We start from the raw sequence: 57,671 nt of genomic DNA, 5'->3' as shown, positions 1-57,671 counted from the left end.
GAAGCCCTTTTCATTTCTGGTGATCTGCTGTTCCTGTCCATTGGGGAATTCTGCAAAACAGACGACCGCGATCTCTCCCCAAATCCCCTCAGCCACACATTCAGGGTCGGTTACAAAGAGGATGTCTGGCTTAGCCGATAATTTGTCGAACAGAGCCTCGGCAATCAGTTCCCCTTTGATAAAAGGCATCAGAGTCGTTCCGTAGAGTGTCTGCTGAGTTGCATTCGGGCGGATTGGCAGAGAACATTGAAATTCAATGGGACGCCCAAGATGAGACGTAATTAACACACCGCCGCAGATTTCTCCGCTCGAGCGGGTCACCGTTTGATAAAATCCCATTACACAGGGGGGGCGTTTTTTCGTATCAGCCATGTAATTTCGCGTACTTCCGTGTCTAGAGCATATTCAAAAATAAACTGCAGCGTTCGGCAGGAGCAAACAAAACATTATTTTGGACATTGGTGTCCAGGCGACTGCAGAAACCATTTGAAAATGGTCTATCGTTTTGAAACTGTCAATCAAATGGTGCGATGTTGATCCGCCATCCAATTCGACATCTCTCAATTCGTCAGGGCTGATCCCATCAATCCTGACATTGTGAAGATCGTCGTTATCACAGGCATTTCTTGAATCCCATCACAAAGACCGTCCAACACGACCGATACAATCTTAACTCAATGCTATCAAAACAGTTGCGACATTACTTTTTCTTTCCACAATCATAACATCGGAGTTGAAATTGATTGATCAGGCCGTATCTTTGGCGTAATCGTTTCTTCTCCTCTGTATTGACTAACTTAACTCCTCAAAACAGTGCATAATTCCATGACTGAACAGATCTTTCCAGAAAACCTGAGTCGAGATGCCATTGTCGATTCTCAGTGGAATCAATTGACAGGATTACTCAAGGCGATCGAAACGAATCCTTTCTGGATGCAGCGGTTTTCTGATCAGGATGCTCATCCTCAGGACATCACGAGTTGGGAGGATTTTCGCCAACTCAAACCACTCACCAAGCAGGAACTGGTCAACGATCAGAACGCGAATCTCCCCTACGGCACCAACCTGACCTATCCACGTTCGCATTATACTCGTCTTCACCAAACTTCCGGAACAACCGGACGTCCGATGCGTTTTCTGGATACTCCTAAAAGTTGGAACTGGTTCAAACAGTGCTGGGCACAAATTTATCGCATCATCGGTTTGCAGGAATCGGATCGATTCTGTTTTCCATTTTCATTTGGTCCCTTCATCGGGTTCTGGGCCGGTTTTGAAGGAGCTGCCCAGTTTCAGAATCTATGCATCGCTGCAGGTGGCATGAGCAGTGAAGTTCGACTTCAGGTCATTCAGGAACATGAAGTGACCATCGTCTGTTGCACACCGACTTACGCACTCCGTCTTATCGAAATTGCCGAACGTGAAGGCATCGATCTGGTCAACTCGAGTGTTCGCGCGATCCTCGTAGCAGGAGAACCCGGCGGGAGTATTCCTGCCATTCGCAACCGAATTGAACAAGGCTGGGGAGCACGTGTGTTCGATCATTGGGGAATGACTGACATCGGCTCTCTGGGGATTGAATCGGTCGAAGACCCCGCCAGCCTGTTATTACTCGAAACCGAATGCATTGCAGAAATCGTCAACCCGGAAACCTTCGAGGCAGTCACTCCTGGCGAACGGGGAGAATTGCTGATCACCAACCTGGGACGCCGGGGCACCCCTGTCATTCGTTATCGCACGGGAGATATTGTTCAGGCGGCGACAACATCCAATGCCTGCGGCCGTAATTTACTCCGACTCGACGGCGGCATCCTCGGACGAGCAGACGATATGATTACCATTCGCGGAAATAATGTTTTTCCATCGTCGGTTGAAGCGGTCTTGCGTGAATTTCCAGAAATTGTTGAGTACCGAATTACGGTCACGGAAAAACAATCGATGCATCATCTCGTCATCGAAATCGAACCGGCGATGATCCAGGACCTCAACTGGGCCGAATACACTACCTCATCACAACGACAGGATTTGCTCGCACGACTCTCAAGAACCGTCCGCGACCGCCTCAATTTTCATGCCGAATTTATCACGGTCGAGCCAGATAGCCTGCCCCGGTTCGAGTTGAAAGGCAGGCGGTTTCATCGTGCGTGAATCGGCAAAAGAAGCTACAAGCACGAAGCGCAAGCGAGTGAGTCAATTTATTTCCTTTTCTTCCGGTATGAGTGGCACGACACTGAGCATAGCGAAAGACGTAGTCGAGCGCGTTAACCACGCCTATCAGTGCGTACTGGTAGGTACCACTCTATTGATACCACAGTGTGACTATCCCAATATCGGCGACAACCATTTTCGAGCGTCTTCCAAATTCATGCCAGTCCGATGGGCATAATCTTCGAGTTGTTCTTCTGTAATTTGTGTCACTGAGAAATAACGCGATTCCGGATGGGCGAAGTACATGCCACTGACCGAGGAAGCCGGCCACATTGCCAGAGAATCGGTTAATGTGATGCCCGCGTTTTCCGGTGCGTTTAACAAGTCGAACAGCTGACGTTTGGGTGTGTGATCCGGACAGGCCGGATAGCCGAAGGCTGGTCGGATGCCGCGGTATTTTTCGGAGATCATCTCTTCATTGCTGAGTGTTTCATCCTTGCCATAACCCCAGTCTTTCCGGGCAATGGCATGCAAAGCTTCGGCAAACGCCTCAGCTAATCGATCAGCGATCGCTTTGAGCATGATCGATTGATAGTCATCGTGCTCGGCTTCGAATCGTTCGAGCGGGGCTTCAATTCCCAAGCCGGTTGTCACAGCAAATGCACCGACATAATCCCGACAACCCGAGTCCACTGGCGCGACATAGTCGGACAACGAACGGAAATTTGATTGCCCTTTACGTTCCCATTGCTGCCGCAGCATTGGGAAACGGACCAGTTCTTCGCGGTTCTCCAATGTCGACTCCGGTGTGTAAAGGACGACATCATCGCGCACGGTATTGGCAGGCCAGAAGCCGTAGACACCTTTTGCTGTCAGCCATTTCTCGGCAATCACTTTGTCGAGCATCTGATTGGCTTCGTCAAACAGTTTTTGGGCTTCTTTTCCGATCACATTATCCTGCAGGATCTTTGGATACTTGCCGATGAGCGACCATGTCTGGAAGAACGGAGACCAGTCGATGTAAGGTCGGATCTGTTCGAGCGGGAAATCGTCCAGTACACGCAGTCCGAGAAAATCAGGAGTCGAAATGTCGACAGTTTTCCAGTCGGTTGCAAAACGATTTTCGTAAGCATGATCGTAAGAAACAAGTTTCCGTTCCTGTCGCTTGCCGAACATTTTACGGTCGCGTTCCTGCTCGTTAAGAATCTTTTCTGCAAAGGCAGGGCGTTTCTCAGCATCAATCAACGCTTCGACAACCGGCACAGACAGCGAGGCATCGCCAACATGGGCGACGATCTGGTTGTACTCCGGTGCGATTTTGACAGCGGTATGCTTGGCAGAAGTCGTCGCTCCGCCAATGAGGAGCGGGGTTGTCATGCCACGACGCTGCATTTCCTGAGCGACCGCCACCATCTCATCGAGTGAAGGCGTAATCAAACCGGAGAGACCGATCACATCGGCTTCGACTTCAATTGCGGTTTCCAAAATTTTATCGCAGGAGACCATCACGCCCAGGTCAATCACCTCGAAGTTATTGCACTTGAGGACCACGCCCACAATGTTCTTACCGATATCGTGGACATCGCCTTTGACGGTGGCGATGACGAAAGTGCCTCGGGTTCCCTTGCCTGCTTTTTCCTTTTCTGCTTCCATAAACGGAGTGAGGTAGGCGACCGATTTTTTCATCACACGAGCCGACTTCACCACCTGCGGCAGAAACATCTTCCCGGCTCCAAACAATTCACCGACAACAGACATGCCATCCATGAGTGGCCCTTGAATCACATTCAAGGGACGGCCGTATTTTTGACGAGCTTCCTCGGTGTCTTCATCAATGTAGTCAGTCACACCCTTCAGCAGCGAATGAGCGAGACGTTCTTCAATCGTTCCGTTCCGCCACTCGGCCATTTTCTTCTGAGCTTCGGCTCCCTGATTGCGATCCTTAATAGACTCGGCGTAATCGAGAATGCGTTCGGTTGCATCCTCACGCCGATTCAACAGCACATCTTCAATGTAGACGAGCAGTTCTTTGTCGATTTCTTCGTACACTTCGAGCTGACTCGAATTGACAATCCCCATATCAAGACCGGCTGCAATCGCGTGATACAAAAACGCCGCATTCATCGCCTCGCGGACCACATTATTCCCGCGGAAGGAGAACGAAACATTACTCACACCACCCGAAGTTTTTGCACCCGGACATTCTTCTTTGATTCGCTTCACCGCTTCAAAAAACTCGACCGCATAGTTGTTATGTTCTTCCATTCCGGTAGCGACGGTCAGGATGTTGCAATCGAAAATGATATCTTCCGGCGGAAAGTCGGCTTGTTCGGTGAGGAGTTTGTAGGCTCGTTTACAGATCTCAACTTTTCGATCAGCTGTATCCGCCTGCCCCTGCTCATCGAACGCCATCACGACGACAGCAGCCCCGTATTTCCGGATCGTCCGCGCCTGATTGAGAAAGCGTTCTTCATTATCTTTGATGCTGATCGAGTTGACAATTGCCTTGCCCTGCACGCACTTCAGGCCCGCTTCGATGACTTCCCATTTGGAAGAGTCGATCATGATCGGCACAGGAATATCGCCGTCGTCGCTGACCAGCCAGAGGAATTTCTGCATACAGGCGACGGAGTCGAGCAGACCTTCATCCATGTTGATATCGATGACATTCGCCCCCCCTTCAACCTGTTCACGAGCAACGCTCAGGGCTTCATCGTATTTTTCTTCGCGGATGAGCCGGGCGAATTTGCGGGATCCGGTGACGTTGGTTCGCTCACCGATCATCAGGAAGTTGGATTCTGGACGTAATTCCAGACGTTCCAGTCCGGCATAGGTCGAAACTGTTTTCTTAACAGGCACACCGCGTGGCTTGAGATCGCGGGTTGCTTCACCGATTTTGTGTATGTATTCCGGTGTCGTGCCGCAACATCCGCCAACGAGATTCACCCAGCCTTGCTCGGCGTAAGAGCGTAATGTCTCTGCGACCTCAGCGGGGTTCGAATCGAATCCCCCCATACCATCGGGCATGCCGGCGTTTGGATAACAACTGATACGACAATCAGCCACTTTCGAAAGGGCTTCCACGAAAGGACGCATCTGTTTCGGGCCTAACGCACAATTCAGACCGATACTGAATAACGGAAAGTGAGCCACCGACGTGTAAAACGCTTCCACCGTTTGAGCAGTGAGCGAGCGACCGGTATCGAAAATTGTTCCTGAAACCATAACAGGCAGAGAAATGTTTCGCTCGTCAAACACCTGACGGATCGCATACAGGCAGGACTTCATGTTCAATGTATCGAATGAAGTTTCCGGCAGTAGGATGTCTGCTCCGCCATCGATCAGGCCGCGTACCTGTTCGGCATAGGACTCGACCATTTGATCGAAAGTCACCGGCCGAGAACCGGGATCGTCGGCGTTCATCGACAGCAGAAACTTGGTTGGTCCAATACTTCCCGCGACAAACCGAGGTTTATCTGGATTCTTGCGCGTGAATTCTTCACAGGCCTGTTTCGCCAGTCCAGCAGCAGCCGCATTGATTTCGTGCGTCAAATGTCCGAGGCCGTACTCTGCCTGATTGAGGATATTCGCATTGAACGAGTTCGTTTCGATGATATCCGAACCGGCATCGAGATAGCGTCTATGAATATCGAGAATCATCTCCGGCTGTGTCAGGCAGAGAATATCGGTCGCATTCTTCAAATCGGCATCGTGATTTTTAAATCGTTCGCCACGAAAATCGGCTTCGGTCGGTTTGGAATCAAGAATCAACGCTCCCATCGAACCATCGAGCAGCAGCACGCGGTCATCGATCAGATTATTGAGCAGGTCAGATGTCGAATTGGAAGTCGCAGAAGTCATCGGCAAATTGTGTTTTTAATCCTTGAGGAGGAATTCGTATTGGCGGGGGAATTTCTTTCAGGCGACATGAGCCATGTCATGGCTCATGTTTTCTCACGATCCTTGTATGCTATCTTGATCAAATTGAGTCGTCCGTCAATCGACCTCAACCTGATATTATTTGTAGTGCCACGGCTCTGTGAACTGTGCAATAAACGCTGGATACACAAAAACACGGCTCACAGAGCCGTGGCACGATTAATCAGGCGGTTTTCAATGCTTCCAGTATTCTTTGACACGCCTGAGACTTGTTGAGTGCATAAAAATGGACGCCCGGCACATTGTTTTCCAGTAATTCCTGACACTGAGCAATCGCAAACTCAATGCCGATTTCCAGCTGAGCTTCGGAATCATCCTGCACATTCTCCAGACGGGCGGAGAGTTCAGCCGGGAAAGCGGTGCCACACATTTCTGTGATGCGTTTGATCCGAGAAAACTCGGTGATCGGCATGATGCCAGGAATCAAAGGAATCGCACAGCCTGCTTTCTCATAGCGATCTCGAAAGGCAAAAAACAGATCGTTATCAAAAAACAACTGCGTAAACGCGGCATCGGCTCCCGCGTCGATTTTTCGTTTCAAATTCGCCAGATCCAAATCAGCATCAAGACATTCCGCATGTTTTTCCGGATAAGCCGCCACACCGATTCCCATGTTGGGATGCCGTTCTCGAATCAGTGAAACCAGTTCATTGGCATAGGAAAGTCCCCCTTCGACGGCTTTGAAGGATGTTTCTCCCTTGGGAGCATCACCACGCAAAGCCATTATATTCTGAATTCCAGCCGCTGCCGCCTTATCGAGCCAGGCAATCAATTCATCTCTTGAAGAACCGACGCAGGTGAAATGAGCCGTCGCGGGAATTTCATACGTCTTCTGAATGTGCTGACACAATTCAAGCGTTCGTGTTTGCGTCGTGCCACCGGCTCCATAAGTACAGGAGATGAACTTAGGCTCGAATTTCGAAAGGGTATCGAGCGTTTCGTACAACAGTTCATCCCCCTTTTCCGTTTTAGGTGGGAAAATTTCGATGGAAATCAGCGGAGAGTCGGATTTCAAGAGGTCCGGAAGTCGATTCATAGATTCAAACTCAGTGCGACGTTCCGCCGCATCTTGATGGGAGTTAATGTGTTAACGAAATTGATTCCTGAAAAAACAGGCTTAGAAATAGGAATTCCGACTTGTGAGACTTATCAAATTGGTCTATCGTTATCGCAATTCAGGAATTCTAGGCAGAGTTTATCAATTCCTCAATATCTGGCGAGAGTAGTAATAGACCATATGCTCTGGTTTTGACAATTGATACTTTCCAGCCATTTCAACAATTCAGACTGGAAACTCTCAGATTCACAGCAGGGGCATGATGTCTCCGTGAAATTCTGAATCACGGATCGTATTGCGTGAGCGATCCCATTCTCATTTTGACTGAAAACAATTCAACAAGGCGGTTACCATGTCGACGATCGAACTTCTTCCCTATAAAGTCAAGGATCTCAACCGAGCGGAAGCCGGGCGAAAAGATATTTCCCTGGCAGAAACCGAAATGCCGGGCCTGATGGCTCTTCGCGAAAAATATGGGGAATCTAAACCTCTTGCCGGTGCCCGTATCGCTGGTTGTCTGCACATGACAACTCAAACAGCCGTGCTGATCGAAACCCTCGTCGCACTGGGAGCTGAAGTTCGCTGGTCGAGCTGTAACATCTTCTCGACTCAGGATCACGCCGCAGCCGCCATCGCAGCCGCAGGTGTTCCCGTTTTCGCCTGGAAAGGCATGAACGAAGCCGAATTCGACTGGTGTATTGAGCAGACTTTATTCTGGCCAGATGGCAAGGCTCTGAACATGATTCTGGACGACGGTGGCGATTTGACAGCCATGGTTCACAATAAATATCCAGAATTGCTCAAAGAGATTAAGGGCTTGACCGAAGAAACCACCACTGGTGTTCATCGCCTGCACCAGATGCACAAAGAAGGCAAGCTCGGTGTGCCTGCGATCAATGTGAACGATTCCGTCACCAAGAGTAAGTTCGATAACCTGTACGGCTGCCGGGAATCGCTGGCCGATGGGATCAAACGTGCGACTGATATCATGGTCGCCGGTAAAGTGGTCGTCGTCTGCGGTTATGGAGATGTGGGCAAAGGTTGTGCCGATGCGATGGACGGTCTCGGTGCTCGTGTCATCGTAACCGAAATCGATCCGATATGTGCTCTCCAGGCTGCTATGGAAGGTTTCGAAGTCATCACAATGGAAGAAGCTGCTCCTAAGGGCGATATCTTCGTGACAACAACGGGCTGTTGCGATGTCATCCGTGGCGAACACATGGATGTCATGAAACATGAAGCGATTGTCTGTAATATCGGACACTTCGATTCCGAAATTCAGATTGCCTATCTGAATGATCGTCAGGACATCAAAAAACAGTCGATCAAAACTCACTCTGAAGAGGGTGGTCCCGTTGATCGTTATGTCTATCCCGACGGCAAAGCTCTGCTTGTGCTGGCTGAAGGACGACTCGTCAACCTCGGTTGTGCCACCGGTCACCCCTCCTTTGTGATGTCAAACAGTTTCACCAATCAGGTCCTCGGACAGATGGCACTCTGGAGTGATGATGCCAGCTACGAATTGGGTGTCTGGGTACTGCCAAAAGAACTCGATGAAGAAGTGGCTCGTCTGCACCTGGGAAAATTGGGCGTCAAAATGACGACTCTGACTCAAGAACAAGCCGACTATCTGAACCTGCCTGTTGAAGGTCCTTACAAACCGGAATACTACCGCTATTAAGAGTTGATTCGCTTGATGCGAAACGCAGTTAAGAATGTTGAAACCCCGGGGATTTTCTCTCCGGGGTTTTCTCATGGATAGGTCGTCGATAACATTAAGTTGAAACAAAAGTGAGGGGCTGGGGTCGAACGTAGTGAGCCACCAGATAGTTTCGCGCTCTGGGGGCTTCGCTTCGCTACGACCCCAGCCACCCTGAATCCTATTCCGTATTTGAAGCAACTTCAAAAACAGGAGAGCAAAATGCACATCTGGAAATGGAGTTCAATCGGGACTTCGGTTCTCATCCTGTTAATGATCATGACTTCTGCAAGTGCCGACGAAGTGACCACACCAGTAGAGGAATCCGCCAAACCAAAAAAGGAAAGAACGTTTGGTGTAGAATCTCCAGCCGAAGATCGTATTGACGATGAAATGCAGGTGCCTGTTCCGGCAGCTAAGATCGATGCATCCTGCAAACGGGGCGTCGATTTTCTGATCGGCTATCAGAACAAAGATGGTTCCTGGGGCAATCCGACGCGAACCAAAGGCTTAAATATTTACGCGCCAATACCCGGTGCTCATCATGCTTTCAAAATGGGAACGACGGCTCTGGCCATTTCTGCTTTGATCGAAATGGAACCTCGATTTCCTGAATGCAAGGATGCGATTGATCTGGGGGAATCGTGGCTGGTTGAGAAATTGCCTTATCTCCGACGAGCCGATCAAACCGCAATTTATAATGTCTGGGGGCATGCTTATGCCTTGCAGGCACTGGCGAGAATGCATGATCGTAATGCAGATAACCCCGCCATGCAGGAGCAAATTGCCGAGCAGATTGCTCAACAGTTTGACATGCTCACCCGTTACGAATCGGTCGATGGAGGCTGGGGATATTACGATTTCCGCTATGGTACTAAGCGCCCTTCAAGTTCCTCGATCAGTTTTGTCGCCGCAACAGTCCTTGTGGCCTTCCACGATGTCGCTCAACGAGGCTTTGAACCTCCGAAGAAAGTTCAGGAACGAGCCGTCGCTGCGATTTTGCGACAACAGAAAAACGACTTCAGTTATCTATACGGCGAATATCTCAAGAATTCTCCAGTGCATCCGGTCAATCGACCGGGGGGAAGTTTAGGACGTTCTCAAGCCTGCAATATCGCTTTGCTCTATTGGGGACAGACAGATATCACTCAAGACGTCCTCAAAGAATGGCTCGAACGCTTAGTCGTTCGCAACGGCTGGCTGGATATTGGTCGCAAACGCCCAATTCCTCATGAAGCCTGGTTCTCGGTCGCTGGCTATTTCTATTACTACGGTCATTATTACGGAGCATTGTGCCTGGAAGAACTTCCTGTGGCAGAGCGGGCTCAATTTGCCCACCCATTGGCTCGACTAATGCTCGAACGACAGGAAAAAGATGGCTCCTGGTGGGACTATCCCCTCTACGATTACCACCAACCCTATGGCACCGCCTTCGCACTGATGTCGTTGAAACGATATCGCACAGAGAATGCAGCTATCGAGTAACGAAAGACTTGAGATCAGAGTGTTGAGCCTGCCTGTCGTGAAAGTCGCAGAGTAATTGACCGTGCAATTCGGCAGAATCACTCCAACTGGTAAGATGGAATAAAATCTCATGACTCAGGCATAATTTCAGTACAATCAGCCACACAAAATGGTAGAATTGGAGAGATGCGAGTTATAGGAAGACTTATAATCTGTCTGAATGAGGAGAGAAAAATGACTAAAACAATCATGACACTAAGTCTGTTTTCGATCAGCTTAATCACATTTACCGGAGCAGTTGCCGGACCAATTCTTGTGCAGCCAGGAACCACCTATGAAGTGGCTCCACCGGTTTATGAGACCGCTCCATTACCACCGGGAGCACGACACGAGACCATGTATTTACCGGAGGCACAGGAATATCAGACGATTGTTCCTTATGTTGAATCCGCACCGTATCCACCAGCTTTGCCGTTGTTATACGACCGAGTGGTGTACAAGGATCAGCATCGTAAACATCCACATGCGGTTCCGTATCTGGTTGAAGTTCCCCTCTGGAAACCAATTCTCCCAAGACGACGCGCCAAGTACTGTGGCCCTGAATGTGCCATGATCACCATCTGTGTCCCGCCTTGCGAGGTGCCACGTGTGCGTGTCACTCGTTTTGGACACAAACTGCGTTACGACTTCGGCAAATATGAAGTTGATGTCATCGTCCGCCGGGATGGACGAATTATTGTCGATTACGACGCATAGTTGATTAAACCCTGTTCCGATTGGAAACCGGATCTCCAATAACATCTTAAAAGGAACTGTCAGGGGGCGAGGTCGAAGAGAAACCCCCGAATCGTTGAACTACCGGAGTTTCATTTGGAACGTGGTCTAACTTGAGTATCTATGCAACCGCAAGTCGTAAAGTCAAAAGCTAAAAAAAGAGCAGATGGATAAAACCATCTGCTCTTTTTTTGTAAGTGCTATGCTCAAACACAGAGAAACCAATTGTTCGCCATCATTTCGTATTCAAATTGGAATGATAAGCTTCATCAGAAAAGGTGACCTCATTTGAGCCAGGAGTCGGCAAGGCATGGGTAATCTGTAATTCCTCTTCAGCATGCAGGTCAATCAGATTCTCATCGGCCTCCCGATCTACAAAATCTCCTGAAGCATCCTGGAGTCGTAAGACAATTGGCTTAGTGTAGTGATCCTGATTTCTGCGAATCACCTGAGCAATGCTCCCATCGGAAAGCTGAACAAAACTACCAATTGGAAACAGAGACTGAACTTTTAGCAATGCTCGCACAACATTTGAGTCGACAAAATTTTCTCGAGCTTGCCTGATTAGGCATTCCATCGCGGAATATCGCATCATTGCAGGACGATAAGGACGATCCGAAGTCATTCCTACAAATGCATCTGCCACTTGTAAAATGCGTGCCAGTGGATGAATACTTTGCCCTCGACGTCCTCTGGGATAGCCTGTGCCATTCATTCGTTCGTGAACTTGATAGGCAACGACAGGGACAACCGACGACAACGCAGAAACATGCTGAAGCATTTCCAGTGAGTAAATGGGATGTTTTTTAATTTCCAGCATTTCGATTGGATTCAGCTTTGACTTGGAGGTTCTTATTTCCAGAGAAACTTTCATCATCCCCCAGTCGTGGACGAGTCCTGCGATCGCAAGATTGCGTATGTTATCCGCATCCAGATCCATTTCAATTCCAATGGCCATCGCTAACAGGGAAACTTCCATGGAACGGGAAGCGATATCGTCATCCTGAAATTGATCAATCACAGAGGTCAGCGTATTGTCGGTATCAGTTGTCATTTCTTTGAGATAATGAGCGGCCATTTTTGAGACGATTGATCCATTGATCTTTTCCCCATACATGACCTCACCAATCATCTCCCCTAGGGCGACTCCATTGGATTGATGCTGTTCAATTAATTTTTGCCGTTTTTCCTGGTTGTATCCTTTTCGTCCCAGAAAAACGACATTATTTTTTACAGCAGGACCATCATTCTTAAGGGCCATCAACCCCCCATCGATAATGGTATCGATCCGCTTGGTCAGATCCGCATCCAAGCCAAATGAATTCGTCTTGAGATTGGCGAGTTCAGAATTCATGGTGACCCGTTTCTTGTCTTCCTGACTGATCCGAACCTCCGGTACGCCGTGCTGAATAATGGCACGCTTTCGTTCTTGCGTAATTTCTGAATTCTCCGCGAGCAGCAGGACACCATGAGGGTCGTAGATTGGGAAATTCATCTTTCGACCGACAATTAAGTCATTGACTGAGACAGTGACCAGACCGTCATCTTGAGTAATATTTTCCGCTACTTGTGTCGACGACATCATTTTATTTCCACTTCCTGATCCAGATTCGTTTGGTTCAGGGGCTGATAATTGCTTTTCAAGCTGACACGCTGGACCGAATTGATGAAACCGTATCAAATCAAAGGTAGGCGATAATCCAACGACTAAACGATAGCTTGAAAAGCAGTCAACCAGGCCGTTCCAAGAGGAATTCGATGCGGTGGTAAACATTCTCAGGGAGGGTCGTTAGGATAATTCCTACAATCACAACTTTACCCAGGCCTTGAGTCGCCAAACCATACCTGCAGGGATCTTTAGTACACATGCATCGCTGACTTCACAAAGCTGAAATCAACTGACTGAAACACATCAATGAGTACTGGCGCAAATAAAATTATGTGCCTTCAACTCGGCGACAAGAAACAAGTTTGTGTTGACAAAAACAGGTCAAGTTATGCAATCTGCATTGACAGAAAAATGAATGTTTCTGGGATGCAAGAAACTTGCTTCAGTATCGAAGCCATACGTTATTATCAGGGGTATTATCAGGGGTATTGTCAGGACTGACAATTGAGTAAGAAAGATCGACTTGTTAAAGAATTCAACGCTAACTCAATTGATCGTTCTATTGCTGCTGGCAGTCGCGATACCGCTCCTGGCATGGAAAGTGATCCCTTCTCTGCCGTCAATCCGCACTGCTCCAGAAGTCTATTCTGGCGGCACGTCGTATCCGATTTCCAGACAATCTTTCAATAGGCTTGATCTGGACCCTGAAATCAGAGGCCTTCCGCTGATCACAAACGTCCAAATCGTGGATGTTGATAGTGATGGTCAGCAAGACATTCTCGTCTGTGACGCGCAGCGGAATGCCGTCAGCTATTTCAAAAAAGCAGGCGAAAATTGGACCGAAGTGCAATTGGTAAGAGATATTCCGGCTCCAGCCCATGCGACTCTGGTTGATATCGATCAGGATGGTGATCAGGATTTGATTGTTTCAGTTCTCGGAGATATTCTACCAGACGACAATGTCGTGGGGCGGGTCGAGCTTTATGAAAACAGGCCTGAGGGATTTCAGCGGCACGTAATTCTGGATGAAGTTCGACGAGTTGCCGATGTTCAGCCGGGTGACTTTGACGGTGATGGAGACATCGACCTGGCGGTAGCGGTCTTTGGCTATGACCGGGGATGTGTCCTCTGGCTGGAAAACCTGGGAGAGATGCAGTTTCTCGATCATGAGTTACTGAACGCACCGGGAACGATTCATGTCCCTGTCGCCGACTTCGATAACGATGGAGATCTCGACATTACCGCGATTGTCAGCCAGGATGAAGAAGAGTTGTGGGGATTTGAAAATCTCGGTGACGGAAACTTCAACAAGCGTCGAATCTGGATGACTATCAATTTTGACCTGGGGAGTGCCGGATTGATCGCCGCCGATCTTGATGGAGACGGCGATCAGGATCTCATTATGCCAGCAGGAGATAATCTCGAAGATCTTGATGCCTATCCCCAGCCATATCACGGGTGCTACTGGTTTGAGAATCGAGGTGAGTGGGATTTTCAGATGGCTCGCATCGCTGATCTTGGTGGAACTTATTCGGCAGCCGTCGGCGATGTTGATAATGATGGTGATCAGGATATCGCATTGGTCAGCATGACCAACAACTGGTCTCGCACAGATACTGCCAGTGTGGTCTGGCTGGAAAACGATGGACATCAGCAATTTACAACGTGGCAGATTGCCAGTGATCCCATTCATCTCGTCACTGTCGCGATTGGAGATTTGAATGATGATGGCCAATTGGACATTGTTGCCGGAGGTTTGAATCTCCGAAAACCATATCAACGCCTGGGGCGGATCTCGGCATGGATCAATCAGGGGAAGAACTAAAAATGCAGACAACATTACGAATGCTCATGGTCATTATTACTGCAGAATTTGTTATCTGTGGATATTTGGTCGTCAAGCAGGTTGGTCAGCAAGTTCCAGTCATTCCCAGTATAAACTTCGATGACCCACTGCTGGCTGCGGATTTGAATGCACTTGCCGAGACTGCCCGCCAGGGGGATAGTCAGGAATGGCAAGTCCTGGGAGATGGATTGCTTGGCCAGGGATTTTACGGAGAAGCAGAACTGGCCTTTCGACAGGCGTTAGATATGGATCCTCAGAATGCGATGGCACAATTTAAACTTGCCTTCTGTTTGGACCGTACCGGTCGAGTTGCAGAGAGTACAAGCGAGTATTTGCGTGCTGCAAAGATCGCCAAACCGTCCGAGGCCCTTATCGGCTCCCGGAAAAACTGTTTGTATCAAGTCGGACGTAATGCATTGCGGCAAGAACAATCTGAAGTCGCGGAAAAACTCTTCCTTGAAGGTGCTGGCTTTTTACCAGCCGCGTATCAGTACTCTAAGTTGTTGGTCCGATCCAATCGTGCCGCTGAAGCGATGCCAACGATTGAACATGGTTTAGAAGTTTACCCAAACTCTCTCAAATTTACTGAAGTAAGAATGAATGCGTTCAAACAGATGGACCGTCAATTCGAGGCTGAACAGGAAGCGAGAATGCTTGAACGCTCTGAAAGTGTAATGCCAACCGATTTCAGCCTGATTTTTATACTTCCTTTAAATGCAATGATTGGATTTCAGCATGAGGAAGAGATCAGCGAACAGTTGTGGACCGACCAAAGCTTGGATTTGATCGCAAAAAAAATGAACGAACTTCTGCTCCTGTTGGAACCAACATCTCACCAGAAAAAATATGCGCTTCGTAAAAGTCTGATCAAAGTGGAGTACGAACGGCAAAACGCAGACCGCATGCTGGAATTGATCGATCAGGCACATACCGATGGTGACTTCGATGCAGAACTGTTGCAAAGGGAAGGAGAAGCTTATGCCTTAAAAGGAGATTGGGAACGGGCCGCCAGTATGTGGCTCCGCGTAGTGAAGATGTCTCCGAACGCCGCTGTGCATGAAAAACTTGCACAATATTATGAAGCCAGCAAGGACACACCAAAGCGAGACGAACATCTGGGCTATGCTGCACTGCTGAATGCGAAGGAGAATTATTTGAAGAACCAACTGGAAGAAGCAAAAGAGGCTGCCACTAAAGCTCAGAAGTTGCTGCCGGAAATTGCGACAGTCTGGTTTTACTCAGCCGAGATAGAAAGAGCCTTACGAAATCCTGATCGGGCTCGGTCAAATTACGCTCTTTGCGTGAAGCTAGACCCTTCTCACGGTCGAGCGATTCGTGGATTACAGTCTCTGGCAGAAAATTGATCTGAGAATCGTATTTTAATGAGCTTAAAAATACTCAATAATCAAATCTTTCGCGAATGTGATTAAATCAGGGGGTACTGGGGCAATCTCGAAGAGTTGTGTCCCCGCCATTCTCATGTTTTTATTTGTAGATGAAGTATTGCAAAACGCCATTTCTTGAATAAGAACCACGGATGGCCCCAGCCCAGCTGGCTTGATCAGCTGAGTCGACAATTCTCGTGTGAAAGTCATGAATTCTGATTGTCCAAAATTGAACAGCAATCTGCTGTTTTATGGAACGTCCTGCTTCAGAACTATTTTTCTGAGAAAATGAACCGCCAATACGCCAGGAAAAACAAGTCGCTCATTTAATAAATGAGATTGGACCACTAAGGCACGAAGAGTTCTGTCACAACATTGCCTCAAAATCATTAGGCTTTTTTATTGAGTTTCATGATTCTTAAATCTCTTAGTGCCTTCGTGGTGAAGACAACCTGATCAACTCATATCAAATTTCATTTCTATTGATCTCTTTTTTCACTTGGCGTCTTGGCGATTGATGAATCAAAAACGTAAACAGGTTGAGGAGAGATCCTCTCTGTAGCAAATAATAAATCTGGTGACTCATGCAGCAGATCTGGAATTCTCTTCTGGCTGAATTTGGCAAAACTTCAGTTACAAGAAGCAATAGACTCACCGAGACCCTGAAGCACCGAGTGTTCGGTCCAGTTCCAGAATATTGCCATCGGGAGAGATGCGGATCATTTTGACATCGTAGCGGGAGCGGGCGGCTTGAGGATGTTCGTAGTGCCAGATGGTCGCGTGGCGATTTTCCAGCGAGCGCATTGTGAACATCTGGTTGCTCTGGTCGAACGTAACCAGGTCGGCTTTGGCCAGAAACTGGTCTCCCTCAATTTCCGCATTGCCTTTGGCCTGCACTTCGATCGACCAGGGAGCTTGTTCCTCGGCTGGTTTCTTAGGATCTTTCGGAACCTCCCGTAACGCAACTTCAAGCAATTGGCTTTGCACCCAGACGCTTTGAGGCGGACGATTGTCGCGACCAAAGCGGGACAGCGGTTCGCTGACCGGGCCGTGGAGTACGTTCACGCGGTCGTGCAAAGTTCCCTGGCGTTTCAGATAGTTACCATCCATGTGGCCGGCAAAGGTGATGCGGGTGTAATCCCAGCCGGATTTTTTCGCGGGCGTTTTCTCCGAAGGTGATTTGCCCATCATTCCTTGCGGCAATCCGAGCGAAGCTTTGCCATTACTGCGTTGCCAGAATTCAATCACTCCCGGACCTTGAGCATTCATCGCTCCGGTTTGCTGATTCATTGTGTACGACCAGACATCCAGATAGCGTATCCCAACCAGCACACCATTTTCATACTGATTCATTTCAAAGCGCACCCGATCGCGACACTCGATGCTGGCAATTTGCGGCTTGATTGTCATTGAGGTCGATTTGAGAGAGATCGGTTGATCGAGATGCACCTTCAGTTCTTCGCATGTGATGACGGAATCGCCAATGGTCGCCCGGACGGTTCCCACGAAATGAGCAGTTCGTCCTTCAAACCGCATCTGCTCTTTCCACGAAACCTCTAGAATTTGAGCCTGCTGAAGTTTTTCGCCGTTCCAGTTTGATTTGACAGGAAACTCAATCGCCCCTCCGCCCATAACGCGGGTGAAATTCTGCGCGCGATCCAGAAACAGGTCGATCCCATCAATTCGCATTTCTCCACTACGAATCGAGGCGAAGCGCTCATCGGTGCCGAGGAGATGAAATCGCTGCCGTTCGTCACCTCCATTGGCGATATCAACCGATTGTCCTTCGAGATGCACCGGTTCTTCCTGGTCTTCAATTAAACCATTTGCTTTCACGATCCCCTCGGTTTTCACATGAGCGACATGCACATCTTTGAATTTGGGATCGTGAACGACCTGCAGTGTGAGATGCGTCGCGTCAATCTTGAACGGTTCTTTCGGGACCTTCTGGAGTGAACTTCGTTTTTTGATTGCAGCAGTTTGTTCGGCAGGTTCAGATATGACATTGTTTGACGTTGACGTATCAGTCGTTTTGGGAGTTTCGCCTTTCAAGGCTGCGAGGGTCTCGACCGATTGGCGATCGAAATAAACATCGAGCGATTCATATTCTCCTTCAAGATATGGGCTGACCACCGCAACATCCTGCTCGGCGAGCGTGCGGACGATTCGCACATCTTGTTTTTGACTCAATGAACTATTCACGGAAGCGTTTACTGGTGCCTCCAATTGAATGCGCTTCAGCCAGACTTTGATCGAATTCGAAATGATTCCTGTTTGCTGGACAGGAGAATGCAGCACGGCTTTGCCAGTCAGGGTGACAAGGTCTAATTGTCCCTGTGAGTTGGGATCGGGCATGAATGTCAACGATTCCTGCCAATTCGCCTGAGCCAGAATCGCCGGGATGGCGGACTGCTGAATCAGTTGTCCAGAATCCGCTGCGGTCTTATCCAGATATTTCACCTGGCCGGGACCATCACATTTGGCAAAGACCGGTTGCTGATCGTCATCGACCTGGATTTCGAGCCGGGGAGTGAAGAGATCTGCCCCCCGATATTCAATTTCAACGCCACGATTTTTCTGCAGGATCAACTTTTTCTCACGTAGCAAATACGTCAATCGTTCGCCGACAGCTTCGAGTTGATTGGCTGACGATTTGGCAATCACTTCATCGCCGGTGGCCGTTAGCGAGATTAACTCCAGATTCGAACTCCCGCCCAGTGTTTTGTTTTCAGAGGGGACGGCATCCAGCTTTTCTCCAAACTGCAATGCGAGAGAATCGCAGGTGAGGGAATCGACGAGGCCTGTCTTATCCGTTCGGTGGACGAACACATCTCGATTTAAAATCGCCAATTGGGAGTCAAAGCGATACTGAAAATAACCTTCGCAGGTCACCAGCACGGGAGATTCCTCTTCATCTGGCTTGAGATTCATCTCCAGATGTTCGCTGATGAGAATATCCTTAATCGCTTCAACTTGAGGATTATCGGCATAGGCCCCCCCATCTCGCATTTCTAGATTGATCTGAATGTTATTGGCAAAACCCTGATGTTTCTGAAACCGAAAATCAATCGGGTGATAGCTACTGATGTTTTTGTTGTCTCGCGAAAACACAAAGTTGCTGCCGCGAACCTTCAGGCCATCGTCACCACGAATATAAACCTGACCGATCATTCTGATTTCGCGAATCAATCTCGTCCGTATTTCAGATAGTTCGACCGCTTCATCAAAGACGAAGGTCGCCTTTTCGGCTCGGATGACGATCGGCTCCTTCTCTGATGGTACTTTTCCATCTTCCTCATCAGCCATCCAGACCATCGCCACAGGACTGACCTCGATCTCTGTATTTCCGTTAACGAGTTTCTTCTCGTTGAAAAACAGATGCAATCCATCAGCTCGAATTTTAGCACGGGCATTCACTGCCCAGGGAGCATCGGGCAAATACTTCTCGGCCATTTCCTGGCTGATACGTGGACCAATCGAGGGAACGCTGTGAACTATTGGTCGCTGAGCGGTGGCGTGATTTGTGTGTGAGCGAGACAACAGCCGATGAGAAACCTGCGCATACACTGAGTAGGCGCCGAGGACCATCAGCGTTGAAAATAGCGTGATCAAATATCGACGCATCATAAGAAAACTCTTCGGCTTTCAGACTCCAGCACCAACTTCGTTTTATGTAAGGCGACCCCTGCCAGTTATGGCAGGGGTTTCATCACGATCATTGTGCGACGATTGCCAAACATCGCGATTGCAGACTCATCCCCACCCGAGTCATGACTGACTCGGCTCGCCCGGGTTTCATTACGAATTCAACTCAAGTGACTGTGGCATCAAAGCGATCAAATCGGTGATGTCGAGCATGCCAACTGGGAAACCTTCGTCATCGACAACGGGTAACTCACTCAGTTTGCGTTCGGCCATCAGGTCGACGGCTTCTCCAAGGACGGCTGTTCTGGAAATAGTTGTGGGACGTGAGGTCATGACTTCGCGAATCGGTCGATCAAGTTTCTGTTCCTGATGGCAGGCGAGCAGGCGGGCCAGGTCGCTATCGGTGAAGATGCCGATCAGTTTTTCTTCGTCATCGACAATCATTACGGCTCCAGTTCGTCGAGCCTGATTCCAGGATTGCCCGAAGACTTCCCGCACGGACTGCGTTTCTTTGGCGATTCGCAGGGAATCGTCTGTCCTCATGATTTTTGTAACGGATGTTAATTTGCGTCCCAGGCTGCCTGCAGGATGATACTGGGCAAAATCCTGACTTCCGAAGCCTCGCACCCGAGCCAGAACCAGAGCCAGAGCATCGCCCACGGCCAGCATTGCCGTTGTGCTGGTTGATGGGGGCAAGCCGTGCAGACCGGCTTCGCGAAGGCGTCCAATCGGAATCGCAATTTCAGATGCATGCCCGAGTGTACTGTGACAGGTTGCGGTGATTGCAATCACGGCTATGCCGCGTTGTTGAAGCAATGGGAGTAATCGACAGACTTCTTCAGTTTCGCCGCTGTTGGAGAGAATCAGTACAATATCATCTTCATGCAACGAACCAAGATCGCCATGAACGGCTTCAGCCGGATGGACAAAATGGGCTCGTGTGCCAGTGGAAGACATCGTGGATGCGATTTTCTGACCGATAATGCCAGCCTTGCCAATGCCGGTCACAACAACACTACCCTGGCAGTGTTCGATGCGATCGACAGCGGCACAGAAGCGGGCATCGAGATCGATGGCGATATTGCGAAGAGCAGTCGCCTCGTGTTCGATAATGCGTTTCGCTTCACGCAACTGGTCAATGTGTGTGTATGGAATGATTTGATCGACTGCAGCCGTCATGGGAACACCTTTTAACGCAGATATGGAAAATGGCGCTGAGAGTTTGCGGACTTTTACCCCAAAATCCAATTTCAGGTCAATTGCGATCTTGTGATGTGATTGGCAGATACTTTTGACAAGAGAGTCTTAATTTCATGCGGTTTCCGTGATTTTAAACTCGAATTGGACCGCTTTCAAATTCGCAAAATATCACTGAAAATGCGAAAACAATCACCACTCATCTGTCCACTTTTTGGTGCGCAACTCTGGAGATTTGCCTTCTGATTCGTTAATCTGAGAGTTCCCAACAGGTTCCAGCGAATGCCCACCTCAGTAACTGGAGAAGCCGATGACGTGTTCCCCTGAATCTCCATACCAGCATCCTCAACTGACTCGTCGACGAATGATCGAAATTGGCAGCATTGGTCTGCTCGGTCTCGGTGCCAGTCATTTGGAGCAACTGCGAGCGGAATCGGAACCGACGAAACGACACAAATCGGTCATCTATATTTTTCTTTCGGGCGGTCTGGCTCAGCAGGACAGTTTCGATCCCAAGCCAGATGCTCCGGTCGAGTATCGGGGCGAGTTCAATCCGATCTCGACAAAAACGCCGGGAACTCAGATTTGCGAACACCTGCCGATGCTGGCCCAACGCAGTGAAAAATGGTCGCTGGTTCGCAGTTTGACGCATCCCTACAACGAACATTCGCAAGGCCATATGGTGATGCTGTCCGGGCGATCGGATTTGCCGCGGGGCTTCAACCCTTCAGAGCCGAGACCTTCCGATCATCCCTCTATGGCTGCGATTGCCAATCAGTTAATGCCCGGACGCAATAATCTGCCGCCTGCAATTATGTTGCCTGAAAAGCTGGTCCACCGAACCGGAAGAACTCTGCCCGGCCAATTTGGTGGAATAATGGGTTCTCAGGAAGATCCCTTTTTCCTGCAGGCCTCCCCCTATAACGCACAATCTTATGGAGCCTGGCCCGAATACGGATTTCATCATCAGCGGGGAGCAGAAGTTCCAAAAGGATTTGAATTCCGTTCGCCGAATTTATCAATTCCCGAATCGATGTCCGTCAAACGACTGCATGGTCGTCTGAACCTGCTACAGCATATCGATGCCCAGCAACAGCAGTTGACACAACTCTCAGAGCTCGATGCCTACAATCGCTATCAGGAACGGGCGATTTCCTTACTGGTCGATGGCAAGATGAAAGATGTGTTCGATGTCTCCAAAGTGGAAGCATCAACCCGAGAGCGTTACGGAGAGAATGTGTTTGGCTGGTCGTTGCTGGTCGCGCGGCGGTTGGTGGAAGCAGGAGTCAGTTTGATTCAAGTTAATCTTGGGAACAATGAAACCTGGGACACACACGGAAATGCATTTCCGAATCTGAAAAACTATCTCCTGCCTCCCATGGACCGCGGTGTTTCCGCGTTGCTCGATGATCTCGATGAACGAGGCTTACTCGACGATACGTTAATTGTGATGGCAGGCGAGTTTGGACGAACGCCAAAAATATTCACCATCCCATCAGCCTATGAACTTCCTGGCCGCGATCACTGGGGGAAATTACAATCGGTGTTCCTGGCTGGCGGTGGTGTGAAAGGTGGCCGCGTGATTGGATCCTCCGATAAAAATGGTGGCGCACCTGCTACCGATCCCCAACGACCGGAAAATCTGGCCGCGACGATTTATAACTCACTCGGCTTACCTTCCACAGCTCACTGGAATGATTTACTTGATCGTCCGATTCCGCTTTATAACGGCGCGCCTATTCCGGGATTGAGTTGAACAGATGGCTTTCGTGGCGATGAACTTGAAGATCGCACTTAGGATTGTCAGGATGAACGGCTCACGATCCAATTAAAGTCCATAATCAGGTAAGTCGTTCGATATGATTCAATTTGCAATTACTGTCAGTCTGGTTGAGCAAGCGCGTGGTGGTCCGTTTGTGTATTGGGACGGTGTGCGAGCCGCTTTTCAGGATGCGAAGCAGCTTGGTTACGATGCCGTGGAGATTTTCGCCCCTTCGGCTGATTTCGTTGACCGTCAGGAATTGCAAAAGCTCATTGAAGAAACGGGCCTGAAAGTCGCGGCTGTCGGAACGGGAGCCGGGATGGTGGTCCATCAACTCCAGTTGTGTGATGCCGATGTCTCACGTCGCGAACAGGCGATTCAATTTATTAAAGACATCATTGATTTTGGAGCCGAGTTCAACGCACCGGCAATCATCGGCTCGATGCAGGGACGTTTTGACAAAGTCGAGGGTAAGGCGGTTGCAATCGAGCGACTCACAGAGGCTCTAAACAGACTTGGGGATTATGCGGGACAGAAGAATGTTCCGCTGATTTACGAACCGCTCAATCGTTACGAAACCAATCTGTTCAATAAACTGGCAGACGCAGCTGATTATTTGCGATCCGAGAAAATTGCCAATGTGGTTCTGCTGGCTGACCTGTTCCACATGAACATCGAAGAATCCAACATCGCTCAGGCTCTGATCGATGCGGGGGAACTGACCGGGCACATCCACTTTGTCGACTCCAACCGACAGGCAGCAGGTTTCGGACACATGGATTTTGCACCGATTGTCAAAGCCCTCCAGGAAATCGGCTACTCGAAATATGTGTCAGCCGAAGCTTTTCCGATTCCCGATGCGGCCACTTGTGCTCAGCAGACGATCAAAAAATATCAGGAGTTGTTTCCACGATAATCTGCGGTTAGGTGCGGAATGATTTAACCCCGCTTCACCAGCACGGCTGTCATATCATCGGATTGTGTTTCCAGACCGTTCATTTCCTGACAAGTCGTGAGCAAGTTATTCACAATTTCGCTGGCAGATTCGGTTCGATGCGACTCGACAAATTTGAGCATCCCCTCACGACCAAACAGCTCTTTCTCAGGGGTCATCGTTTCGCAGATCCCATCGGTTGACAACATTAGTTCATCACCCTGCTCGAACGCAAACTGTGGAGAACATACAAAAGTAACGCGTTCCTCAACGCCGAGCATCAAGCCTGTACTTGGCAGGCTAACGCGATCTCCATTGGCTTTCAGAAAATCGGCCCTGTGACCGGCTCCCACGTAGCTGAAGCTGTGAGTCTGGAAATTGATTTCTGCTAAAAACAGTGTAACAAAAGCGCACTCCCGTAAATCGTGAAACAGGAATTCATTCAGGCATTCCATCGCCACGTCCAAACGGACTTCGGTCCGCAATATTGCACGCAGGTAGGAACGAACTTCAACCATTTCTAAAGCAGGCCCCAAACCGTGCCCGCTCACATCTCCAACAGCAACGACGACGCGATTCGGAGCCACGGTGATGTAATCGTAATAGTCTCCCGAAACCGATTCGGCTGGTAAAGATGAACCTGCGATATCGTATCCGGAAAAAGAGGGAGCTTCGTCGGGATAGAGCAAGCGTTGCACGGCCTGGGCGGCCTGCAATTCCTGTTGATTATGCAACTGCTCGGTGATATCGGTCGATATCCCGCCAATACCAAATATGTCACCATTGGCATCGTATAACGGAAATTTGGCGGAAATATAGGTATGCAGTCCATCATCGTGAGGCACGACTTCCTGACTTCGCTGCATTTCTCCATTTTGAATTATCTTGAGATCATTTTCCTGAAACGCACTTGCAGCCGCTGCATTGAAGATGTCATAGTCCGTCATGCTTTTGACGGCTTGACGATTGACATGGAACAGTTCTTCAAAAAGACTGTTGATATACAAGTACTGTCCTCGTAAATTTTTCGCATACGCCACCGCTCCCGTGTTATCGAGCAGGCTGAGCATGAGTTGCTGCTGTTTATGAATCGCCTGCCGTTTCTTGATCCGATGACCTGTATCATCCAGGCAGAGCATGACATAGCACTGATCGCTATCCATAAATCTTTGGGCGAACAGTTTGATTTTTCGAAAGCGTGTCGTTGGCGAATGCAGTCGACAGCGTATTGAATTGGTGATCACTGAAGTTGATGGAGTGGTTGCATTGTCTTCTACTTCATCTCGATGACTTTCGGCAACAAAGCTCTCAAACCAGTTATGAATTTTTGACTGATCCTTTTTGCGTATCAAATCCGTCAGAGGAGTTCCGGCATTTAACGAAATGGAAGAGTGAAATAGCTTCCGGCAACTGGAATTGCTTGATCTCAGCTGGCCCTGAGAATTGAGAATCATAACAGGCCAGGGTGAAATTTCTGCCACCCGAGAATAGGTTTCAAGCTGAGCGGCGGGATTTTCCACGCGCGAACTCATGACGACACGCCCACTTGCAATGAGGAATTAGCGTCCTTGCCGTTTAGGATATGTGATCGAGATAATTTCAATCACTTCATAGCATATAATCTTCACAATTGAAAATACCATACCAATGATATCACAAATGTTCAATGCGTTTTGTTTTTGCAACGCCCGAAGTGCAGTATTTGGCTAATTCTCCCTATTTTCTTCGACTAACGAGAATTGCGTCGGCTTCTAGAAAAATATTACGGATTTCGGGGTAGGCTTTTCGAATTTCGCTTTCAATTCGATCAATCGTGCTTTCAATTTGGTCAGCATCGAGTGAATCGAGAAATTGCAAATCCATTGCGAGCAAGACTTGATTCGGCCCAAAATGCAATGTGAGGGGCGACTTGGCGCGTTGAACTTCCGGGTAACTCCCGACAATCTTTCTCACCCCATCGACAATTTCAGGAGAGGCACTTTCACCAATCAGTAAGCCATGGGATTCGTAAATCAGTACGAAAGCGACCGCTGCCAGAATCAGTCCAATGAAAATGGATGCGACTCCATCCAGGACTGGCATTTCCAGAAGATGTCCAAAAAAGATTCCTAGAAAAGCGACCACTAACCCTAACAGAGCAGCAGAGTCTTCAAAGAGTACCGCAAAGGTCGTGGGATCCTTACTCTCCTTGACTGCTTTCCATATGGAACTGTTTCCTTTGGTCGCCAGAAAACCTTTTAGTGCGAGGTACCACGCAGCTCCCTCAAAAACGACTGCCAGTCCAAGTACGATGTAATTGACAGTCGGGTCCGAAAGTTTTGCAGGATGAAGCACATGCAGAATGCCTTCATAGACGGAAATTCCGCCTCCGATTCCGAAAATGAGGATTCCGACGATCAGAGTCCAAAAGTAAAGTTCGGGGCCATAACCGAAGGGGTGCCTGTCATCGGGAGCCCGCTGGCTGCGATGAATTCCAAAGAGCAGCAGCCCGCCGTTACCAGTGTCGACCAGCGAGTGAATCCCTTCGGTCAACATCGCAGAACTTCCCGTCAAACCTGCAGCAACGAACTTGGTGACTGAGATCAGAAAGTTACCGACAATCGCTCCGTAAATCGCCAACTTTGAACCTGATGCCGCCATTTTGAGAACCCTTTTGAGGTGAGAATTTGATTAGGATTTGTAGGAGTTTGAACAATAATAAACCACAGATCGACACGTAATAAGACAAATGTTACCGGTTCTTGCTGATCCATGATTCTAATAACTGAAGTGTTGCAAAACCTCAGTTATAAGCACGAAGCGTAAGCGAGCAAGTGAGTCTACACCAAGATCAATTTGAAAACCGGAGAAAGTAAGATCCCTAATAAAACTGAAATTTATTTTTGAACCACAGAGGCACAGAGGACACTGAGGACACTGAGAAGTCTTGAAATCCAAGGCTTATGAAGAGTTCGATTGTTTTAGCATTGCAGTCCTTTCCGAAAATTTCTCTGTGCCCTCTGTGTCTCTGTGGTTTTAATCTTTCTCAAAATTGGTTGAGTCATTTTCGAAGTTTGGTTTCAAACTGAAGTTTTGCATAACTCCAGTTATAATTTCAGCAATCGTTTTAAAGCATTATTCACTTGGTCCACTGAGGTTGACATAGGCCTTTTTATACAGACCTGTTTCAATAAGCTTAAGTTCTTCCATTTGGCTGCTCAATGTCTTCCAGCGTTCAGGGTCCATTTCGCCTGTGAATTCGCCATCAGCATTCCGGCAAAGTTTGCGAAGGGCTTCCATTCCACCATCGAGCACATCCCGAGGCATTTCAGGATTGATAGTTTGGATATATTCGTGAACCGTATCGGAATTTTCCAGGTAGGTTTTCCAACCAGCCATCGACGCCCGCACAAACTTTTCCACCAACTCGGGTTGTTCAGAGAGTGTTTTTTCGGAAACGATGAGCACACTCGAATAGGGATCGAAGCCGAGCTCCGATAAGAGCAGCGAATTGGTTTCGATTCCCTGTTTTTGAGCGACAATCGGCTCGCTGAAGACGTATCCCTGCTGAGCAAAAGCGGGGTCCTGCAGAAATTGAGACAGCGAGCCGGTGCTCCTGACAATTTTCACGCCCTCGAGTGGAAGTTTCTCTCGCAAATAATGAGAAAAAGCCGGAGCATCACTCATGGCCAATGTCACGTTTTTTAATTGATCGAAGGACTCAATCCCAGACGACTTATGGACAACAATACATCGCGGAGAATGCTGTAGCGGAGCAAAGACCCCCACGACCGGTGCCTGCTGAGCCCGTCCGAGCAAAATGCGATCCGCATTGGAGATACCGAAGTCAACCCGCCCGGTTGCAACCCGCTGAATGACCGGACTGTCGGGACCACCCGGTAGAATCTCGACTTCGAGCCCTTCTTTTTTGTAATCTCCATTTAAAAGAGCCGCATAAAATCCGCCGTGCTCAGCTTCCGGCAGCCAGTTGAGCGCGAGTGTCACTTTCTGATCACCAGCAGTCTCCGTGACTGGGGATGAACAGGAACAGAGAGAGATGATGAGCAATAATACCATCGTAAAACTGAAGATCCGCATAATTTATTTCCTGAGTCCAGAAGGAATTCGATGCGTAAACCTTACCGTCTGCGTAATCCCATGAAAACTGAGCAACACCCAAACATCCCGTCAGGATTGTTGTTCGTGGTGAGCTATGGTTCAGAATGGCGTGGGAATTCCACACCAATGCGGCAGGTTTGTATGGAATTGAGCGCAACTAAGTCGCTCGTGTCGCAATAAGACCACACAATTAAGCCCGGGCAGAACACAAGGATGCTGAAATGTTGAGTTCCTTATGGTATTCGATCTGCTTTTATGCAAACTTCTATTACACGTTCGTACTGCGCTGGTGGTCTAATATTACACCAGCAGAATACGGTGTTGTTCTCATCGGTGTCGGCATTTTTGGCTGGATTTTGCTCAAATCCGCCAGTCGTAAATAACGTGACTCGAAGGAGTCGGAAAGTTTACGCTGATTCGCCAGATAGCCCCGCAATCGCTTCATCACGAGATTCGAAATAAGGCCACAGCTTAAAAAGACTCATCCCCTTGAGAACATCGTACATGTTCGGATTGGCAGAGCAGATGGCGACTTTCCCACCACGAAGTTTCTTCTCGCGTCCGAGTGTAATTAACGCTCCGATGAACTCAGAACCAAAATAGTTCATGTTCTTCAGGTCAATAATCAGTAGTGGCACGGTTTGATCGGCGACTAAAGTCCGAACCGAATTCGACTCCATCTGCAAATCGGCATAACGAAAACTGGCTCCCTGACCGAGCGGTGTCACAAAAATGCAGGGAGGCTCTTTTTCGACTTGGAAAATTTTCAGATGACGAGCCATCGAACTTTACAGCCTGTTGGGGGTGAAATAAATACTCTGCTCTTAACCTATTACTTTTGCAGATGCAAGTTGGAATGAACCAACTGCACAAATCCGTCACCATTTTGGGAAAATTAAGAGAAAATTCTGAAAACTTCTGGAATTAATTGCGCAGAACCGAGTTTCAAAACGTATCAGACTTAACAGTTGTGATTCATATAGCAAATGACACGATTTCAATTCAGAAAGATCTGATTGAAGTTGATTTCCAATGAATTGCTCACCAATAACGGAATGGATCTCCTCAGAATGAACTCAAAAGAAATGGACCAGCAAGATAGAAATCAGATCATTCAAGCGATCCAGAACGGACGTAAAATTGAAGCCATCAAGATTTACCGGGAATGTACAGGCAGCGATTTACTGGAAGCCAAGAATTTTATTGAAGGATTGACAGAAGAACTTCGAGAACAGAATCCCGAAAGTATCCCCGAAAATAATTCAGGATGTGGAACCGCAGTGTTGATTTGTTTCATCTGTCCAGCTTTATCACTGTTTTATCTGCTCATTTCCTGAAATAGGAATAGAGAGTTCAGTAAGTGGCATAGATTTATATCGTTATTTGTTTGATTGTCCCTCCCACAAAAGATATAGTGAATTCAGGTCAAATCATGTGCCGGAAGAAATCTTTCGCCATATTTCAGGTTTCTTGAATGCACCAACGTGTACAGTACACTAAAATTCACAACTCGCACATTGATTTTCAGACCAGGTTATTGCCACATGACTCGTGTGGCTCACATCGAAGACTCCTCGACGGCTGTAGCTCAACTTTTCTGTTAAACGCAGTTGAGTCCCCACCTATGTCGACCCGATCTGGCAGCATCTCCTGATGTTGCAAAGGAATAGATAGTGGCTGATTACGATATCCGAAAAATTAGTATCCTTGCCTGCATTGCCCTTGTCGTATTGCGACTGTCAATTGGTTGGCAATTACTTTACGAAGGGCTCTGGAAGCTCGATTCCCAGAATACTGCCTCTGCGTGGACGGCTGAACCTTATCTGAAAAACTCACAAGGTCCTTTGAGAGACTACTTTCGCAGTCTTTCAGGCGATCCTGACGATTTAAGAGATCTCGATTACGAGACTGTTGCTGCTCGCTGGACTGGCTGGGCAGAACGCTTCAAACAGCATTACCAACTCGATGATCGCCAAAAACGGATCATTGATGAGATGGTCCATGGTTCGAAGGATTTCCGTGTTGAATTGAATGCACTTCCAGAAGGTGTCGAACTGACGGGAAGTGTTGGCAAGGTTGTGACTTTCCTGCCAGATGAAAAACGCCTGATTGTCGACGGGAAACTACATCTGACACCCCGAGAAAAACAGGCATTGCTCGCACAGGTCAATTTCAACGAAGAGACCGATGATGTCGACGCCATTCAAGATGAAGTGAAAAAAGATTTCGTTAAGAAAGTCCTGTATTTATACAAGCGTCAGTCTTCACTGTCGTATTTGGAGAAGGCACTTGCGAGTCTCAAAGGCGATCCCGAATGGGCTGGTTCTGTTGATGATAAACAGAAAGGGACCCTCGATGGTAATACTCTTGGGAAAATTCAACTCTACCGAGATCGCCTCGATCGATACGAGCAAAAACTGGCAAATGTAAAAACTCATTTTGACCAGGATCATCTCGATTACGACTGGAAGGAAATCCAGACATTACGAGCCGAGCTGGTTGGTCCGATCCGTAAACTGGAATCGGACATGAAGTGGGATGCCGAGAAAATGTTGAGTACGTCTCAGTTAGCCCTCGGACCAATGCAACCGCAATACACTGCACAACGTGATATTGATTTGAAAACCATGTGGGGGCTGACCATCATTGGCGGCCTGCTGCTTGCTGGTTTCATGACGCGGGTCGCTGCTCTGGGCGGTGCCTTTTTGCTGCTGCAGTTTTATCTGGCTTACCCACCCATTCCGGGATATCCCCAACCACCGGGGCCGGAGCATGCGATTGTGATTAACAAGACATTTATCGAAGTTCTGGTCCTGCTTGTCTATGTCTTTTTACCGACAGGCAGCTGGTTCGGAATCGATGCGATCTTCTCCGGCTTCTTTAAAAAGAAACCAGCCGACGATCGATAACCCGACTTTCCATTTTGCTGGAGTGTCCACGTTGGCACTCGATTGAATATGATATCTCCTCCCTGCCCTCAGTGAGTTATTACTGAATAATGCAGGTATTAATTGACTGTGTACGAGGTTCCAACGATGTATTTTACGCCCGAAGAAAAAATTCTTGGCAAAGATAATTTCCATACCGCAGTCGGCTCGACACGTCGTGACTTCCTGATCGGTACCATGGCTGCAGGTACTGCTGCCGGAGCGACATACTTCGGCTATCAAAAGCTCGATGGCAATCCGGTTAAAGTCGGTTTCATCGGAACTGGTGATGAAGGGAGCGTTTTGCTCACCGAGCATCCACCAGAATACATGGAAATTGTTGCGATTGCCGACTTGCGTCCCACCAACCAGAAACGCGCTTTCGATGGCGACGGCAACGAACACCGTATTGGTCTCGTTAAAAAACTTGGGGCCAACTCTAAGAAAAATATCAAAGTTTACGACGATCACAAAAAGCTGCTCGAAGATCCGAACATCGAAGCAGTCGTCATCGCTGTTCCTCTCAGCCAGCATGCTCCAGTTGCCATCGATGCCCTCAAAGCCGGCAAGCACGTTCTCTGCGAAAAGCTGATGGCTCACGACATCACTCAATGTAAAGAGATGATCAAAGTTGCCAAAGAGAACAACAAACTCCTGGCTGTTGGTCATCAAAGGCACTACAGCGTGCTTTACGATAACGCCAACCATATTGTCCAACAGGGATTGCTGGGCGACATCAAATTTATTCGTGCCCAGTGGCATCGCAATAACAGTTTCCCCGGTCGCGACAGCTGGCGGAAGCAGATCAATAAAACAGATGCCGCTTCTCTCGAAGGCCGTTTATCCGAATACGGTTACGACGATATGGAGCATCTGATCAACTGGCGTCTTTACAACAAAACTGGCGGTGGTCTGATGGCCGAACTCGGTAGTCATCAACTCGATGCTGCTAGTATTTTCCTCGGCAAAGTCCATCCGATCGCAGTGCAAGGTTACGGTGGACGCAACTTCTACGGTGTTAAGGGAGTCGGCTCTCTCGACAAACAGCAGGACGACCGTGAAATCGACGATCACGTTTACGTGACCTTCGAATTCCCCGGACCAAACTATGAATCCGACAACCACGACAAAGTCATCGTAACTTATTCCTCCATCAATACGAACCGTATGGAACCCTACGGCGAGTCTGTCTTTGGAAGCCGGGGCACTATGTATGTGAATCTTGAAAAAGATGTCATGCTCTTCAAAGAAGCTTCACCAACCACAGGGGGTGGAGGAACCGAACAGCGACTGCATGTGCTTAATGGAAACCCAGGGGCTCCCGTGCTCGATGCCAGTGAATCGCTCGCTCCCTCAACCAATGCCGCTGTCGCTTCAGCAGCCCTGGAAAAAGTCAGTCGTGGATATACAGAAGAAATGGAACACTTCTGCTACTGCATCCGCAACAACAACTTCGATCCCCCGAGCGAAGGTGGCTTGAAGTGCAATGGAACCGTCGCGATGGCCGATGCGATTATGGCATTAACCGCCAATCTGGCGATGAAACACCAGAAACGGATCGTCTTCAAAGACGAATGGTTCGATCCGACAAGTCCGGCAACCCCGGAAAATGATGAACAGGTCACCAGCTAACGGCGACCTGTTGAGTGTGCCATTGCTAGCTTGTCCAGCATTGGCTGCAGGATAAAGTGACATTTCGACTAGAGCCTAGTCTTTGATGGCAAGGCTTTTGTCAATTTTGTAGCACATTGCTCCAATTAAATGTAACAATGACGACCTCACCGGCACGAACTCTGGTTCTGCAAAAGAATTAACCCGGATCGACTTGCTTATTTGCTCCAGCAGTTGACAATAGGGCCGTGGGGTACGCTGTGCGTACCCTACTACTCTGATACGATGAACGGATATTACAAGCACGAAGCGCAAGCGAGTGTGTTTTATGTCCGTATTGAACACACTCGCTTGCGCTTCGTGCTTGTAAACATAAATACGCTCACAGCGAGATGTCGCAGCCACAAAGTGTTTCCGATTGCCAACCTGCCTGATTTCTGAGAACTATGAACCGCAATAAATTTGCTCAATTGATTATCTTTGTAATTGTCGCGATCGACCTGCTCGGTTTCGCGATCATCTTGCCATTGATGCCGCGTTACGGCGATTTCTATAACGCCAATGCGATGACCCTCGGCTTCCTGATGGCCTGCTTCTCGACGATGCAGTTCATCTTCGCACCAATCTGGGGACGCATTTCCGATCGCATCGGACGTCGGCCTGTGCTACTCGTGGGACTGGTTGGCTCCACATTCTTTTATGGCGTATTCGGCTGGATCTCCACATTTCAGGCCGATCAACTTTTCCTGGGACTGGCTCCACTAACGTGGTTGTTTCTTTCACGAATCGGTGCGGGAATTTCCGGGGCAACTCTTTCGACTGCTCAAGCCTTCATTTCTGATAGCACCACCAAAGCGGAACGTGGCAAAGGGATGGCGTTGATCGGAGCCGCCTTCGGAGTCGGTTTCACATTCGGGCCACTCATAGGAGCTCCCTTCGTAGGCACCGATGCAGCTGCTCCTCCAAGTGCCTGGCCGGGATATATTGCCTCGATGATTTCCGGAACCGCTCTCCTGATTGCCATTTTCAAATTGCCCGAATCACTGCACAAAGGATCAAAACCAGCCAGCAGTCACTGGTTGAATTTGAGCGAATTACGAACTGCAATCTCCCAACCGACGGTCATGCCATTACTCGCGACAATCTTTATCGCGACTCTCGCGTTCGCTCAATTTGAAATGACGCTTCCCTACATGACCAAATTAATCGGTCTGAGTGATCGGGATAACTTTTACATCTTCGCCTACATCGGATTTCTACTCACGATTTTTCAAGGTGGACTCATTCGACGCATGATTCCCAAACTTGGTGAATTCCGGACGGGAATTTTCGGAGCGGTTTGTCTATCCGCTGGACTGCTCCTGATTGCCTGGGTCGCGAGCGATCTGAGTTCCAATTCCCATGTCAATCCCGCTCATTCCACCATCTCAGCAGTAGCACAGGATCCCGTTGCGTTGGAGCAGATGGAAAAAGAAGGACGGAGTTTATTCCCGATCCTGATGATGGTTCTTCCCGTCAGCGTGCTTGGATTTGCTGCTGTGACTCCTGCCTTGCAGGCAATGTTGTCTCTCGGAGCCAGCGACAGCGATCAGGGGGAAGTTCTGGGCGTCGGGCAAAGTATGTCGGCATTGGCTCGAATCGGTGGCCCAATTGCCGGTTATGGAATGCTCGAACTCGGATATCCATTGATGCCCTACATTTCCGGAGCCGTGTTAATGATTGTCGTGGCCCTGTTACTGGCCAGGCTAAAAAATATGCTGGATCGTCGAACTGCTCAAACGATTGAGAATCCCGATCACTCTACTTCTTCACCGGTCGTGGCGACCACTCAGGAATAGACCATTTTCATGGTGCCCTTGCCGTCGCATGGACACCATAAGACTAAGATCGATTTTGTTTGCTCCGGCAGTTCGGCGCTCTAAATTATAGAAATGCACTAATTCAATGCCTAAACCCAACAACCCTCAATCCCGACCTCGCAAATCCAAAGCCGAACGACCTGTCGAAGGACCCGAAGAGTATCGTCTACAAAAGTTCCTGGCCTCGGCTGGACTTGGCTCGCGCCGTAAGTGCGAAGAAATCATTCGTAGCGGCCGGATCATGGTCGATGGCGAACCCGTCGATAATCCCGGTATGAACGTCAACCCGCTCACGCAGGTCATCACATTCGATGAAGAACGCCTCAAACCACAACCGCACAAGTACTTCGCGCTCAATAAACCGAAGGGAGTTTTGTGTACCAATCACGACCCTGCCGGACGTGCACGGGTCATCGATCTATTCGAAAAAGAACGCGTGCGACTCTTCCCGGTTGGACGGCTCGATGAAGAGAGCGAAGGCTTGCTCATCGTGACCAATGACGGCGAATTTGCCAATCAGTTGGCTCATCCCCGCTACCGAATTTATCGTACGTATAAGGTACAGGTTGTCGGCGATCCGAAACCCGAGCAGATTCAACAGCTCAAGCAGGGGATTTACTTCAAAGAAGGTAAGTTCAAGTTCGTTAATGTTCGTCGAGCCGGTCGTCAGGGGCGTTCGACCTTCCTCGAAGTCACACTTGGACAGGGACACAACCGCGAAGTCCGTCGACTGTTTGCCCGCATCGGTCACAAAGTGATGTCACTCGAACGCATCGCCTTCGGCCCGATTAAACTCGGCAAACTCAAATCGGGACAATACCGTCCTCTCACCGATGGCGAACTGAATGAACTCCGCGAAATGCTGGTTCGCAATCGTCAAACATTGACGCCCACTCCAGAAAAAGCACCGCGTCAACGCAAACCGTCACCGAGAGCTGAGGGCAAAAGCAAAAGAGAAGGCGATCGACGCCCCGCCTCAGCCAGAAACTCGGCGACTCCAGAAAAGAAACGCATCTTCCGCAAATCGAAAAGCAATTCCCCGGTTTCCCGTAAAAAGTAGGTATGTGCCACGGCTCTGTGAGCCGTGTTTTTTATCACATTGGTCGAGAGTGACATTCACGGCTCAAAGAGCCGTGGCACTGACCCTTAACAAATCCGATGGGGTGGCTAGGTTCGAAGCACAGCGAAGTCCCCAGAGCTTTGTGTCAACTACTGATGCAAAGCCTTAAGTCAGGCAGTGCTTGACCTGCAGTGCTGGATCGTAACAACACCGAGTGATCACCGGCTCGGCTTTAACCTCACTCTTCCCCTGCAGCGGGCATTCCTTCAGGTCGCAGCAGTGGGAAGTAAATCACATCGCGAATACTACGGCTGTTTGTCAGTAGCATGATGAGCCGGTCGATGCCAATTCCCAATCCTCCAGCCGGAGGCATGCCGACTTTGAGGGCGCGGATGAAATCGGTATCCATCTTGGCCATCGAGTCTTCTTCATCCTGGCCTTCGAGCTGTGTCAGAAACAGCTCTTCCTGCAACTTCGGATCATTCAGTTCCGTGTACGCATTGGCCAGTTCCATACCCTTCACATACAACTCGAATCGCTCAGCAATGTTCGGATCATCCTGCTTGCGCTTGGTCAGCGGACAGATGCTGGCCGGGTAATCGATAACGAACACAGGTCCTTCGAGACTGTCTTCCACCAGTTCCTCGAACAGATCATTCACAATCACATCAGGATGCTTGCCTTCGGTTTCGATCCCCTTGCTCTGGGCGATCTGCTTGACGGCTTCCGTATCCGACATCGCACAGCCAGCTGCTTCCTGAAACAGTTCCGCATACTTGCGACGCGGCCAGGGCGAAGTGAAATCAATCGAACTTTCACCTTCTTCGCCCCAGGGCAGAACCATCGTCTCAGAAATCGCTTTGACGGCATCGGTCACGATTGCCTCGGTCAAATCCATCATCGTTTCGTAGTTGCCGTAAGCCTGATAGATTTCGATCATCGTGAATTCAGGATTATGCGTTGCATCGATTCCCTCATTCCGGAACACACGCCCGATTTCATAAACCCGCTCGACACCCCCAACCATCAATCGCTTGAGATGCAATTCGAGGGCAATCCGCAGATACAGTTCAATATCCAAAGCATTGTGATGCGTGGTAAACGGACGAGCAGCCGCTCCACCGGCGACCGAATGCAGAACCGGCGTTTCGGCTTCCACATAATTCTGGCCCCGCAATGTCTGGCGGACGGAATCGATAATCTTCGAACGCTGAAGCATGCGATCAAGCACGCCATCGTTATAAATCAAATCGATATACCGCTGCCGGAGCAGCATTTCGATGTCTTTGGCCCCATGATATTTTTCAGGTGGCTGATAAAGCGACTTACATAAGAATGTCAGTTCTTCAACAAAGATCGAAACTTCACCCGACTGCGTCCGACGTAATTTTCCATCGATTCCAACCAGGTCGCCCAGATCGAGAGCAGAGACGAGTTCCCACTGTTGTTCGGTCATATCCCCGCGAGACATCAGCAATTGAATACGACCGGTGGCATCTTTAGCATCGAAAAATCTTAATTTCCCTGCCTTACGACGCCCCATTAGACGAGCGGCAATACGAACAGTCGCCCCGTCCAAGCCTGGTTCTTCCGGACATAGTGGGCGGACGGTTGCAATCGCTTGATGATTGTCAAAACGTTGTCCGTATGGATCGAAACCCAGTTCTCGGATTTTTTCTGCTTTCTCAAGACGAGGTTTTTCAAGACGATCCGGTTTTTGGGGAGAATTGCTCATGAATGTTTGCTGTCAATTGAGGATGGATATTGGCCCATCGCTTGGATTTAGGGGTTGAATCGCTCGGCATCATCGGGAATCGGTGGAGGATCGTCAACGAATGCGATAGAAAAAGCACGAAACAATTGTGAAGGCGAGCCGAGTCAGTCATGACTCAGGTTTTCTTACGATCATTGTGCGAAAGGAGATGATGAAGTCGATGATTAATCGGAACCACCCGAGCCAGGACTGACTCGGCTCGACAATTTCATTTACTTCTTCACCATTTTCGTATCAATCACACAACGAAATCCCGTGTGATACGCAGCCGACGAAACATCGCTTCTCATACGGGCCGCGTTTCGATACCCGGTGCAGTTATTAGAGTTACATAAAAACGAGCCTCCCCGAGTGACACGCTTTTCGATCGTCGGTTCGCCGGGATCGAAAGAAGCAGTCGGCCCCTGGGGATTTCGTTTCGGGCTGAAATTGTAGTAATCCGGACGATAATAATCGTTCACCCACTCCCAGACATTGCCGGACATATCGTAGAGTCCGTAACCATTGGGAGGAAAACTTTTGACGGGAGAAGTATCGAGAAATCCATCCCGGTTCTGTCGATCCATCGGAAAAGTCCCCTGCCAGGAGTTCGTCATATATTTGCCATCAGGCTGGAACTCGTTGCCCCAGTTGTACTTCTGATCCTCCTTACCACCACGGGAGGCATATTCCCATTCGGCTTCGGTGGGCAGGCGTTTCCCCGCCCATTTGCAATATTCCAGGCAATCTTTGTAAACGACATTCACGACAGGATGATCCATTTTGCCTTCAATGGAGGAATCCGGACCAGTTGGATGTCGCCAATCTGCTCCCTTCTGATATTTCCAGGCCTGATATTCCCAGGATGGATAATCCATTCTCAAGTTTTCCCGGTCGAAGTCCTTGTTGAAAATAAGCGATCCGGCCACGAGATTTTCCTCGGGAATGATCGAGATATCAGGCACGACACCAATGAAATCTTCCCGTTTTGGAGGGATTTCTGCGAAGGTGACGTAGTTGGTTTCCTCAACAAATTTGTCGAACTCGGCGTTGGTCACTTCGGTGATATCCATCCAGAATCCATCGATGGTCACTTCATGAGCCGGGAATTCATCCGGTTTGATACGATCGGGATTCGGTTTTCCCTCCTCCGGAAAAAAATCGGTTCCCATCGTGAAGGTTCCCCCCGGAATCCAGACCATTCCCGGCGGCGTTTCTGCTGGTTCTTCGGTGATCGGAGGACTCGTATCTTCAACAGAGTCCGTTTTTCCAGCGGTTTTAGCAGGCGCATCAGATGAAGCAGAGGGATTATCTGCCCCCTGAAACAAATTGGAGGGGCCAAAAGCAGCCAGACCGACTGCTATCAGGCAAATGCCAAAGATGATGACAGGCAGAAGCGATGAATTTTTTGCGGAAGAATTATTCATGGACACTGTACTCGTTGAGATTAAAAAATTGATTCCTTCCATCTTACGGAGATTCCGCAGCGGGATTCAAATCGCATCCCCCGAATTCCCAACTTTTCGGTCAGAGAATAGGCAATCTCATGATTTCTGAGACTTGAGTGTCTATGATACATTATTAGCACGAAGCGCAAGCGAGTGTGTTGAAGTCACTCCTTAGACACACTCGCTTGCGCTTCGTGCTTGTAAATATTCAATCCATTGCACTCATTCACTGGTGGAACCGTGAAAAATATCCTCGATGACATTGTCGCTCATAAACGGGGCGAAATTGCAGCGGCTAAAGAAAAGCTGCCTTTTGAAGAACTGGTCAAACAAATCCCGCAGGCTCCGCCGGTGCGGGATTTTGTGACGGCTCTCCGACTCAGCCATCCGCTGGGTGTGATTGCCGAAGTCAAAAAGGCATCCCCCTCGGCTGGCATTATTCGTGACGATTTTCATCCGGTGGAAATCGCGAAAACGTATGCTGCTCATGGGGCAGCCTGCATCAGTGTGCTGACGGACGAAAACTTCTTTCAAGGACATCTCGATTATCTCAAAGCAATTCGGGCAGCAGTCGATCTTCCCTTACTACGGAAAGACTTCATTCTCGATCGCTATCAAATTGCAGAAGCCCGGGCCGCTGGTGCCGATTGTGTGCTGTTGATTGCCGAATGTCTCGAAGAAGACGAACTGCGGGATCTTTATCAATACACCCGTGAACTGGGAATGCAGGCACTCGTCGAGTTGTATGACGAAACGAATCTCGAACGTGTGCTGAAATTGAACCCGCACATCATCGGAGTCAACAATCGCGACCTGCGAACCTTCGAGACGGATCTGGCCCATTCCATTAAGATTCGTAAGCAGGTGCGGGATACAATTCTCTTCGTCAGCGAGAGTGGCATCCGCACTCGTGAGGATTCCGAACGACTCATTCAATCGGGCATAAATGCCATTCTCGTTGGTGAGTCGCTGATGCGGTCTGACGACATTGGCAAGGCATTAGAAAGTCTGTTGCCGAAACAGGTCAATGCGTAAAAAACTGGTAGGACAAGCTTCCAGTATGTCTATAATTAAACAGCAAATCGCATTTAGACAGTTTGGAAGCCTGTCCTACGGATTAATAATTCACAACAAGTAATATCTCATGATTGCAAAACATCCTGAACTCGCCGCTGAATTTGTTGCCAATGATGAGCGTGCTCACTGGCATGATCAAGCCCTTTGGTTTGTCCGCAGCAAGCGAGACAAAATGGCTCATACGCTTCCCGAATGGGAAGCTCTGCGGCAAACCGCTTCCGACACCAAAGATTATGTGCTATCGCATCTCGATGAAATGCTGACTCAATTTGCCGCCAACGCCGAAAAACTTGGTGTGCAGGTTCACTGGGCGAAAGATGCAGCCGAGCATAATGAGATTATTCTGAGCATCATCAAAAAGCATGACGCGAAAAAAATTGTCAAAAGTAAATCGATGCTGACAGAAGAGTGCGGACTCAATCCGTTTCTCGAACGTCACGATCTCGAAGTGATTGATACCGACCTCGGCGAACGGATTGTTCAACTTCGTAACGAACATCCCAGTCACATCGTGTTGCCCGCGATTCATATCAGGAAGGAAGAAGTGGGCGAGTGCTTTCACGAACACCTCGGCACCGAAAAGGGATCTTCCGATCCGACTTATCTAACCGAAGCGGCTCGAAATCATTTGCGTGAAAAATTCGTGCAGGCAGACATCGGGATTACGGGAGTCAATTTTGGAATTGCGGAAACTGGGGGATTTGTCGTTTGCACGAATGAAGGCAATGCCGATCTGGGAGCCTCGCTTCCACCGGTTCATATTGCCTGCATGGGACTTGAAAAGATGCTGCCTCGGGCCGCTGATCTGGGGGTCTTTCTGCGTTTGCTGGCCCGCTCCGCAACCGGACAGCCGATTACAACCTACTCATCGCATTTCAATGGTCCACGGGATGAAAACTCGGAACTGCATCTCATTCTAGTCGATAATGGTCGCAGCGAACTGATTGGCGATGCCGACTATCGGAATTCGCTCAAATGCATTCGCTGTGGAGCCTGTATGAATACCTGCCCGGTTTATCGACGCAGTGGCGGGCACAGTTACAAAGCGACGGTGCCGGGGCCGATTGGATCCATTCTCAACCCGGCTCGCGACGCGAAAAAGTATGCATCACTGCCTCACGCCTGCAGCCTGTGCGCCTCTTGCACAAATGTCTGCCCGGTCAAAATCGACTTGCATCATCAGCTCTACACGTGGCGAAATAAACTGGTCCTCCGAAACCTGCTGCCAGCGACAAAACGCATTCCGATGCATCTGGCCAGTTTCTTTATGCAACGTCCCAAACTGTTTTCATTCTTGGGCTACTGGGGCCGTTGGAAACTGAGAATCACTCCACGATTTGTGAAATACAATCGCTTCCTGAACGCCTGGGGCCGACAACGCGAACTGCCGCCAGCTCCGAAGCATTCGTTTCGAGCGGAGTATCGGGCGAAGCGGAAAGCAGAGTAGACTGCAGCGAAAGTGTGGCACGTCCCTGAGCATCGCGAAGGGCGTGGTCGGAGAATAACACCACGCCCATCACTTCGTTCTGGGTCGTGCCACCCATTTCTATTTAATTTCGCCGAGCCAATACCTTTTCATAAACTTCACGAATCCGTCGCGACATCGTTTGATGCCGGAATTGATCGGTAAAGCGTTCGCGGCCGTTTTTTCCGAAGCGGGTTCGCATCTCCTCATCGTTAGCCAGTTGCACCAATGCCTGTGTTAAACCGGTCAGATCATTGCGGGGAATCAGGCAGCCGGTTTCGTTGGGGATTGTGACTTCTCTTGCTCCATCGATATCGAAGCTGACGACCGGCTTTCCAGATATTAAAGCCTGTGGCAATACTCTTGCCAGGCCTTCCCATTGACTTGTGTGAGCAACAATATCGGTCGCCTGCATGAGACGCGGGATTTCTGTCGGGTCAACAAGTCCAGTGAAGATGAAATGATCCTGCAGTCCCTGATCGCGAATTTCATTCAGGTACTGTTCGCGAAGGATACCATCACCAATAAAGAGGAAGCGAACCTGGGGAGCCTGCCGGATGACTTCGGCGGCTACGGCAATGATGGCATCGTGTCCTTTGAGGGGAAACAGTCGACCGATTTTGCCGATCAGAATGTGTTCGTCACTCAGGCCCCATTCTTTTCGCAGGGATGCACGTTCTGTTGGTTCCTGTAGAAACGGTTCGACATCAAATCCGCTTGAAATCGTTGTGTACTGCTCTGGCTTCCCAATTCCCGCGTCGAGATACTGTTGCGACATTGCATCGGCAACGCTGATGTAATGATCGGTCCACTTCTGAGCAATCTTCTCGGCTTTGCGATAAACGCGATAAAGGATCTTATTCTGCCCGTAGTGAAAGGCGGCTCCGTGAATTGTGTGGACACAGGGCAGCTTCAAATCATAAGCAGCCTTACGACCGATAATTCCGGCTTTTGAACTGTGAGTGTGCACGATGTCCGGCTGAAGTTCTCTCAGAGCCGATTTAATTTGTCGAAGTGCGGCCAGTTCATGCAGCGTTTGCAGCTTGCGAAGCAACGATGGGATTTCGATGACCCGGCAACCAGAAGCATGCACAAGATCCATCAGCGAACCTTCAGGACCGGTCGTTGGACCGGTGAATAACGTCACATCATCTCCATGTTCGCGCAGATGATCTTCAATGGTGTGCAGCGTATTCTGCTGCGCTCCACCGATGATCATGCGGGTAATGATGTGTGCAATCTTCAATGCCGACTCCAGTTTGAGGGTTCAATTGGTGTACGCGGCATTGAAGAGTTTCGTAAGAAGATTTTATTGGAAATGTGTGATTTGGAAGGATTATCGATTTATAGGTGCCACGGCTCTGTGAGCCGTGTAATGGGACTTCAATTGTAATTCGCACGGCTCACAGAGCCGTGGCACACGCGATCTAAGCTAATCGATCAAGTGTTCCGTTGCTGTCGCCGAAGGTTTTGCGTTCGATCCCCTGTTTTTGCAACAAGGTGAGATACAGATTACAGAGCGGCGTATCTTTCTTATAGCGGACGCGACGGCCGGGAGTGAGAATGCCGTTGCCGCGGCCAGCCATGATAATGGGCAGGTCGTGGTTGTCGTGCTTGTTGCCATCTTTCAAAGTGGAGCCGAACATGACCAGGGAATGATCGAGCAGGGTTCCGTCGGCTTCTTTGAGGGAACGCATCTTCTCAATGACGTATGCCAGTTGAGCCATGTGCCAAGTGCCGATTTTTTCGTACTGGATCAGTTTATCTTCTTCATTCCGATGATGAGACAAGCCATGGAAGCTGCCGTTGACGCCGTCGATGAAGGAGAAGTTTCGACCTGTCTGAGCGTTCCCGAACATGAATGTGCCAACGCGGGTGGTATCGGTCCAGAAGGCGAGGATCATGATGTCGAGCATCAATTGCACGTGTTCGATGTGCTTGTCTGGAATGCCTGCTCCTGGGCGTTTGACATCGTAGCCGGATTCGTTGATCCAGCGTTTTTGTGGTTTGAGCGAATTTTCAATTCGTCGTTCCACCGCTCGAACGGATTCGAGATACTCGTCAATTTTGGCACGATCATTCATACCAACACGATTTCGCATCGCGTGGGCATCTTCAAGAACGAGATCGAGCACGCTGATGTCGTCCCGAGCCAACGATTTTGCGACAGCAGGATGAGCAGTTGAAAATCCGGAAACAACTGGAGCAGCAGGCCCGGTGCGGAAGAGTCGATCAAAGGCCAGTTGAGGAATGATTTCTTTGGGGACGGGCGTGTGCGGATCGCGCCAGGCGATGTGCGAACCATAAATGCGGGTGAACCCACCGCCAATGTTATCGACACCGGTATAGGCCTCATCGACGCCGAGTTCAAAAGACGGAAGTGGTGTTCCCTGTCCAATGGTTGATGCGAGTAATTGATCGACAGACACTCCACCCGTATCCATATCGCGACCGGAAGTTCGGACGACAAACCCACCAGATAGGAACGCGGGCACTTTGGGCCAGTGGCCATTACGGCCGGAAGTCTGTTCGTTCCAGAGATTTTCCAGCAGCATGATGTCATCTTTGACATTGACCAGAGGCTGCAGCATTGGAGTGAGTTCGAACTTTTCACCGTCGCCCGGTGGGGTGAAGTTCTTCGGGTTCACGCCATTCGGCATAAACAGGAATGCGTTTCTCAAAGGCGGTTTTTCCAGAGCTTCGTTCGCGTTGAGGGCCGGAACCATACTGTCGAGAAACGGCAATGCCAGAGCCGCACCGGCTCCACGTAAAATGGATCGTCTGGAAATTCTCTTGCGAAAAATCGGATTCATTGATTATCTCCGTGAGTCAGCATCGGTCGGACTGCTAGCTAAATACGGCTGGCAATTTGGATTGCGGCGGCGGGCCGTTTGAGGTTTGCGGCAGGGGTGATTATAGTGCGAGAAATCCTTGCAGGCACTACTATCTCATTAAAGTATATCACATCATCGCCTGCTATTGCATCAGGAAAATTGAGGGAATCCCATGACGGAGCAGACTTCTATCGAACAGGTCCTTGTTGTCCCGACCATGCTGTTTCACGAAATTGGACATTTTCAGGGGTTCAATCGAAATACCGAGCCTTACATGAAAACGCTGCTCGATCCGATGCACACGTCATACCGACCACGCGATGAAATGGAGCAGGACACCAGCTTCAAACAACTTATTCCCTACTGTATTTTCATGCACGATGGCCAGGTTTTTCATTACGAACGCGGAACCGACCAGGGGGAATCCCGCCTGCATCGCAAACGTTCGATTGGAGTTGGTGGACATATTTCGACACTGGATGAGTCAGAGACCGAACACGCGTATATACTGGGGATGCGTCGGGAAATTGATGAAGAAATCGAAATCCAGGGAGAATACACTCAAGAACTGGTCGGCATCCTGAATGATGACATTACTGAGGTCGGAAAAGTCCATTTAGGCATTGTTCACCTCTTTAATGTGGATAATCCCAAAGTTTTCCCTAAAGAAGCGTCGATGATACAAACAAGGTTTTCCTCTCCTGCGGAATTATTGGAACAATTAGACCAGTTTGAGACGTGGTCCCAGATTTGTCTGGAGGCGTTGTTCGGTGAGCAAGCTGAAGGAAAATAAAAGAGTCGACGTTTGATTCATGATGAAATGACGTCGCAAATCCCTTTCGTTTCCATTCGGAATCGGGATCCTGATCAGGCAACGGAGTGCCTCTAATGCGATGCAAAAAATTATTTCTACTGACAACTTTCGCCCTGACCTGTGGACTCACAGTTGGTGAATGTTCTGCTCAATCGGCTAAGTTTCCGACCTTTCAGCCATCATCTGGGGAGTCATCAACTCAAGCGGTTCCGACACCTGTTGAGATGAGCAATCGCTTCCCATCGGCTTCTTCAGCACAGCCGAATAGTCCGGTCGCGGAAAACAAGAAGCCAGCTTTCCCAGTGAAACAAATCGCAGAATCGTCAGCTACCCAAACTCAGCTGACGCTGAATGATCTCGGTCGATTGATTCAGAACTTACAACTGACTCCCAAATTGGTCGGCTCGCAATACGATGTTGCCTACCAAGCCGAGATGAACGATCAGGAGATTGAAGTCTTCTTTTCTTTGAAGTTGACAAACGATCAATCGAAAGTTCGCATTCGCGCCTGGCTCGATCCTCGGCCTGAAAGTGAAATTTCCGAAAAGCATCTGCTCGAACTGCTAGCCGCTGGCTCTGAACTCGAATCCTGTTTCCACTTTGGATACAACAAAGATGTTCAGCGATTCCTGCTGGAAGCGATTCTCCCAAACAAGGATTTGACCTCCAAAGACCTCAACACAACCATGTTGCAAGTTTCGGAAGAAGTTTCCAACACATGGTTGCTATGGGCGACTTCGGAATGGGCTACCGGGCCGAGTCAAGTGACACGCGAAGCTGATCTCGATTCCCGCTCGCACATCATCCCAGAAGGTCAATTCGAAATGCCAATTCGGAGATGAAAAAGATTGTGGGTTATGGATAGCCCACAATGAACTCCGTAGGACAAGCTTCCTGCCTGTCGATATTGAATCTGCATAAATCATTTGCTCGTCCCTGAAAAAGCTCTGGCATTGGGGAAACTGATTTTTCTGATCTGGAAGCATCTTAATTTCGCTCCATTTGTAAACGCGAGAAATCAAAACTCTTATCCAAACGGACTTCAGAGTTTTTGAACCGCAGACGCACAGAGGATACGGAGAAATCTTCTCATACAGTGCTGAAATTATTCCCAATGTTTGAGCCTTTCTGGAACTCTGCTGTAAAACAATCTCTGCGACTAGGGATTCAAAGTTTTGTGACTTACGCAAATTTTGAAAACAACCATTTGGGTTCCGGCGAGTTGATCAAGCCAGCTGGGCCGGCAATTCTCGTGTGGACGTCATTAATTCTGATTGTCTAAATTGTTCAGCACTCTGTTGATTTATTGAGCGTCCTGCTTCAGATTTGTTTTTCCCTGATGAAAATGAACCGCGGTTCAATTTCAAAATGATTGGGATGAATCTTCAAATGGCTTAACGAATCTGATTAGACCATTTTCAAATGGTTTCTGCAGTCGCATGGACATCAAATGGCTCAAAACACTGAGTTTGCTCCTGCCTTACGCTGCAGTTCATTTTTGAAAATGCTCTAATATACAAGTCTATAAGGGCAAAGAACTCAATATTGGCTCGTGGTTCAGTAAATTCAATTCTTTTCTCGTAAAGGCTCAATGCTTTCGTACCTGTCAATTGAGGCCTGACCGGTCCATAGCGAATCCGATGTAAAGAATGCCCTGCGTTGCAAAATCGTTTACAGATAGTTGAAGAGATTCAACTGCAGAGTTTGTGCAGCGATTTGCTGGGCGGCCTGGATAGTTACCTGCAAGTTTGAAAATAGCGTAATCGCTTCGGTCATATCGGTATCGAAGACTTCCGAGAGTGATTCCTGAATCTGAATATCTTCATCGGCCAATTTATTGGCATAGCGATCGAGTGATTGCAGTCGACCGCCAACATCTCCTCGCAGAAAGTTGAAGTCGGCAAATTCTGATTTCAGTGCACCAGAAATCACTTCCAATTCCTGATTATTGCCCGTATCCAATGCGTCCCGAAGACGAAACATCAAATCGAGCAAGCCTGTCGATCTCTGCGGATTCGGATCGGTTCCAATTAGGTCGACGACACCATCTTCACTTCCGACAACTCCCAATGCAGCCGAAACCACATTATCGGCAACAGTCAAACTCCCTGTCCCGGAATTGTCATTCAGCTGAAAGCTCTCCGATACAGAGCTGTGAGTCATCACGAGATTGCCGGGATCGACCGCGTTGACGGCATCGAGCACATCCTGAACGGTCAGTGCGGCAGACAAATCGACGTTCACGACAGAGCCATCCCGACGGGTAATGTCGAGAGTAGAGGCCCCAACAGGAACCCCTGCTCCGTTATTGAGACTGGACAATAAGTCGAGAGCCGATTCTGCACCGACAGCAGTCCCTTCCAGATCAGCATTTCCGTCTTCAGTTCCGGAGATCTTCAAAGCACTGGTAACAGCATTTTCCTCGACTGTTAATGCTCCTGTTCCCGATGAATCACTCAGACGCAATCCGTTTCCGGTGGTGTTGAATGACGCGACCAGAACTCCAGGATCGACCGCATTGATTAAGTCAACAACATCTTGAACCGTCTTGGCGCCAGCCAGTGAAATACTGACCTCGGTTCCATCGCGTCGAATCAGATCAAATTCAGAAGTACCATCCACGGGTACGCCTTTTCCGGAATCGAGCGATGAAAGTTGTGTGGTTCCAGAAAATGTCTGTAGACCCAGCCCAGCCGCATTCGTGCCGCCATTTTCAGCGATCGAGAGTCCGACTCCACTCAAGCGACTGATGACCTGCAGTCCTTTTCCATCGGCGGTAAATCCGCCTTCGACATCGACATTGGCTTTTTTCAGAGCATTGAAAAAGTCTTCAACAGTGGTCAGGCCATCAAGATCGATCGTTTCCGATTGAATTCCATTGGTCACAACAATCCCTGTCCCGGCAGTCGGTCCAATTCCAGCTCCACCGTTCAGAGAGGCAAGTGTTGTCAATCGGCTCAAGCGTGGATCCAGGTCCTTGGATGTGATGCTGGCTCCGGCAGTGGATTTAATTCCCAAATCGCCAGCCACGCGGCTGTTTGGCAAATCGGCAACGGCGACCGTTCCTGCACTTGGAGTCAGTGTGATCCCCGTAGCAGTGATGCCGACGGTCAAATCTCCGGCAAAAGGAGCTTCAAGGCGTGTGACAAAATCTTGAATGGTATCGGCTGATGATAAATCAATTTTCTCTGTTTGCGGTCCTCCACCAGTGTCGACGGTCACTTCAATAATTCCTAACTCGACACCGGAGCCCCCAAATAAATCCTGAATTCGAGTTGCGGAATTGAGTCTGGGATCCAGATCACTTCCGTTGACGGACGCGGTGGGATTGAGTGCCTGTTGAGGATTGACATTATTGGCCAGCAGACCATCCGTGGAGATGAAAGAACTGATCTCAGTCAGAGTCCCAGAGAATTTGATTGCATCATTATTACTTGAAAACGAAAACGGAGCCTGGGTGTTATTCGTTCCTCCAAACAGATATCGTCCGCGGAACTCGGTATTTCCCGCATTAACAATCTCCTGGATTAAGGTACCGACCTCTGTCGAGAGTTGCTTTTTCTCTGTTGCAGATGTCGAATCGCCAAGTCCAGAGAGAATGATCGAATTGAGTTGGTTATGGACATCTCCAATACGGCTCAATGTGTTTTCTGACGCTGAGAGCAAAGAGCGGTTGACTTCGACATTGTCTGAGACTTGTTGATTTCGTTCCTGCGTCTGCTGAAGCAGAATCGTTTTCAATGCTGCAGCCGGATCTTCCCCGATGGTCTGAAACTGCTGACCGCTCGAAATTCGATCCTGCAGTTGCAGAAATGCGCGCGTACTCGAATCCAGATTCTGCAGCGAACGGCTGTAAATCAATGAACTCGGAATTCGGCCAGTTTGAATAGGTCCCAGTGACACGTTTCAGATTCTTTCTCAATCGTTTTCTAAAAGCCTGACTTGGTTGACGATTCTATTTTCGTGTCCAATTTTCAAGCTTATTGCTTTAAATACTCAGTAACACATTGAACAATTCATCGACCGTACTGATAATTCGCGCGGCTGCTGCATAACTTTGCTGAAGTTCCATAATATTGATGGCTTCTTCATCAAGGCTGACTCCCGAATTCTGCAAGCGCAATCCCCCCAGCGAATTATGATAGGAATTGAACCCCTCCGCCAAAGCGGACTCGGCTGCTGAAGAACTTGCGATCTGTGAGGTTAAACTGGAGTAGAAATCATCCAGGCTGACATTCCCCAGTCGACTTGAAGGATTGGCAAAAAATGTTGCTAACGACTGTGCATTCAGATTGTCTCCTGGTCCATTCCCCAAACCCGCAGCAAACAGATGTGGATTATTCTTCAGGGTTTCGTTCACCGCAATATCGTTGGAATCTTTGCCTTGAAAGAAGGTGTTGATTCCCAGAGCGGCCAGTGCTCCGCTGCTGTCGTTACTGAATTTGACTTCAAATCCAGCATCTGCTTTGAGCGTCAATCGGCCCACATTGTCGATGCTGGCTGAGAGGTTTCCCACGGCATCCAGAGCCGTCTGAAGATCATCGAGTGAAGTATCATTCCCGTTCAAACCATCCAGATCGATATTGATTCGCGTAGTGACAGTCGCTTCTGTAGCCCGATCATAAATCTTGATTTCAAAGCTGCCATGTTTGGGAGTCAAACCCAGCCCGGCTGTATTCAAGCTGGCCGAGGTGTCATCAATTGTATTTGTTGCAGTGACCGACTCATAACCTTTCAAGCCTTCTCCAGAGGCATGAATCAGGTTCACTTCCTGAATGACTGCTTGAGCGTACTTGTCCAGATCGTCGGCAAACCCCCCTAGAATATTGTCCCGAGCATCAATCGCACCTCCCAATTCTCCTGAAGTGGATGTTACAGGAGATTTTGATTTTGCAAAATTGACTTCGCTGGTAATGACACCGCGGTCGGATTTCGTCGCCGTCTCAAGGTGCTGGGAGTTACCATTGAGGACCAGGAAGTCAGACCCTGAATGGACATCAATAGAGCCAGTACTATGTTCGTTCGTGCGAATGGGAACAAGTTCGGAAAGACGATTCAGCGCGGTCAATCGTTCCGAACGGAGACCACCCGCCTGACTGCCATTCAGACCGGCTGACTCCAGTCTTACAATTTGCGTATTCAGTTTCGCAATTGAATCGACAAGCCCGTTGACTTCATCGACATAGCCTTTGATATCGCTTGTGAGAGCCGTTCGAGTCCGATCAACATTTGCACGGATATCCTGAATCGATGTCGCTAGTTGAGCTCCCTCTTGAAGTACGATTTGCCGATTGCTGATCAACTCCGGTTGATTAACAACCTCATTGATAGAAGCAGAAAATGCATTGAGTTGCGAGGAGAGATCTCCAGAACCCAATTCCCCCAGGATCAACTCGAGTCGACCATAAACTTCGCTGCGAATATCGGCACTGCCTGCATCGGTATTGGCGGCATGCAATTGCTGTTCGAGATGGTAATCGAGCTGTTGACGAATCCCGTTATCGCGGGCCCCGGTTCCCAGAATCAGTCCACCAGCTTCATAAGGCGTATTGGTTCCAAGACCAAGTTCTTCGCGAACATAACCGGGCGTATTCGCGTTGGCGACGTTCTGACCGGCAACCTGAATCCCAGCTGTAAACAGCTCAAGGGATCGCCCGGCGGTCATTAATGTTGCATTGAGTCCCATAGTTACAGATTTCGTCGACAGAGTTTGAAATCGGAATCAGATTGATGCATCGAACAACGAGCCACCACCGGCATCGTATTGAGTGTTGGGGTCCTGGTTATACGTTGCCTGTTTCATCCCTCGTTGAGCAATCAACTCCAGAGCCGTGCTGTAATATCGTGAAGCACGATGTGCGAACGTCCATAACGACCACGACTGTTGACGAAGTTCCAAGCCGAGCGAGCGAGCTTCCAGGAATTGATCCATTAACGGTTTCAATGCCAGCCAGCCTTGTATTTGACATACTTGATGAAGTGTTGCCCCTGTTGAACCGGTTCGCTGTAAATTGTGGAGGAGATGCTCTCGAAGTGAGAGCACCTGTGTGAGCTTTTGTTGCAGTAATCGTTCCTGTCGCTGCAGTTCGGTGACCTGATTGAAATCGCGGGCAATCAAAGCGGCTTTTTTAGCCGGATGCAGCGCGATCAGGTTTTTCTGAGCTGTTGTCAGTTCCGTAAGAAATCTGGAGATCTCTCTGGGATAACCTGTCAGTTCATTTTCTGGTGCAGTCGACATACAAATCCTCTTTTAATCAAGGAACCATTGAGCCCAATGTTTTCCCATCAGACCTGGCGCACGGAGAAGCCGCACATTCGGTTCTATCATTAAAATCGGAATATATTACCAGCAGGGTGTGTAGCAGTTACCTTCAACCTGTCGGTTCTCCCGAAACTCGTCCGGTCGTAACGATTAGGCAAGATAGTTAATTTTACTGCCCGCTTGAGCCTGCTTCGCATCGAGATTATTACGGAAGCTTTCGTACAGGGAATCGCTGAAAGCAGCTCCATGATTCTCTGCCAGGTCTTCTGAAATCTGCTGATCAAGCTGCGATCGGAACGCCTGTTCGGCCTGTCCACCATCCATATACTGCACCGTTTGCTGAGTACTCCGTAATGCTTTGAGCATCTGCTTGTAAAAAGTACTCGCCACAAATTTCTGAAACGCTTTTTTTGTCGTCATCGATGAATCTGGCCTGGCAGTTTGCTCAGTCATCTGATTGACAGAATATTGAGGCGACGCCAGTGACGACGAAATGGTGGAGTTGCTCATGGGAAGGCTTAGGGGGTGGGAGGTTAGAGATTTGAGGGCGACATTTAAAGCTAGAAAGAGCAGTAGGGTGCGTCAGGACGCACCCTGCAATTCATTGCTCTAAATCTCTTCGTAAATTGCGTGGAGTTTGCCGGAGCGGGAAAGTTCTCGGAGGACTTCAATCATCGCTTCGCGAGGAACGCCGAGTTGATTAAGAGCCTGTACAAGCTGGTCGAGTCTGGAGTTGGTGCGTGTCAATTGCTCATCGGTCAGAGGACGAAACTGAGCTCCATCGATGAAGTTTGTAGAGCCGCCGATCGTGATTTGTAAGTTGGGATGATTGATCAGCACAGGGCTCAATTCGACATCGCCGGAAAGAATCACAACTCCAGTCGATGTATTCACCTGCACGCGTGACATGCTGTGTGGTGAGGTTACTTTCAAGTCCATAATTTCGGCAATGAACTCAATTGGCGTCTCTCGCCAAGTCTTAGGGATCGTGACATCAATAATACTGGGGCTGACTGCTTTCGCATGTTGTTTATCGAACGATTCAAAAGCAAACGCTTCGTTGACGACTTCAGTGATCATTCGAGCAGAAATGAAACTCGAGTGAGATTCATCGAGCAAAAGTCGGATTTTAGGATCGCCGGAGGATTGATCGACAATTTGCGAAAGATACTGCGAGCTCTGAAAGAGGTCGGCTTCGAGAACGATACCGCCGGGAATTCTGGCCTTCGTTTGTATGGACGCATCTTCAATCACAAGTGCTCCGGAAGCGGTTCCGACCAGTCGTTCATCGCGAATATCAGCCATTTGCAGAGGGGAGATCAACAAGCGTCCCCCGCGAAGGCTTTTTGCACCGAGATAGGAGCTGACATAGCAATCGAGCCGTTGTCCACGATTGAGTCCGGTTTTCGGAATGGTGGCATCGATCATCACAATCGCAACGTTATCTGCATCCCGAAGTTCCCGAGGGTCGAGCACGGGGGCATTCATATTTTTCATCGCGGTAGCCAATGCCCGAATCGTTGGCCCGGCATCACCACCATCTCCTGTTCCATCCAATCCAATCACCAGCCCCATACCAGTCAAGCGGACTTCCTTATGCCCATGCAAAGTGCAAATACTCTCCAGACGCACCTGTGCAGAAAGTGTTGTGCTGAACATCAGCAGGATGACCAGGGGAATGGCTTTCACACAATGATGGAGATGAAAGAACTTCATGGGAGGGAAATTTCGTTGTGGGGGGAGGTGGTTGTCGTGTGGGGAAAGATTGTGCATTGAGTTCGAGTGTCTAAACGAATTAGAAAGGCCAGATCACATCCATGATTTTCGTTCCCCAGCGACGATTTGTACTTGAGTAAACACGGCCTTTTTGTCGTTTTTCGATATTCAGATTCGCAATATTTTCACTGAGGACCGTGTTGTTATTTGCGATATCTTCAAAACGAATTTCGCCATGCAAAGTGTATTCCCACAGGTCATCGTTGGCATCGATACTTTTCCGAGCTTCAAGCACAATGTTTCCATTCGGACGGATATCGACGATGGTAGCCGCGATTCGATAGGTGATTCCCTCGGCATCGGTCACCTGACCGGTGGTTTGCAGTCGCTCCTGTTGACTGGCATCAATCGCTGGACTGGTGGTGGCGGAGTTCTCAAGTCTCAATCCATCGTTCAGGCGAACAAAGTCTTTTAATTCCGACTTGAATGTCGATGTTCGCTGACGATTGAATCGGGAATTAAGCGTCACTTCCGACCGTTCACTGACGATCACGGTCACGATGTCGTTGATCATGTATTCCTTGAGAGGAGGTTCATCTATATAGATCAGCGAAAAATCTTTTACCGACGGAGGTGGCAATTGATAGGAGGGCATAGGAGCCTGCTGAGGCATCTGTCTGTAATCTTGAGCTGGTGGCTGCTGATACGGATATTGAGACTGCGGCTGATAGGGTTGCTGAGACTGCGGTTGACTATATTCATCAAAGGGTGACGGCCCCTGCGCCAGCACACTTTTTGATGAGCCCATTGCGAGCAGTATCAAACCAATAAGAAGTTTAATTTTCATGGAAACATTTCTCGAAACGGCAGCATGTGTGAAGTGACCTGTATCGCAAATTATTTAGTTTTAAGGCAATTGAGCAGGCTGGTTAGCCAGAACACGATGTGAGCTTGACGATGATCGATTCAGGGGCGTCATCTGTGGTTGAGCTGAGGTCTGACGAATGACTCCAGCATTCGAAATTGGTTGATTGGGAGTATCCGTATCAATCAGTTCCAGCCCCGTCGATTTGACGGGAGTCAGGTTCTTTACTGTTGATTGTGTGAGTGTCGGTGAGGGTGTCTGGTGCGCGGATTGATGGTTCATCGAAATCACGGCAGCACGATAGCCAGACACGCGGGCCACAATTCGTTCTTTACTGTCCAAAGGAGAAAGCGTTACAAATTGTCCGAGTGTTCCTTCTTCATGACATTTGCAATACCGCATCACAGAAATTGATCCGATTTGAGCGGTAACGGCGACAATATCATTCCGACGAACCAGAGGCAGCATGCGGATATCATCTGCTTGAATTGCAGCCAGGGCTCTTATGTTTTTGGATGTTTCAGTTCCGACAACCGCTGAAGGTTCAGAAAACCCATCGGTTGCAGATTCCGCATCAATCCAGATCAAATCGATTTCTCGGATGACCTGTCCGCGTGGCAAGCCATGCTTAAGTGCCAGCAAACGGGGTTTCTGTGTGACGTGACACGCGACAGGAAAAGAAAATGGCAATCCCTCAGTCGATGTGAACGATACCGTCATCTGCTGCAATCCGGTCCACGGCTGCTGACCACCTTGAATTGTTAACGTTAAACGCGGCGTCAATTCTACTGGCAGCGTAGCGACGCTGGATTCCTCCAGAGTGACTTCAATTGTTCCCAGGTCAGCAGATTGTTGAGAAAGAAAAGTTCGTATGGAGGCTTCAACATGCTCGACGCGTTGCCGATTTGCTATCGGCGCGACAGACTTGGGAATCGCTTTAGGACGTTCCTGAGTCACGATGGATTCTGTTGCTCCCACAAATCGCATATCGGTTTGGTCGATTCCCCGCAATGCAAGTTCGCGACGAACGGTATCGAGTGGTATCCGAAATTCTCGACCGGCTGCAGGAGCCGGCCCGATGGTCAAATCTTCCAGATGTTTTTGAGTTGCCTGATCACATTCGGCGATTTCTGCGATGTCTCCCAGTCGCACGAGCGATCCCTGCATCTGTACTGCAGGCAATAGCCGAATCGTCACTGCAAAAACCGGTGAGGTCAGCAGAGAGAGTATCACAATTGCCTGTAAAAATTTCATCCAATCACTTTCTTCAATTCGCTGACTGTGTCATTTTAAACTCACTTAGAATCTGCGTAAGTTGTTGACAAGCTGCAGCATCTGATCGCCCGCTTTGAGGGCTTCACTGTTCAGTTCGACATTGCGCTGGGTTTTGATCAGGTCGACCAGCTCTTTCACCGGTTCGACATTCGAGGATTCTAACGCTCCTTGCAGGATAGTTCCGAACGCTTCTGTATCCGGAAATCCCGTGATGGGAGAGCCGGATGCATCCGATGCAAAATACAGGTTTTCTCCACCTTGAATCAAACCTTCGGGATTGATGAAGCGGGCCAGAGAAATTTGTCCGGCATTTGTTAATGTTGTATTTCCAGCCTCGCGGTAGGAAACTTGTCCGTCGACACTGACAGTGATGTCAGTTGCATTGGCTGGGATATTAATGTTCGGTTCGAGCAATCTCCCCAGGTTCGCTGAAGACATGACGAGATCACCACTGGCATTTGGTGTGAATGTTCCAGCTCGCGTGTAGGCAATTGCCCCGCTGGAATCGACCACCTGAAAAAAGCCTTCTCCTTGAATCATAAAATCTAAGGTGCCACCAGTCAGGTTTGGGGAGCCCTGTCGGAAGTCCACTTGAGTGGCTCGCACGTTTGTTCCCAAACCAAGTGCAATGCCTGTTGGGGTTTCCGTTCCTGTTGCTGGAGAGACAACGCCCGGCAACTTGAAGTGTTCATAAAACAGATCTTCAAACTCGGCCCGGCTGCGTTTGAAGCCCGTTGTCCCCGCGTTCGCCAGATTGTTCGCAATCACATCGAGCTGGAAGAGATTGGCTTCCATGCCCGTTGCGGATGTATTCATTGTTCGTAAACTCATCGTTTTCCTCTCGTGATCCCGAATGGTTTTTCGAGATGTTGTGATTGAACTCTAAGGCATATGCAGATGAGAGTTGTTAAAATCAATTTTTTCCGATCGCCTGCAAAAGTTGTCCGAGAGAATTGTCCTGGTGTTGAATCAGATTCATGTTGGCTTCGAAACCGCGTGAGGTTTGAATCATTTCCAGCATTTCTTTGACTGGTTGAACCCCAGAACCCTCTTGATATCCCTGACGTACTTGTGTTTCAGGACCTGCTGGCTGCACAGCCGATTCGTCGATGCTATAGAGACTGTCACCCTGTTTTTGCAGCAGCCGGTAGTCGGTCGGCTCCACCACGTCAAAACGTCCCAGAGGAACAGGAAGATTGGTCAGAGGATCGATCGCAGTGAGGAAACCCTCCTGACTGATTTGCAGTTCACTGCCCGGCGGCACCGATATCGGTTTGCCGATCTCATCCAGAACATGATACCCCGTATCGACTTCCACGAGATCAGAATCGGCATTGAGTGTAAATGAACCTCGGCGTGTCAGGAATTCCGACTCACCATCGGTCACACGATAAAACCCTGGCCCTGCCAGAGCGGCATCCAACGGAGATCCCGTATTGTTTAGTGGACCTTGTGAATGATCGGTAAATGTTTCGACTGCAATTGCAGAGCCGGGATGATCTTCCAGTCCCGGAGGAATGCCATATTGGTTGCCGTCGAGTTGTGCCTGCTGTTGTCGCACTCCAAAAACAGCCAGGTCACGTTTAAAAGAGGATGTGCTCGCGTTCGCGATGTTATTCGAGACCGTATCCATCTTCAAAGCCTGAAGATCGGCTCCGACGGCTGATTGATAGAGTCCGTATAACATGGATTAATTCCAGATTCACCAGGGATGGTGATGAAAGGCAGGCTGAAAGGAGGGATTGTCGGAGAGTTATGACGAGCGATGAGGAAACAGCCGCGCACTATCCAACAATAAAATGGGGTTTCATCTTTGAAGATCGACCATTCCAGCCTGCCTCTTGAGAAAAATCGTTAAAATCAGAAACGACAACCCAAACCACCTCATTTGCCAGTGCAACCCGGGTTATCAAACCTACTTGCTTTTAAGGAAATGCCAGAGACATTCCTAAATCCAGGACATCATCCAAAGGACAAATCGTCGATAGAAATAGAGGAGTTGCAATCTCCTGAACTGGTACTCCTAAAGTGCCAGGAATAGGTGAAATACCAGCGGAAACCACGCCCATCACTTCGTTTTGGGACGTGCCACCTTAGACCCTAAAGCATTTTCAAATGGTAACTGCAGTCGCATGGACATCAAATGTCCTAAAAACGATGTGTTTGCTCCTACTGAACGCTGCAGGTAATTTTTGAATATGCTCTAAACCCTAAACGCGATTTCCATGTCTCTCGATCCCAAATGGTGGCATAACTTGCGGTTCCCAGTTTGTGCAGTAATCGCTGTCGGACTGTTTGGGACGGCTCTTCTTGCGCCAATAGCCGATCGAAATGCCAAACTCCGTCAGGTCTGTCATGACCAGCAGTGGGAATTGCTGGAGATTGAAGAGCATAATCTGTTGCGAGTTCAATTTCTGGAACGACTCAAAACCGATCCCGATCTGGTAAGACGCCTCAGTCGAAACGAGGCTGCTTTGGCTCAGCGACAAGTCCAGAGTATTAATGTTCCGTTCGAATTGGCCATTCATCCCGATGCAATGCTTAGAGTCGAGGAGGCTTCTGGAAATATCCCATCTCAAGCACGAGAGCAGCCTGATTCCCAGAGGACAGTAATTCAGTCCGTCATAGAAAAAGTCTCTGCATCGTACGAGATCCAGAAAATCCTGCTGGGATTGGCGGTGTTCTTTCTCATTTGCGGAACGATCTCACTCCCTCGACTCCTGCAGACCACGCGCGACCAGTGGAGTGCAAAAATTGTGAGCGGCCTGCGAAAAAGATATCTTCATCACCAGAAACATACCCAGCCTAATGCTCCTCATATCGAGTCGATGAAAGCCAAAACGAGCCGTCGTGATTAGTCTGTGCTGGTTAGACGAACCAGAGCAATCTGTTGTCCAGGTTCGACAGGATCGCGAAGTTTAGCGAGAATTCGCACCAGCATTCCTGATTTTTCCGCAGAAACATCAATCACCAATCCCGGCCAGGTGATTTGATAGAGCAAATCACCTGCAGCGAATTCATCGGACTTACTCAGATACCACGCAGTGATCTCGCCTGAAATCTCAACCAAAGGATCAATGCCGGGATGGGGGGCTATTAGTGGAGTTGTTTCCAGCGGATTGAAATCGGGTTGAGAGGGTAAATTCCTGGA

Annotated in this window: 43 protein-coding genes (2 of these 43 only partly in view); 19 read left to right on the top strand and 24 right to left on the bottom strand. The window is 49.0% G+C overall.

Features of this window, described 5'->3' with window-relative positions; all coding sequences use genetic code 11:
* A protein-coding gene (locus tag Pan54_RS03360; protein ID WP_146502160.1) for a hypothetical protein crosses the window boundary here: on the bottom strand, positions 1 to 372 show its 5' portion. 138 nt of this gene lie to the left of the window's left edge; the window shows 372 of its 510 coding nt (coding positions 1-372); it begins with the start codon at positions 370 to 372; its stop codon lies off the left edge, out of view.
* 453 nt (positions 373 to 825) lie between these two features.
* Between Pan54_RS03360 and Pan54_RS03355 the strand changes: the two genes are divergently transcribed.
* The gene (locus tag Pan54_RS03355) at positions 826 to 2,145 is read left to right on the top strand and encodes a phenylacetate--CoA ligase family protein (protein ID WP_146502159.1); all 1,320 of its coding nucleotides are present in this window, start codon (positions 826 to 828) and stop codon (positions 2,143 to 2,145) included.
* Between the two features lie 171 nt (positions 2,146 to 2,316).
* On the opposite strand, the gene metH is transcribed toward Pan54_RS03355, so the two are convergent.
* Positions 2,317 to 6,006, bottom strand: coding sequence for a methionine synthase (gene metH, locus Pan54_RS03350; RefSeq protein ID WP_146502158.1), 3,690 nt, complete (start codon positions 6,004 to 6,006; stop codon positions 2,317 to 2,319).
* 241 nt (positions 6,007 to 6,247) lie between these two features.
* Positions 6,248 to 7,120: a methylenetetrahydrofolate reductase [NAD(P)H] gene (metF, locus tag Pan54_RS03345; RefSeq protein WP_146502157.1), complete on the bottom strand. Its 873-nt coding sequence runs from the start codon at positions 7,118 to 7,120 to the stop codon at positions 6,248 to 6,250.
* Positions 7,121 to 7,493: 373 nt separating this feature from the next.
* Between metF and ahcY the strand changes: the two genes are divergently transcribed.
* The 3 genes from ahcY to Pan54_RS03330 all read left to right on the top strand — a co-directional run bounded on the left by ahcY (position 7,494) and on the right by Pan54_RS03330 (position 11,060).
* Positions 7,494 to 8,822: an adenosylhomocysteinase gene (gene ahcY / locus Pan54_RS03340; protein WP_146502156.1), complete on the top strand. Its 1,329-nt coding sequence runs from the start codon at positions 7,494 to 7,496 to the stop codon at positions 8,820 to 8,822.
* Between the two features lie 240 nt (positions 8,823 to 9,062).
* Entirely contained in the window at positions 9,063 to 10,325 is a 1,263-nt protein-coding gene (locus Pan54_RS03335) for a prenyltransferase/squalene oxidase repeat-containing protein (protein ID WP_207310027.1), read from the top strand.
* Between the two features lie 213 nt (positions 10,326 to 10,538).
* The gene (locus Pan54_RS03330) at positions 10,539 to 11,060 is read left to right on the top strand and encodes a hypothetical protein (protein WP_146502155.1); all 522 of its coding nucleotides are present in this window, start codon (positions 10,539 to 10,541) and stop codon (positions 11,058 to 11,060) included.
* A 253-nt stretch (positions 11,061 to 11,313) separates the two neighbouring features.
* Here the strand turns inward: Pan54_RS03330 and Pan54_RS03325 are convergent, their stop codons facing one another.
* Positions 11,314 to 12,663, bottom strand: coding sequence for an HD-GYP domain-containing protein (locus Pan54_RS03325; protein WP_165441561.1), 1,350 nt, complete (start codon positions 12,661 to 12,663; stop codon positions 11,314 to 11,316).
* Positions 12,664 to 13,210: 547 nt separating this feature from the next.
* Between Pan54_RS03325 and Pan54_RS03320 the strand changes: the two genes are divergently transcribed.
* Complete coding sequence (locus Pan54_RS03320) at positions 13,211 to 14,512, top strand: FG-GAP repeat domain-containing protein (protein WP_146502153.1); 1,302 nt, start codon at positions 13,211 to 13,213, stop codon at positions 14,510 to 14,512.
* Positions 14,488 to 15,897 carry a tetratricopeptide repeat protein gene (locus Pan54_RS03315; RefSeq protein WP_146502152.1) on the top strand — a complete coding sequence of 470 codons (1,410 nt, stop codon included), beginning with the start codon at positions 14,488 to 14,490 and terminating at the stop codon, positions 15,895 to 15,897. Before Pan54_RS03320 ends, Pan54_RS03315 begins: the two co-directional genes overlap by 25 nt.
* A gap of 672 nt (positions 15,898 to 16,569) precedes the next feature.
* Here Pan54_RS03315 and Pan54_RS03310 read toward each other — a convergent pair.
* Both Pan54_RS03310 and Pan54_RS03305 read right to left on the bottom strand, forming a co-directional pair.
* Positions 16,570 to 19,545: a hypothetical protein gene (locus tag Pan54_RS03310; protein ID WP_146502151.1), complete on the bottom strand. Its 2,976-nt coding sequence runs from the start codon at positions 19,543 to 19,545 to the stop codon at positions 16,570 to 16,572.
* Between the two features lie 171 nt (positions 19,546 to 19,716).
* Complete coding sequence (locus Pan54_RS03305; protein ID WP_146502150.1) at positions 19,717 to 20,742, bottom strand: KpsF/GutQ family sugar-phosphate isomerase; 1,026 nt, start codon at positions 20,740 to 20,742, stop codon at positions 19,717 to 19,719.
* Between the two features lie 328 nt (positions 20,743 to 21,070).
* Between Pan54_RS03305 and Pan54_RS03300 the strand changes: the two genes are divergently transcribed.
* Both Pan54_RS03300 and Pan54_RS03295 read left to right on the top strand, forming a co-directional pair.
* Positions 21,071 to 22,516, top strand: a complete 1,446-nt coding sequence (locus tag Pan54_RS03300) for a DUF1501 domain-containing protein (protein WP_242631205.1) — start codon at positions 21,071 to 21,073, stop codon at positions 22,514 to 22,516.
* 103 nt (positions 22,517 to 22,619) lie between these two features.
* Positions 22,620 to 23,438 carry a sugar phosphate isomerase/epimerase family protein gene (locus Pan54_RS03295; RefSeq protein ID WP_146502149.1) on the top strand — a complete coding sequence of 273 codons (819 nt, stop codon included), beginning with the start codon at positions 22,620 to 22,622 and terminating at the stop codon, positions 23,436 to 23,438.
* 23 nt (positions 23,439 to 23,461) lie between these two features.
* On the opposite strand, the gene Pan54_RS03290 is transcribed toward Pan54_RS03295, so the two are convergent.
* The 3 genes from Pan54_RS03290 to Pan54_RS03280 all read right to left on the bottom strand — a co-directional run bounded on the left by Pan54_RS03290 (position 23,462) and on the right by Pan54_RS03280 (position 27,533).
* On the bottom strand, positions 23,462 to 24,976 hold the full coding sequence (locus Pan54_RS03290) for a SpoIIE family protein phosphatase (protein WP_165441560.1): 1,515 nt from the start codon (positions 24,974 to 24,976) through the stop codon (positions 23,462 to 23,464).
* 196 nt (positions 24,977 to 25,172) lie between these two features.
* Positions 25,173 to 26,096: a cation diffusion facilitator family transporter gene (locus tag Pan54_RS03285; RefSeq protein WP_146502147.1), complete on the bottom strand. Its 924-nt coding sequence runs from the start codon at positions 26,094 to 26,096 to the stop codon at positions 25,173 to 25,175.
* A 474-nt stretch (positions 26,097 to 26,570) separates the two neighbouring features.
* On the bottom strand, positions 26,571 to 27,533 hold the full coding sequence (locus Pan54_RS03280; protein ID WP_146502146.1) for an ABC transporter substrate-binding protein: 963 nt from the start codon (positions 27,531 to 27,533) through the stop codon (positions 26,571 to 26,573).
* Positions 27,534 to 27,775: 242 nt separating this feature from the next.
* Here Pan54_RS03280 and Pan54_RS25705 point away from each other — a divergent pair, with 242 nt between their 5' ends.
* The gene (locus tag Pan54_RS25705) at positions 27,776 to 27,937 is read left to right on the top strand and encodes a hypothetical protein (RefSeq protein ID WP_165441559.1); all 162 of its coding nucleotides are present in this window, start codon (positions 27,776 to 27,778) and stop codon (positions 27,935 to 27,937) included.
* Positions 27,938 to 27,961: 24 nt separating this feature from the next.
* Here Pan54_RS25705 and Pan54_RS03275 read toward each other — a convergent pair whose 3' ends face one another.
* On the bottom strand, positions 27,962 to 28,336 hold the full coding sequence (locus Pan54_RS03275; protein ID WP_146502145.1) for an STAS domain-containing protein: 375 nt from the start codon (positions 28,334 to 28,336) through the stop codon (positions 27,962 to 27,964).
* A 288-nt stretch (positions 28,337 to 28,624) separates the two neighbouring features.
* Here Pan54_RS03275 and Pan54_RS03270 point away from each other — a divergent pair, with 288 nt between their 5' ends.
* The 5 genes from Pan54_RS03270 (at position 28,625) to Pan54_RS03250 (ending at position 35,011) form a co-directional block, all read left to right on the top strand.
* Positions 28,625 to 28,891: a ribosomal protein L7/L12 gene (locus Pan54_RS03270; protein ID WP_165441558.1), complete on the top strand. Its 267-nt coding sequence runs from the start codon at positions 28,625 to 28,627 to the stop codon at positions 28,889 to 28,891.
* A gap of 336 nt (positions 28,892 to 29,227) precedes the next feature.
* A complete protein-coding gene (locus Pan54_RS03265) occupies positions 29,228 to 30,463 on the top strand; it encodes a hypothetical protein (protein WP_146502143.1) in 1,236 nt (411 codons plus the stop codon).
* A 126-nt stretch (positions 30,464 to 30,589) separates the two neighbouring features.
* The gene (locus Pan54_RS03260; protein WP_146502142.1) at positions 30,590 to 32,113 is read left to right on the top strand and encodes a Gfo/Idh/MocA family protein; all 1,524 of its coding nucleotides are present in this window, start codon (positions 30,590 to 30,592) and stop codon (positions 32,111 to 32,113) included.
* 425 nt (positions 32,114 to 32,538) lie between these two features.
* Positions 32,539 to 33,930: an MFS transporter gene (locus Pan54_RS03255; protein WP_146502141.1), complete on the top strand. Its 1,392-nt coding sequence runs from the start codon at positions 32,539 to 32,541 to the stop codon at positions 33,928 to 33,930.
* 106 nt (positions 33,931 to 34,036) lie between these two features.
* Positions 34,037 to 35,011 (top strand): pseudouridine synthase, encoded by a 975-nt coding sequence (locus Pan54_RS03250; protein ID WP_146502140.1) that lies wholly within the window; start codon positions 34,037 to 34,039, stop codon positions 35,009 to 35,011.
* A 238-nt stretch (positions 35,012 to 35,249) separates the two neighbouring features.
* Here the strand turns inward: Pan54_RS03250 and lysS are convergent, their stop codons facing one another.
* A complete protein-coding gene (gene lysS / locus Pan54_RS03245; protein ID WP_146502139.1) occupies positions 35,250 to 36,746 on the bottom strand; it encodes a lysine--tRNA ligase in 1,497 nt (498 codons plus the stop codon).
* A 251-nt stretch (positions 36,747 to 36,997) separates the two neighbouring features.
* Positions 36,998 to 38,191 (bottom strand): formylglycine-generating enzyme family protein, encoded by a 1,194-nt coding sequence (locus tag Pan54_RS03240; protein ID WP_146502138.1) that lies wholly within the window; start codon positions 38,189 to 38,191, stop codon positions 36,998 to 37,000.
* A 261-nt stretch (positions 38,192 to 38,452) separates the two neighbouring features.
* On the opposite strand from Pan54_RS03240, the gene trpC reads away from it, so the two are divergent.
* Positions 38,453 to 39,247: an indole-3-glycerol phosphate synthase TrpC gene (trpC, locus tag Pan54_RS03235; RefSeq protein ID WP_146502137.1), complete on the top strand. Its 795-nt coding sequence runs from the start codon at positions 38,453 to 38,455 to the stop codon at positions 39,245 to 39,247.
* Positions 39,248 to 39,356: 109 nt separating this feature from the next.
* Positions 39,357 to 40,736, top strand: coding sequence for a lactate utilization protein B (locus tag Pan54_RS03230; protein WP_146502136.1), 1,380 nt, complete (start codon positions 39,357 to 39,359; stop codon positions 40,734 to 40,736).
* A gap of 103 nt (positions 40,737 to 40,839) precedes the next feature.
* Here the strand turns inward: Pan54_RS03230 and Pan54_RS03225 are convergent, their stop codons facing one another.
* A complete protein-coding gene (locus Pan54_RS03225; protein WP_146502135.1) occupies positions 40,840 to 42,000 on the bottom strand; it encodes a glycosyltransferase family 4 protein in 1,161 nt (386 codons plus the stop codon).
* A 181-nt stretch (positions 42,001 to 42,181) separates the two neighbouring features.
* Positions 42,182 to 43,567, bottom strand: a complete 1,386-nt coding sequence (locus Pan54_RS03220) for a DUF1552 domain-containing protein (protein ID WP_146502134.1) — start codon at positions 43,565 to 43,567, stop codon at positions 42,182 to 42,184.
* Between the two features lie 193 nt (positions 43,568 to 43,760).
* On the opposite strand from Pan54_RS03220, the gene Pan54_RS03215 reads away from it, so the two are divergent.
* Complete coding sequence (locus tag Pan54_RS03215) at positions 43,761 to 44,381, top strand: phosphoesterase (RefSeq protein ID WP_146502133.1); 621 nt, start codon at positions 43,761 to 43,763, stop codon at positions 44,379 to 44,381.
* Between the two features lie 95 nt (positions 44,382 to 44,476).
* Complete coding sequence (locus Pan54_RS03210; protein ID WP_146502132.1) at positions 44,477 to 45,244, top strand: hypothetical protein; 768 nt, start codon at positions 44,477 to 44,479, stop codon at positions 45,242 to 45,244.
* A gap of 829 nt (positions 45,245 to 46,073) precedes the next feature.
* Here Pan54_RS03210 and Pan54_RS03205 read toward each other — a convergent pair.
* The 9 genes from Pan54_RS03205 to Pan54_RS03165 all read right to left on the bottom strand — a co-directional run bounded on the left by Pan54_RS03205 (position 46,074) and on the right by Pan54_RS03165 (position 56,207).
* Positions 46,074 to 48,305, bottom strand: a complete 2,232-nt coding sequence (locus Pan54_RS03205; protein ID WP_146502131.1) for a flagellin N-terminal helical domain-containing protein — start codon at positions 48,303 to 48,305, stop codon at positions 46,074 to 46,076.
* An 85-nt stretch (positions 48,306 to 48,390) separates the two neighbouring features.
* Positions 48,391 to 50,088 (bottom strand): flagellar hook-associated protein FlgK, encoded by a 1,698-nt coding sequence (flgK, locus tag Pan54_RS03200; RefSeq protein WP_146502130.1) that lies wholly within the window; start codon positions 50,086 to 50,088, stop codon positions 48,391 to 48,393.
* A 36-nt stretch (positions 50,089 to 50,124) separates the two neighbouring features.
* Complete coding sequence (locus tag Pan54_RS03195) at positions 50,125 to 50,640, bottom strand: hypothetical protein (RefSeq protein ID WP_146502129.1); 516 nt, start codon at positions 50,638 to 50,640, stop codon at positions 50,125 to 50,127.
* Between the two features lie 174 nt (positions 50,641 to 50,814).
* Complete coding sequence (locus Pan54_RS03190) at positions 50,815 to 51,084, bottom strand: rod-binding protein (protein WP_165441557.1); 270 nt, start codon at positions 51,082 to 51,084, stop codon at positions 50,815 to 50,817.
* A 189-nt stretch (positions 51,085 to 51,273) separates the two neighbouring features.
* A complete protein-coding gene (locus Pan54_RS03185) occupies positions 51,274 to 52,380 on the bottom strand; it encodes a flagellar basal body P-ring protein FlgI (RefSeq protein WP_165441556.1) in 1,107 nt (368 codons plus the stop codon).
* 79 nt (positions 52,381 to 52,459) lie between these two features.
* A complete protein-coding gene (locus Pan54_RS03180; protein WP_146502126.1) occupies positions 52,460 to 53,227 on the bottom strand; it encodes a flagellar basal body L-ring protein FlgH in 768 nt (255 codons plus the stop codon).
* A gap of 60 nt (positions 53,228 to 53,287) precedes the next feature.
* Positions 53,288 to 54,499 carry a flagellar basal body P-ring formation chaperone FlgA gene (gene flgA / locus Pan54_RS03175; RefSeq protein WP_146502125.1) on the bottom strand — a complete coding sequence of 404 codons (1,212 nt, stop codon included), beginning with the start codon at positions 54,497 to 54,499 and terminating at the stop codon, positions 53,288 to 53,290.
* 45 nt (positions 54,500 to 54,544) lie between these two features.
* Complete coding sequence (gene flgG, locus Pan54_RS03170; protein ID WP_146502124.1) at positions 54,545 to 55,351, bottom strand: flagellar basal-body rod protein FlgG; 807 nt, start codon at positions 55,349 to 55,351, stop codon at positions 54,545 to 54,547.
* A gap of 82 nt (positions 55,352 to 55,433) precedes the next feature.
* Positions 55,434 to 56,207, bottom strand: coding sequence for a flagellar hook-basal body protein (locus Pan54_RS03165; protein ID WP_146502123.1), 774 nt, complete (start codon positions 56,205 to 56,207; stop codon positions 55,434 to 55,436).
* 538 nt (positions 56,208 to 56,745) lie between these two features.
* Between Pan54_RS03165 and Pan54_RS03160 the strand changes: the two genes are divergently transcribed.
* Positions 56,746 to 57,378: a hypothetical protein gene (locus tag Pan54_RS03160; protein ID WP_146502122.1), complete on the top strand. Its 633-nt coding sequence runs from the start codon at positions 56,746 to 56,748 to the stop codon at positions 57,376 to 57,378.
* Here Pan54_RS03160 and Pan54_RS03155 read toward each other — a convergent pair.
* On the bottom strand, positions 57,375 to 57,671 hold the 3' portion of the coding sequence (locus tag Pan54_RS03155; RefSeq protein ID WP_146502121.1) for a biotin/lipoyl-containing protein. 3 nt of this gene lie beyond the right edge of the window; the window shows 297 of its 300 coding nt (coding positions 4-300); its start codon lies beyond the right edge, outside the window; its stop codon occupies positions 57,375 to 57,377. The two genes, Pan54_RS03160 and Pan54_RS03155, sit on opposite strands and share 4 nt — an antisense overlap.

The organism is Rubinisphaera italica (assembly GCF_007859715.1).
GTDB classification, from domain to species: domain Bacteria; phylum Planctomycetota; class Planctomycetia; order Planctomycetales; family Planctomycetaceae; genus Rubinisphaera; species Rubinisphaera italica.
This window is presented reverse-complemented; position numbering and strand designations above follow the sequence as displayed.

Coding starts and splice junctions, on each gene's coding strand:
- ahcY (WP_146502156.1), top strand. CDS start 7,494: ATGTCGACGATCGAACTTCTTCCCTATAAAGTCAAGGATCTCAACCGA.
- Pan54_RS03185 (WP_165441556.1), bottom strand. CDS start 52,380: ATGAAGTTCTTTCATCTCCATCATTGTGTGAAAGCCATTCCCCTGGTC.
- Pan54_RS03240 (WP_146502138.1), bottom strand. CDS start 38,191: ATGAATAATTCTTCCGCAAAAAATTCATCGCTTCTGCCTGTCATCATC.
- Pan54_RS03275 (WP_146502145.1), bottom strand. CDS start 28,336: ATGGCTCGTCATCTGAAAATTTTCCAAGTCGAAAAAGAGCCTCCCTGC.
- Pan54_RS03220 (WP_146502134.1), bottom strand. CDS start 43,567: ATGAATCCGATTTTTCGCAAGAGAATTTCCAGACGATCCATTTTACGT.
- Pan54_RS03190 (WP_165441557.1), bottom strand. CDS start 51,084: ATGACGACAAAAAAAGCGTTTCAGAAATTTGTGGCGAGTACTTTTTAC.
- Pan54_RS03180 (WP_146502126.1), bottom strand. CDS start 53,227: ATGAAAATTAAACTTCTTATTGGTTTGATACTGCTCGCAATGGGCTCA.
- flgA (WP_146502125.1), bottom strand. CDS start 54,499: ATGAAATTTTTACAGGCAATTGTGATACTCTCTCTGCTGACCTCACCG.
- Pan54_RS03330 (WP_146502155.1), top strand. CDS start 10,539: ATGACTAAAACAATCATGACACTAAGTCTGTTTTCGATCAGCTTAATC.
- Pan54_RS03215 (WP_146502133.1), top strand. CDS start 43,761: ATGACGGAGCAGACTTCTATCGAACAGGTCCTTGTTGTCCCGACCATG.
- metF (WP_146502157.1), bottom strand. CDS start 7,120: ATGAATCGACTTCCGGACCTCTTGAAATCCGACTCTCCGCTGATTTCC.
- Pan54_RS03305 (WP_146502150.1), bottom strand. CDS start 20,742: ATGACGGCTGCAGTCGATCAAATCATTCCATACACACACATTGACCAG.
- Pan54_RS03270 (WP_165441558.1), top strand. CDS start 28,625: ATGAACTCAAAAGAAATGGACCAGCAAGATAGAAATCAGATCATTCAA.
- Pan54_RS03310 (WP_146502151.1), bottom strand. CDS start 19,545: ATGATGCGTCGATATTTGATCACGCTATTTTCAACGCTGATGGTCCTC.
- Pan54_RS03285 (WP_146502147.1), bottom strand. CDS start 26,096: ATGGCGGCATCAGGTTCAAAGTTGGCGATTTACGGAGCGATTGTCGGT.
- Pan54_RS03255 (WP_146502141.1), top strand. CDS start 32,539: ATGAACCGCAATAAATTTGCTCAATTGATTATCTTTGTAATTGTCGCG.
- Pan54_RS03335 (WP_207310027.1), top strand. CDS start 9,063: ATGCACATCTGGAAATGGAGTTCAATCGGGACTTCGGTTCTCATCCTG.
- Pan54_RS03315 (WP_146502152.1), top strand. CDS start 14,488: ATGGATCAATCAGGGGAAGAACTAAAAATGCAGACAACATTACGAATG.
- flgG (WP_146502124.1), bottom strand. CDS start 55,351: ATGAGTTTACGAACAATGAATACATCCGCAACGGGCATGGAAGCCAAT.
- Pan54_RS03160 (WP_146502122.1), top strand. CDS start 56,746: ATGTCTCTCGATCCCAAATGGTGGCATAACTTGCGGTTCCCAGTTTGT.
- Pan54_RS03165 (WP_146502123.1), bottom strand. CDS start 56,207: ATGTTATACGGACTCTATCAATCAGCCGTCGGAGCCGATCTTCAGGCT.
- lysS (WP_146502139.1), bottom strand. CDS start 36,746: ATGAGCAATTCTCCCCAAAAACCGGATCGTCTTGAAAAACCTCGTCTT.
- Pan54_RS03260 (WP_146502142.1), top strand. CDS start 30,590: ATGTATTTTACGCCCGAAGAAAAAATTCTTGGCAAAGATAATTTCCAT.
- Pan54_RS25705 (WP_165441559.1), top strand. CDS start 27,776: ATGTTGAGTTCCTTATGGTATTCGATCTGCTTTTATGCAAACTTCTAT.
- flgK (WP_146502130.1), bottom strand. CDS start 50,088: ATGGGACTCAATGCAACATTAATGACCGCCGGGCGATCCCTTGAGCTG.
- Pan54_RS03280 (WP_146502146.1), bottom strand. CDS start 27,533: ATGCGGATCTTCAGTTTTACGATGGTATTATTGCTCATCATCTCTCTC.
- Pan54_RS03355 (WP_146502159.1), top strand. CDS start 826: ATGACTGAACAGATCTTTCCAGAAAACCTGAGTCGAGATGCCATTGTC.
- Pan54_RS03325 (WP_165441561.1), bottom strand. CDS start 12,663: ATGATGTCGTCGACACAAGTAGCGGAAAATATTACTCAAGATGACGGT.
- Pan54_RS03250 (WP_146502140.1), top strand. CDS start 34,037: ATGCCTAAACCCAACAACCCTCAATCCCGACCTCGCAAATCCAAAGCC.
- Pan54_RS03230 (WP_146502136.1), top strand. CDS start 39,357: ATGATTGCAAAACATCCTGAACTCGCCGCTGAATTTGTTGCCAATGAT.
- Pan54_RS03300 (WP_242631205.1), top strand. CDS start 21,071: ATGACGTGTTCCCCTGAATCTCCATACCAGCATCCTCAACTGACTCGT.
- metH (WP_146502158.1), bottom strand. CDS start 6,006: ATGACTTCTGCGACTTCCAATTCGACATCTGACCTGCTCAATAATCTG.
- Pan54_RS03195 (WP_146502129.1), bottom strand. CDS start 50,640: ATGTCGACTGCACCAGAAAATGAACTGACAGGTTATCCCAGAGAGATC.
- Pan54_RS03210 (WP_146502132.1), top strand. CDS start 44,477: ATGCGATGCAAAAAATTATTTCTACTGACAACTTTCGCCCTGACCTGT.
- Pan54_RS03295 (WP_146502149.1), top strand. CDS start 22,620: ATGATTCAATTTGCAATTACTGTCAGTCTGGTTGAGCAAGCGCGTGGT.